We start from the raw sequence: 40,575 nt of genomic DNA on the forward strand, positions 1-40,575 counted from the left end.
GGGAAGTGTGTCTGAACGACGGGAAGTGGTTAAAAAGTAGGCAGTTTAAACCGTGCCAATAGGTTTTTAGTAGCATTACGTCTTGGGTAAGATACTTGCTGAGGTGCTATGAGAAATCCGGGCTAGGAACGATACGCGCTTTTTGCCACTTTAAATGACATCAGCATTTATTTAGCCATACCTTATTTACAACCATGAGCAACCGTTGGTTGCGCTGACCCCGTGCGCTTCTCCAGCCAGCGCCCCCAAGCAAAAATCACCAGGCCACACAGCGCAAGCCCCGACCCGACCAGTCCCGTGCTCGACCAGCTAAACCCAGCGCTAATCGCCAAGCCCGCCAGCCACGCGCCCAGCGCATTGGCACCGTTGAATGCCGCGTGGTTCATGGAGGCCGCCATGGTTTGGGCATCTTCGGCCACGTCCATCAGCCGCGTTTGCAACGACGGGGCCAGCGCCATGCTGGTGCCCACCAACCCCACGAACAGCAGTCCCGACCACACCTGGTTGGCAGCAAAGTAGAACAGCCCCTGCACCACAGCGCACCACACCAAAATGGTAGGAATGGCCCGCATCAGGTTTTTATCCGCCATGCGCCCGCCCACCAAGTTACCGGCGATGGAGCCCAGGCCAAAGATGACCAACACCAAAGGTCCCAGCGCTTCGCTCATGCCCGCCTGCTGGGTCAGCGTCGGCATGACATAACTGAAGATCGAAAACATACCGCCGCAGCCGATACAGGCAATCGCAATGGTCACCAGCACGCGCTGTTTGACCAGTGCGGAAAGCTCTCGCAACGGGCTGGCGTGAGCATCGACAGGCTGCACAGGCACAAACAGGCGAATCAACAGCGCCGTGAGCAGCGCAATGCCGCCGACCGCCGCAAAGGCGATCTGCCAGCCCAACAGGTTACCCGCCCAGGTGCCCAACGGCGCACCGATTAGGATGGCCACCGTCAGCCCCATCATGACGCGGGCGATGGCGCGCGCCCGTTGATCGACCGGCACCGCGCCGGCGGCCACCAGCGCCGCCACACCAAAATACGCCCCATGGGGCAGCCCTGCTAAAAAGCGCAGCCCGACGAACGACCAAAATCCCGGGGCCATGGCGCTGGCAATGTTGCCCAAAGCAAATACCAACATCAGTGCGATCAGCAGGGCTCGTTTAGGCACCCGCGCGGCCAGTGTCGAGATTAGCGGCGCCCCCACCACGACCCCCAGCGCATAACTGCTGATGGAGTAGCCTACTTGCGGCACGCTCACGGCTAGGTCTTCCGCCACGCGGTTCATCAACCCCATGATGACGAATTCGCTGGTGCCGATGCCGAACCCGCCCAGCGCCAGCACGAACTCCGCCCATCGCGGATGCCGCGCCAGCTCCGTTGATGATGATTGCATACCTCTCTCCCCAGGCGCTGTGTAAAGCGCCTGTTCACTGAAACGATCCTGGTTAACCGCAAATGATGGCAGGATTAGACGAAAGTATAAATATACGACGCTAAAAAAGTTAGCATGCAAAGGGCAAGGCATTCTGCACTTTCGCGTCATCATCAAAGTAGCAACTGCTAGGATGTTACGATGCTCTATTGATCAAGAGAGGTGGCCATGACTCCCTGTACCCTCGAGCGCGCCATGCAGGCCTTGACCAGCGCCGATCCCGACATTGCCCGCGCTTACCCCTTGGTCGGCGCGCCCAACCCGCGCCAGCGCGACCCGGGGTTTGCCACCTTCTTTTCGACCATCGTCAGCCAGCAGATCTCCACCGAGGCCGCTCGGGCGATCATGGGCCGGGTGAATACGCTGCTGCCCGAACTGCATGCCAAGGCGGTGATGGACGTAGAAGGCCAAGCACTGCGCGATGCAGGGCTATCGTGGCGTAAGATCGAGTACGCCAAAGGACTGGCAGAGGCGGAGCTTGCGGGTACGTTTAGCGCCGATGGTTTGGCGCATCTCAGCGATGACGAGGCCATTGCCGCGATTACCCAACTGCGTGGGTTTGGCCGCTGGAGCGCGGAGATCTACCTGATGTTCTCGCTCCAGCGCCCCGACATTTTCCCCGCCGACGATCTTGCGTTACGTGTCGCGCTGGGCCGGTTGAAGGGCCTGGAAGAGAAACCTACGCCGAAGCAGGCCCGACAGTTGGTAGCGCACTGGTCGCCCTGGCGCAGCGTAGGGTCGCTGTTTTTATGGCACTACTACCGCGGCGAGCCGGTGTAGAAGCAGCGCTTATCGACTTGGCCCTGCGCGTATGGCGTCATCGTCAGCGCCCTCCTCGTAGCCTTGGCTATCCACCGAGACGCGCCCTCGTCGCACGCGAAGAACGTCCGCCATGATCGCCAGGGCGATTTCCGCCGGGGTTTTGCTGCCCAAATCGAGGCCGATGGGCATGTGGATACGCTCGATCTCTGCCTCGCTCAGCCCGCCGGTTCGGCGCAGGCGCGCGGCCCTGGCTCGGGAGGTTTGTCGAGAGCCCATGACGCCAATGTAGCTCGCCGGGGTTTTGACCGCTTCCATCATGGCCAGGTCGTCGATTCGCGGATCGTGGGTCACGGCCACCACGGCGGTCGACGACGTACACATCCCCGGCAGGGCAATGTACTGGGACGGCAATTGGGGAACGAACGTCATCCCCTCGGGCCACTCGACACTGGCCGTGACCTCCTCCCGCGGATCGCATAGCACGACCTGATACCCCAACCGCAGGGCGAAGTGCGCGCACGCTTCGGCCACCGAGGAGTATCCGGCGAGAATGAGTTTGGCCACAGGCCCCACGCGCAGGAGCACGCTCTCCCCATGCGCCTCGTAGCACACACGCGGCCCGCCAGCGCTCGCGGGCGCCAGCGACGCGGCGCCATCGGCCAGGCTGACGCGTCGCAGCAACTCCTGCTCACCGGCCAGCGCCGCGCTGAGCTGCTCGAAATGCTGAACGTTCGCCGACGTCGCCTCGCGTCGCTCGACCAGCACATCGAGTATGCCGCCACAGGGCAGGCGCACCTGGGGATGGCCATCCCCACTCCCGGGGGCGCCATAGCGCACGATCACGGCGGGCATCGTGTACTCACCGGCCACCACCCGTGCGAGGAAATCCTCCTCGACACACCCGCCGGAGAGCGACCCCACGTGGTCACCGCTGGCGTTGGCCACCATGATGGAGCCCGGCTCCCGTGGGGACGAGCCAAAGGTCGACAGGACCGTGCAGTACCAAACCGTGTCGCCGCCCCTGGCCCACTCAAGGGCCTGCGCGACAACTTGGGCATCCAGACTCTGCATGCTCAAGTACTCAGCTGGTCAGCAACGGGCAATTGCCGGATACGCTTGCCCGTCGCCGCATAGATCGCGTTGCACAAGGCAGGAGCGACCGGCGGCAAGCCGGGCTCGCCGACGCCTCCCATGGCATCACCGGGATTGTCGATGAGATGCACCCTCACGACCTTGGGCGCATCCGGCATGCGGGGTATGAGGTACTTGTCGAAATTGCTCTGCTGGGCGACCCCGTCTTCAAAGGTCACTTCGCTCTTCAGCGCAATACCGATTCCCATCACGCACGCTCCTTCGAGCTGCGAGCGGATCCGCTCGGGGTTCGCCTGCGGGCCGCAATCGAAGGCGATGTCCGCCTGATGGATGATCACGCCGCCCTCGCTGTCGACTTCCACATCGAAGACGATCGCGGTATACGACACGAAGCTATGGTGAAACGCCAGCCCCAATCCACGCCCCTCGGGCATCTCGCGGCCCCAGCCCGCTTGCTCGGTGGCGCGCTCGATGACCCGGCGCAGGCGCGCGGTATCGATGGGATACAGGTCAGGGTTTTCACCGTAATTCCAGCCGTCCCCCAGGGTCAGGTTATCGATTTTGCGGTCGGGGCCGAGCAACGCCAGCGCGTACTCTTTGTGGTCGCGGCCAGCGGCCACGGCCATTTCATGGGCAAAGCTCTGGATCGCCCAGGCGTGAGGCAGGTTGTAGACGGCGCGAAACCAGCCGATGCGCACATGGGCGGGGGCAGGCGGGTTTTCCAGGCGCACCGAGGGAATGTCGAACGGCATCGTATTCAGGCCCATCCCCAGCTCGAACGCTTGCTTATGCTCAGGGTCCGGGGCAAACAGCGAGGCAATGCTGGGCGACAGGGTGCGGTGGAGCCAGCCCGTGGCGTTACCGTCGGCGTCGAGACTCGCCTCCAGATGGTCCACGGAGACCGCGTGAAAAAAGGCGTGCTGCACGTCGTCTTCACGGGTCCACTGCAGTTTGACCGGCCGGCCCTCGAACGCCTGGGCCACCCAGGCCGCTTCGCTCACGAAGTCCGGCTTGGACTTACGCCCAAAGCCACCACCCAGCAGCGTTTGATGGACGGTCACGTTCTCTAGCTCAAGCCCCAACACACTGGCCACCCCCTCGCGGGCGGCTCTGGGGTGCTGAACCGGCGCCCACGCTTCGGCTTTGCCGTCTTGGACACGCACGATGGCTACCGGGGGTTCCATGGGGGCCTGCGCCATGTGCGGCATATAGTACGTCGCCGCGACGCGCCGGTGGGCGCTACTCAGCGCGGCGTCCACATCGCCGGACTGACGAACCACCTTACCCGGCGACTGCGCCGCCTGCTCCAGCGCTTGCCGGTAAGCTTCTGAACGATAGTCGGCGTTATCGCCCGCGGCGCCGGTATCCCACTCGATGTTCAGCGCCTTGCGCCCCTCGATGGCCGCCCAGGTATTCGAGGCGATCACCGCAATGCCGCCCAGCGGATTGAATGCCGCGGGCTGTGTCGCCGTGTCGATGCGCATCGTTCGTTGAACACCGGGCACCTTGAGCGTTTCGCTGTCGTCGACGCTTTGGATGGTCGCCCCGTACACCGGTGGGCGAGCCACCACGGCGTAGAGCATGTCGTCCAGCGCCACGTCGGCGCCGAAGATCGCTTTACCGCTGACAATATCCTCGCCATCCGATGCCTTGGGCGACGACGACGTCAACTCACCGTTGACCCAGCCGCTCTCCTTGCCGACGAAGCGCAGCTCACTATCGGACTTCAACACCAGATCATTTCTGCTCGGCACGTCCAATTCACGCGCCGCCTCGGCGAGCTCGCCAAAGCCCAGCTCCCGCCCGGTGGCCGGATGGGTCATCTTGTGCAAGTCGGCGTGGACTTCCCAGACCGGCACTTCCCACCGCTGGGCAGCGGCCTGCTGTAGCATGAGTCGTGCCGCAGCCGCAGCGCGGCGAATCGGATCGTACCAGTGGCGCATGCTGCGGGAACCGTCGGTATTTTGGTTACCGTACTTCTCTTGGTCGGCGGGTGCTTGCTGCACGCGCACCTGCTCCCACTGCGCGCCCAGCTCATCGGCCGCCACCATCGCGAGACTGGTGCGAATCCCCTGGCCCATCTCGGCACGATTGTTGATGAACGTCACCAGGCCATCGGTATCGATCTGGATGAACACGTTGGGATCGTCCACCCAGCCACCCGGCATGGCGCCCGCCCCAAACTGCGCCTGTTGATTGGCCATGCTCATGTCCCAGCGAGCCGCCAGCAGCAGCGCCGACATACCGGCGATGCCTTTCAACACGCCCCGACGGCTGACGTTGGCCAGCAGCAATGCATTGCGAGAATCGCTCATGAGTTGGCCTCCTCACCGGCGGCGCGCTCCACCGCCGCCAAAATGCGGTTGTAGGTGCCACAGCGACACAGGTTGCCTGACATGGCGTCGATGATCTCCTGGGATTGCGGCGTCGGGTTGTGCTTGAGCAACCCCGTCGCGTTCATGATCTGGCCACCCTGGCAGTAGCCGCACTGGGCGACCCCTAGGTCCAGCCACGCCTGCTGCACTTTTTGGCCAACGGGGTCGTCCGCCATGGCTTCGATGGTGGTGACTTCACCGGTGACGGCAGAGACCGGCATCACGCAGGAGCGCGTCGCCACCCCATCGATATGCACGGTGCACGCGCCGCACTGGGCAATGCCACAACCGAACTTGGTGCCCTTCATGCCCACGACATCGCGAATCGCCCAAAGTAGGGGCATCGTGTCGGGGATATCGAGTGAATGCGACTGTCCATTGATGGTCAGGTTGATCATTGGTCTCTCCCAGTCCCGGTTATTGTCATTCGTTCACGGCGTTGCAGCGTCACTGCCTTGAGTCTAGCCAGTGAACAAAAATTAACCATTTCGCGCCATGATAGGGAACGAGAACCGCCAAGATTCCGACGAATCATCAAATAAATCGGACGAATAGGCATGAAAACGGTGCGCGACGACGTGTCCGCGCACCGCTCGCTATGCCGCCATGCGGCGACTTACGCGTCTAGCCCGCCAAACTTGCCGTTCTGGTAGTCTTCGACCGCTTGCACGATCTCGTCGCGGGTGGTCATCACGAAGGGGCCGTGGGAGTAGACCGGCTCATCGATCACCTCGCCATGACCAAACAGCAGGCGCGCGTCGCTGGCGGCCTCGATGGTGAGGTGGTCACCGTCGCGGTCGACTTCGATCAAATGGTGCGCTTTGACAGGCTCGCCACCCACCGTCACCTCACCACGTATAGAAACACCTGCCGCCCAGGGGCGACGGGAAGCTGCTCACGCGTACCCGCAGGCAGGGCGAGTGTGGACATGAACACGCCGGTCAGCGACTCGATAGGGCCTGACTGCCCCTGCCACTCCCCGGCGATCAGGTTGAGCGTACCGCCGCCCGCCAGTGGAACGGCGGGGATGCCGTCCTCCTGCAGGCCTACGTAGCGGGGCTCGCTCATCTTGAGCCGTGACGGCAAGTTGACCCACAGCTGCAGAATTTCCAGCGGCCCGCCGTCGCGCAGAAACTCCTCCGGCGAAATTTCCGCATGCACGATGCCGCTGCCTGCGGTCATCCACTGCACGCCGCCTGCGTGAATCACGCTCTGATGCTTGGCGCTATCCGCGTGGGCCAATGAGCCTTCCAGAATGAAAGTGACCGTCTCGAACCCGCGGTGCGGATGCGGCCCGAACGGCAGCCCCTGGTTGTTGGGCGGGTACGTCTGGGGGCCGTGGTGGTTCAAGAACAGAAACGGATCGAGCTGATCCAGCCCCGGCCCCGGCAGCGGCCGACGGGTGACCAAATCGCCGATGTCGTCCCGACGAGCCGCATGCTGAGCGACCACGCGGCGAACGGATGGGGTATTGGCTGATGACATAACGTCCTCCTTATCGATACGCCCAGCGTAAAACCTCAGTTGATGGATGAGGAGCGAATAATTTACCCCGGTTCATTGAAGGAAATGCACAGAAACCGCTAGCGGCTGGGAACGTTCAGCCGCCCCACCACCGTAAAACCCTCCTCTTGGGGGCGCACGACCACCATTTCTCCAGAGCTGACGCCGCCGCCGGTCAGCGCCGTGATATTCACCTGATGCGTGACCAGCAACAGATTCCCCGGCCCCTGCCACCCCGCCATACGTTCACGAGCCGCTTGGGTAATGGCCACCTGATCCCCACGCCCGCGAAAGAACGAATTCAGCCACGGCGCAGACATGACAGGCCCCACCGCCATCAGCTCAGCGGTGTCCAGCGCTCGGCACCACTGGGAGCTGTACACTGCATCGATCGCCACGCCCTGCTCCCGTAACGCCTGCCCCGCTGCCACGGCATGGGCGCGACCTTCGCTGGAGAGGTTGCGCTGGGTCTCGCACGCCTCCAATACGAACCCCGGCGGGTCGCCAATGCCGGGCGCCAGCGAATGGCGCATGAGAATGACCAAACCGCCCTCTTGGAGGGCTTGCCAGGTGGCGGTGTTGGCCTGAGCAGTGAGGGGTACAAGGCAAATCAGGCCCGAGAGCATGTACAGGATAAGAATGCGGAGCGGGGACATTGGCAAACCCTCTGATGAGAACGAACTCCCCCTCTTTTATCAAAATTTCGTGACGACGGTGACTCCCACGCCTTCGAACTTATCCATATCGATCAACGCCTGCACCGACTCCTCCAACGTAATGCGGCGGCCAATCAGCCGTTCGGGTGCCAGTTTGCCCGACTGGATCATCGCCAGCATGGCACCGTAGCGATGCGCCTGCATGCCGTGGCTGCCCAGAATTTCCAGCTCGTTGGCAATCACCTTGCTCATGGGGATGGCAGGCGTGCTGTAATCTGCCAGCATCAACCCTACCTGGACATGCTTGCCGCGCTTGCGCAAATTGCTAATAGAGTTGAAGCAGGTGGTGGGGTGGCCCAGCGCGTCCAGCGAGATGTGCGCGCCCCCTTGGGTGATCTCGACCACCGCTTCCACCACGTCGGCCACTTGATTGGCATTCACCGTAGCCACCGCCCCTAGCTGGCGCGCCAGGGCCAGCGCCTGCTCGGAAATATCCACCGCCACCACGTTGGCACCGGCTGCGCTGGCGATCATGATCGCCGACAGCCCCACGCCACCACAGCCGTGCACGGCCACCCACTGCCCGGCGGACACGCGGCCCTGGTCTATCACCGCACGAAAAGAGGTCACGAACCGGCAGCCCAGGCTGGCGGCGGTATCGAACGTCAGGGTGTCCGGCAGGGCGACCAGGTTTACGTCGGCGTAGTGAATGCTCACATTCTCGGCAAACGAGCCCCAGTGGGTAAAGCCCGGCTGAAACTGGTGATCGCACACCTGATGGTGACCCGCGTTGCACTCCGGGCAGGTGCCACAGCCGCCCACGAACGGCACGGTCACCCGATCCCCGACCCGCCACTTCGTCACGTCTTTGCCTACCGCTTCCACCACGCCGGACAGCTCATGGCCCGGCACATGGGGAAGCTGGATATCCGGGTCGTGGCCCATCCAACCGTGCCAATCGCTGCGGCATACGCCGTTGGCCATGACTTTGACCACGACGCCGTGGGGCTCGGGAGTCGGATCCGGCACCTGCTGAATAGTGGGCGGGGTAGAGAACTGCTCGAATACGACGGCTTTCATGGGCCACTCCTCAATATCTAGGCGGATGATTCGCTAAAGTGACTATAGCGAGCCTGACCTGAAATGAGCTTTCCATATCATGGACAACACTGACCAATGTGAAGCACTCTTTCTTTTTATAATGTGTATAAGAAAGGGACTTGCAATATGAGCTCACTGGATAAAAAAGACGCCAAATTAGCAGAATTACTTCAGTCAGACGGAAGGATGCCCAATGCGCGACTGGCTGAACAGCTGCATCTGAGCGAAGCCACCTGCTGGCGACGGCACAAACGCCTGGAAGAACTGGGGGTAATCGAAGGCTACCAAGCCATCTTCAATCGACGCAAAGTCGGTGCCAGCGTTCTGGCCTTTGTGCAAATTACCTGCACCCAACACAGCGAAGCCGCGACGGCGGAGTTCGAGCGCATCATCCAATCAAGCTCTCGGGTGCTAAGCTGCCACAACACCACCGGCGAGGCCGACTTCCTGCTACAGGTAGTCGCCAAAGACCTGGACGACTACAGCCACTTCGTCGAAACGGTGCTGCGCCAGCTGCCTGGGGTATCGAGCATCCGCTCCAACCTCTCGCTGAGGGAAATGAAAGCGACCAGTCATTTGCCGGTTGAGGAGTTGTTGGGGCTGTGAGCGAGGCAATGGAGAAGAGCGCTGAAAGAAGGTGTATTCAGCAGCCATAAGATGGATATAACCATGTCCATAAATGGCTAAAATAGCCTAAAATGGATATAGTAGTATCCAGATAAAGAAAGTGAGCTTATGCCCCGTGTTCTGTTGTTAGACGATACCGATGTTCAGCAGGCCTTTGCTGCCCACCTACGCAGGTTGCGTGAGCAGGCCAAGCTATCCCGTGCGGCGCTGGCGCAGCGCAGCAACGTGCCCGCCCCCACCATCAAGAAATTCGAAACGACCGGCCAGATATCCTTTCGCCAACTGCTGTTGCTCTGGCAAAGCCTGGATGACCTGGCACGGCTCTATGCGCTGACCCAACCCAATACCCTCGCCGCTAAACAGCCCTCCTCCATCGAAGAGGTGCTCAAAGAGGGTCTAGAAGTTTGAGCAGCGGTTGAACGTCAACGAACTAAGCTGATCGCGTTACTCAACCATCTGGCTCAACGCACTCCCGCGCGGTAGCTATCGGGCTCCAGCCAGAGCTGTTCGTGGAGATCGCCTTTCAGGAAAAATAGTTTCGGGCCCTTACGGAAGTTGAACAGGCGGAACAAATGATAGTGTTCAGAATGGGTGCGCGAACAGTTTAGCTCGTTAGGTGTGATGAAAAACGCGCACTCCTTGGCAAACGCGGTTGTTTTGACTTCGATCAGCCGGTCACGGCCGTCAGGCTCGAAGGAGCGGATATCGAACCCTAATCCATCGCCCTCAGTCACCGCGACGTGCTCTACCCGCTCAGCCAGCTTATCCAGCCCTGCTTGGAGCAGCCGATGCTGCTCAAACCGCATCACTAGGTGCTCACCTGCAAGCCCTAGCTCACGATTGCGGGTTTCCCGAGCCAGGTAGTCGCGTTTTTGCGGCGGGCGGACCGAATAATCAGCATGAAATTCGCGAACGCCTTGTTGCGGTGGTGTCGTTCTAGGAGGTTCGACAATGATACGTTCATCGACGATGCCAACGGTATCCACCACTGGGAGATCAGCAGCCAAACGTGCTGCTCGATCAACGAGCTCGTTGCCTAGCAACAGCTCCTCGACAACGTCAACTAGGCTTTGTTGATAGTTACTACGAGGCTTGTAGCCATCGACATAGGGGCAGTTAGCATCGCGCAACACTGCACTGATATTACAGTGCTTGAACTCAATGGCACCGGCCGAGCGGCCATCAAGCTGTGCCATCAGTGTTCGGTTAAGTGCACGCTTGTTATAACTTTGCCCGCTCAGTTCCGCTACTAACATCTGCCGGTAGGTAGCAACGGTTGCCTCTACCTCCCTTGCACTCCAAGCTATCGCTCGACTCATGTTCATCACTCAATATTCTGAATCTTAAAGTTGATCAAAAAAATAAACTTATAAAAATCAATAATTTAAATATAGATTACCGTAGATTAGACAGAATAACTACCCAAAACACTACCCACAAATCAATAGCTAAATACTGCTGCTGGGAGAGCTAGAATCAACCAATGATCGCAGCACTCACTACATCCAAGGCTCCTGAGTACTACCCCTAAAACACATGAGATGGGGTACGGTAACCTAGTCGCTTTCGAGGACATTCAATGGGCTTACTGACCGCCTTGTGCAGCTCAGAATCAGTAACGCCCCCTGGGGAAAGTATCTCTGTATCAGGCAACAGGCCTGCTCGTCACCCTCTAGCTGAAGGAGTAGAGGTCGCAAAAGTGAATATCTGTCGCCACCTCCTCGCATGCGGCTACGTGGATGGCGAACTCCCAACCGTTGTCCAGGACGACGGCTTTCATCGCTCTCCGCCGAGGTTTCATAAGCTGAATACGACAGCGCCCAAGCCGGACATAACGAGACCCTGGCCAGCAGCGCTTCAAATAGATAGCCAGTACAGCGTGATTAAGTCTCCTTCCCGTGCCCAATGAAGCGAGGCTCCGTGACGCCAGCCAAACGATGCTCGCCTAAGCGGTTAGAGACCCTACCAAGCTCTACGCTCCTGGCACGGACTCGGTTCTATTGCGCTACTCAGGCTAGAAATATGCTGATAGAGATCGCACTGCTGGCCTTATCATCCCTAATCAAGAGGTAGATCCATTTGTAGCTGACGCTCATGTCGATCAAAGGGACTATGAAACCGTTGATCAGCATTGGACTCTTTTCCTCGTGGAAATGTAAGGCGGCGAGATAATTATGCTGGGTAAGCGCTACATCTGCTTCTTGGCGTTACGATGTAGATGGTAACTATGTTGCTGCGCCTGTTCGGACTAATAACCTTTAGTTGTTGCATCACGACCCAGCTACCGACTCACCTTGCTACCACAAATGACAAAGGCTATCGCGACACGACTATGGCTCATGCCTATCCCCCATATAAACATTAACCTGTTATCGCGGGCCTGGTTTGGGTGTCGGTATGCCATGCTTAACTTTGATCAGTACAGCAGAAAAACCGGCGTTAGACTTCTTGCTTATACCATGCGATTCAAAGTGCTGCGATTATTTCATGATTCCAGGAAACTATGTGCAGAAAACTGTGCGATAATGAAGTGAGACTTCGACCAACAGATGAAGCTCTTTTCATTAGTAGTCGAGTAAACTTGTCACTCCTTTACCAGACGATCCACTTTGAATATTATTAAAGAGTTTAACGTCTTTGCCTTTATTTTCATTAACTCGCTGATGAATAAGCCAAGTTTTAAGAATCATATTTTTTATTGATCTTATTAATAGAAGAAGCACTAAAAGAAATAAAAATACACTGAAATAACCTGCATCATATACAATTATTTTTATAATGTTTTTTTCTAATATTTAGCGACTAATTTACGCGCCTGAGCTAGATTCTCTACTCGACTAGTTAGCGTTTCGCCTTTAAAGCGAACAAGATTCAATTCCGTTAAATGAGAAGCAAAAGTGGCTGAGTATGATATCATCAGTGCTTCGTACTCTGCTATATCACCAGCTTCTAAAGGCGAGCTATCTGCTCCTCCCACCTTGACCTCTAAAGCGCAACGCTGATCAATTTGCTCTGTCACTGCCACCATTAATTTTTCAATCACTCGTTGATATGCTTGCTCACGTTGCTCGTATTTTGAACGCTGTTTTTTTAATTGCTGCTGATAAGTTGCTTTTTCCTTCTGGACGTTTGCTGCAGCACGCTGATAGTCTTTCCAGGCGTCTTCAATTACTGTGCTCAGCTCTTTTACTTTAGAGTTATTGTGCTTCTTGGAAAGCTTTTCTAGCGTCGTCAAGGTAGCGACAGGTAACACAAATGTCGCCGATTTTTTATCACGTTGTTGGCGCACCTTTTTCTGCCGCCATGCATTCCTCAATTTCCCATAATGCTCGCGAAACAATGGGTCATGCATATTCTTTTCAATGGCATTGATTAAAGCGCCAGCACCTCCGGTTTGCGAAAGCCAACCATCTCTCAATGCTCGTTGAAACCCCACATGCCTACTCCTGAGGTAATCGGTTATCCAGTTCAGTTGAACGGAATCTTTGCTATCAATCCAGGCATGCGGAGATGTTGTCATAAAGTGATACGTCACGTTAGTCAGCGGAGGGTTGAGAAGGAAGGTAGCTAGCAATACGCATTGAGTATAAGCCGCTCGTTGTGTTGCCTCAACACACTGGCTGAAAATCCACTTCACCTTTTTAGAAAATTGCATAACACAGTCGTGTGACTAAGTCGCACAACACGGCATGTGACTTAGTCACACGACACAGCATGTGACTTAGTCATATTTTAGAGTGATACAAAAAAATACCCTTTTTTATATTCCTAAAAAAGGGTATTTTTAGCGAGTATAAAATGGCGTATCACATGCCCTGCAGGAGGCAAGAATGGACTATCAGCTATTTTATTATGAGGACACAAATTTATCGGCCGAGGCGCGCTGGTTTCTATGGCAGTGGGAATGCTATATAGGATTGTACGAACCTATCGAGGGTACAGTCAAAGCTGTGCTGTCCCACTTGAAGATGCCGCTTCGGCAGGGGCAAAAGACCCTGCTTGAGCTTAAAAATGCTGGTGTTGTCTATGCCGCCCCTATAACAAGAGGCAGGGGACGACCGAGCTATCGATACAGCATTGCGCAGACGCTGCTTTCAACCTTACAAGGCCTACCTAACGAAGCCCCCCTCTCAACAGAACATATCGAGCACATCAGCCAATATGATCCACTTCCTGTCGGAGGACCGGCCAGAGAAGTGGATCAGGGCATAGCGAATGTTGGAGCATGTTCAGTAGACCACAAAGCAATAACACCCACTTCACTGACACCACAAGAAAGCGATGAGGAGCAAAAAAAAGTACCACTGTCAGTCAGACAGCCAAATTTGCACCATAGCCATCAACGTAAAGAACAACTAACGCGAACCAATCGCTGGTTACTATTAGTACTATTGGCGCGCTCAGATATGCCAGGTATCGTGACAGACCTGAGCAGCATAAAATTGCAACGTATTTTAGGAATGTCGACTAATCAGCTTACGAGCCAACTCAGAAAACTCCAAAAACTCGGTGTCATGGCACATTATCAGCCAGGTCAAGCAGGCAAGCTATTGGGCAAGCGCATGACTTCAATCTACCAGCTAGACCTTTCACATCCATTACTCGGGCATTCAGATAAGGTATCAACATCGCTTTACTATCCTTTATCACGCACTCATATTGCTACTGAGCTAAATTACGGCATAATTGACGCACTAATGGCTTATGGTGTCAGCTTGATACACATGGAAAAATTGTCTTATAAAGCTGAAATAATTAAAGCAGAAATATCACATAAGGTGCAGGACAGAAAAGCAAACTCACCACTTTTTTTGTCAGACAATTTAAAATCACTAAAAAAACTTTCAGAAAGCTTTAATGAGAGCCAAAAGGCTCTATCATACGCTGAAGATATTCTACCGGCACTGCATCATCTTTCCCCAACGATCAAATCATTTGTGCAAAACTGTAATACACTCAAATTGGATTGGTTGCGCGTCCATATCCATAATGAAGCTATGCAAATGCTATCAAAACAATGGTTGTACTTATGGGATGGTGACACCTTGCCAAAAACTCCCAATGCAGAAAAACACCCAGAAGCAGCATTGCGGCATGAGCTTGCACGTCGTTTAGCAAGTAACTTTCATCGTCAGCTAAGAGAGCATTCTGAAAAGCATCACGATATCGAGCTTGAGTCTTTAAACTACACATTAACACCTATCTATATCTCAGGAAGTAATCAGGAGCAGCCTTTAGCCTTAGTATTACGATGCTTTTCCCTAAGCACTAATGGCATTGGTTATTTACCAGATACCATTATACACGGCACATCAATACTATTTAGCTTGAGGAAGTATTGGAAACAGCACTATCCAAGGGTCATATCAACACCAACCCACTGATGACTCATAGAGAGGTGCCATGAAAATACTGCACCGAATTAACAATTTTCTATGGCTTTTTATAAAAATAATAATTGATCAGGTCATGAGTAATTTTTTGAAAATGTCTAATCGCTAAGACATGGAAGAGACTTACGAAGTCCAGTGTGCTGCATGACACCAAAGCCGCTCTCCAATTAAAAAATACTCACCTGCCTCATCTCATGAACGAATAACAGGAGTTCGTCATGAGCAACCGATTAATCCGCATCAAAGACGTCATGGATCGCACTGGGCTGGCTAGATCGACGGTCTACAAGTACATCAGCCTGAGGCAGTTCCCTCAGCCAATCAAGCTGGGCACTCGGGCCGTTGCCTGGGTCGAGCGTGAAGTGGAAGCCTGGATCTGCGAAAGCATCGAGCGCAGAGATGAAGCAGTGCTGAAGTAACTCTACCTTTTTCCTCATTTAATTGAAGAGTGATTATTCGCTGACGGCGGCTCACTCCCACCAGCAACCATCAGTACCTATCGGTCACTACCCATTCCCAAGAACCTTGTTTAATTATTATTAGTTAAATCAAAGGGTAATGGGAGGGGCATCAAGCCCCGTACCTGAGTAGCGAGCGTAAAGGTAGCCATCCACACGTATCCGTCTCAATGAATCCAGCCTCCGCTGGAGGCTTCGTCGTGCCTGACATACATGCTCATGCCTACGAAGGCATGGGTCGATCTCACTATCGAGGTAATTCAAATGCTTCAACGACACCCATCAAACGCTAATTTGTGCTTGAACGCTGCTCCTACCTTCAACGGGCTTGCTCTCCAAGTAAAACATCTCCCAATGGCCGATGAATACCTTCAGGCCCTTTACAATACAATGCACAAGGCTCTCGCTGACTACCCTCGCGTGCTAGCCTTCAGGGTCGATCCTGTCATTCCCACAACGATAAGCGAACGGATGAGGCCGGAGGATCACAAAGGCCTTATCGCAAGGTTCACCGCTTCCTTTAAAGCGATTATCAAACATGATCGTGAGAGTAAACGCCAAGCTGGCTGGGTGCCTGACACTAAGGTGCGATACGTGTGGTGCCGCGAGGTTGGCCTTAACGGCAAGCCGCACTATCACTTCTTCTTCCTACTAAATCGTGACGCGTATCACATGCCAGGTAAGGCAGGCTCTCAAAACGAGAACCTTATCAGCCGGGTGTCACGTGCTTGGTACAGCGCGCTGGGAATCACGTGGAACCCTCAAGAGCCATGGGTACACGTACCTGCTAACCCGTACTACTGGATCGACCGAGGTGACCTGTCTAGCTTTGAGCAGGCTTTCACACGCGCTTCGTATCTCTGCAAAGCGAATACAAAGCAGTACGGGCTAGGTGTACGAGCGTTTGGAACCAGTCGTCACTGAAGGCCTCATTATGATCATTGAGCAAAGCTGCTAAGCAGCGCTTTGCCCACATGCCCCCACACCGCTAAACTCGGCTCACTATTTTGTGGGGGCTAGGTATCCGCCATGCCCACGGTTACTGCCATACATGGAATCATCAATGAGCCACACTGTTACGCTGGTACAAGCGCCAAGCCGAACAAAAAATAAAAGAGAAAGTAACGCGTTTTGCCCCCGCTGTGGGGGTATCGCCCATGGGCGTCGGCATTCGCACGTTTAAATCACGCTGGGGCAGCTGCACCGCCAAAGGCAAGCTGGAGTTTAACTGGCAGATCATGATGGCCCCCAACCGCATGGTGGATTACGTGGTAATGCACGAGCTTTGCCACCTGATTCGCCACGACCACTCCCCAAAGTTTTGGAATGAGCTTGAGCGAGTGATGCCGGACTATCAGCTGTGCCGTGAGTGGTTGAGGGAAAATGCGGAAAGGGTGCGGCTTTGATGCTATCTATTTTTTTATTTATCAAGTACTTACACCGAATATAGGCAAGCTTATGATCTAAGGTCTTCTATCGACTGCGCCATATCCTCAGCCAAAGCATGCACTGATGCGCTGCATACATCGCGTTGGGCAAACGCCCGCAATCCCATGACATCCGCTTGAAAGCGGCGGCCCAATCTTGCGGGATCGTATTGGGTGTCTAGTTCTCCTAGTTGTTGTGCAGCCGTAAATTGCTGAGTGAAGCAGTTCTCCATGCCTGTGAGTAACTCGTTTGCTTTCTGACGTGCTGCGTGCTCACGCTCTCCTAGCTCCAGCACGCTTTTGACGAGCAAACAGGCTCGACAAGAGAGCTCTTGTTCAGAAAGCTTGCCCAGTTGACGAAGGTAGGCCGCTAATCCTAACAGCGGAGAATCATATCCGCTGAGAGTGCGCTGAAGCTCACGTAGTGCCATTCGTGCATAGCGCTCTAGTGACTCCTGAAAAAGGGCATCTTTGCTCCCAAAGGCAGCATAAATACTGCCTGGACGCATATCGAGGGCTTTTTCCAGGTCTTTGAGTGAGGTGGCGTGAAACCCTTTGCGCCAAAAAAGTTGTAACGCACGTTCCAATGAGTCTTGTCGGTTATGCAGGGTAGCGCGAGGCATCAGTATGTCCAGCGGGTGAAAAAGTAAGCATATCAATTTGAGCGATCACTCAATTTTATCTTGAGCAATCGCTCAAGTACAGCTACAGTCTTGCTCGATGAAGGCCTTACCCATTGCGTCTTTTTTTGAGCGATCACTCAAAATCATGCTACTGCCTATGGCAAGACATCTTTTTTGTTGAGTTAAGTAAAGGAGTCGTTACATGACCGATTTTACGCTTCACGATAAGCAGAGCGCCCCACAACCCAGCCAAAAGCTATTGGATACATCGATTCAAGCATTCGGCATGATTCCTGGCTTACACGCCGTTATGGCTGAAGCGCCGGGGCTATTGGAGGGATATCAAAAGTTGCACCAGCTAGCACTGGATAGCAGTTTTAATAAGGAAGAAATTACCGTGGTTTGGCAGACCATCAATGTTGAACATGCCTGTCACTACTGCGTTCCTGCACATACGGGCATTGCGAAATCCATGAATGTGGACGATGCCATCACTGAGGCGCTGCGAAACGAGACTCCGCTCCCCACAGAGCGTTTGGAAGCGCTGCGTAATTTTACGCTTTCCGTAGTGCGTGGTCGTGGCAATGTAGATGAAAATGACGTACAGGCCTTCCTTGCGGCTGGCTTTACAAGACGTCACATTCTTGAGGTCGTACTTGTTACAGCGCAGAAAGTCATGAGCAACTATACCAACCATCTAGCCGACACGCCGGTTGATGAACCCTTCAAAAAATTTGAGTGGCATAAGGCTAATTAATAAATGTATCGCGAGAAGCGGCGCTCCAGCGTCGCTTCTTGTTTTTGGAATAAGGTTATTTAATAGTGGCGACACTATTCAAGATCTTGAATACAAGAAAAAAGGCTCCTGCTGGAGCCAATAAAAGGGAACAAGCCAGAAAGAATTAGGCCTTCCATGGTGGGGTGACATCCTTGTCTAGAGGCTTCATGCCATAACATAGATTAATCTAGACGATATTTTGCGCCGCATCAAATTAGACATCCATTGTTTAGCCTGTGCTGTCGCTTCTTCTCTAAAGGGTCGTCTGATCTATTACGCTCCTTACTCGCCCTGCTGTCATCGTCTTCCAGTGCTCAATCGCACAAGTAACCATATCCATCGGCGAGTGCCGGATCTAGCCTTCCTTGAGCATCTGTTAATACTTTAGCTAATTCAGCACTTTTTCAACTGTTATGATGGCTAGACTCCTTCATAAGACATAGGCGATACGCGATCGCGTGGAACCTTCGCCTGTTAGGTACCGTTCATGACATCGATATCGAATAACACCATCGCTCCAAGACGTCGCGTACAGAACTCGCTCCTGCGCATGATCACAATCCCCTTCGCGACGCTACGTGGACGCTTGGTTGTGGGGGCCGTGGTGCTGTGGGGTCTGCTTTGCCTAATCGTACTTGCGTTTGGCTGGCAGGCGGGCAAGTTCCTGGTGAATGAAACCAACCACCAGCATCTGCGCTACGAGGCAGAGCTCATTAGCCACTCCATCACGCGTCAGGTGAATGAGCGTTTCAGCGAACTGGAGCGTTTGGCAGAGAGGATGTCGCTTCCCAGGCAAGGAGCTCTACTCGAACAGCACGCGTACACGATGGAGCCTCTCTTTGAAGCGCTGATAGCCTTTGATCTAAGCAGCGATGTCGTAGATGAATGGCCTGCCGACGGGGGGCGGAGCGGTAACAACTTTGCTGATCGTGAATACGCTCGGTTTATGCATGCGTTCAAAATGCCTTATGTCAGCGCCCCCCTGGTTGGACGCATTACTAACACGCCGCTAGTCCTGATGCTGGTTCCCCTCCACGATGACGCGGGTCGCTACACAGGTTTTCTAGGTGGCTTGGTTGACCTTAGGCAAAGCCAGCTGTTTAACAGCTTTGATCAGCTCCGCTTAGGTGATGGCGGCTACGTGACGATTACAACAGCGTCTGGCCAACGTATTTACGCTCCGTATCAGCAAGAAGCCATTGTCACACTACCTGACACCATTTCACCCGACTTGGAGCAGGCGTTAGATGGTTGGGAAGGCGAGAGTGTGGGACGGTCTTTGGCTGGCGAATCCCAACTGGTCGCCTATCGGCAAATATGGCCTGCGAACTGGATCGTAGGCGTACATCTGCCGCAAACCCAAGCCGAAGCCCCGCTGGTGGCGGGCATGAAGCAAATTACTATTTACGTCTGGGGCGTACTCGTACTGATTTTACCCTTGGTGTGGGGAGTGATTTGGTTAGCTTTACGCCCGTTGGCGCATCTCGCTCGGCAGATTCAAGAACTTCAAGACGGGCACCGCGCTGTGCTGACTATCCCCACCACGATGAAGGAGCTGCGCCGCGTTATAGATGTGATTAACAGTACCGAAGCTGCACGCCAAGCAAGCTTGCACGACTTAGCGGAGAGGGAGGCCTTGCTGAGAGGAACCTTATCCGCGTCGCCTCAAGGTACGTTCGTGACGAACCCTCGCGGTCAACTGACCTTTATCAACGACGCGCTGCACGAGATCTTAGGTGAGGAAACACCCCGCAACCTGCAAGACTGGAGCGACCGCATTCATCACGATGACCGCCCAGAGGTAAGAACCGCTTGGTTACGTAGCCTCGTTAAACAAACGGATTTTGCGCGTCAGTTTCGCTTCTTGAATACCGATGGAGAGATGTACTGGTTAGATGTGCAAACAGCGGCTGTGCGTGTCGATGATCAGTTTATTGGCACCGTGGGTACGGTACGCGATATCACTCAACACCATCACGACTATGCTCAGAAGCGCTGGGAAGCAGAGCATGATCCTCTTACCCATCTACTCAATCGTCGCGGGCTGACGAGGCATCTTGAAGAGTTGCTGATGCAGTGGCAGTCCAAAGACAAACCGACCGCCGTCATGCTGTTTGATTTAGATCGTTTCAAGCCAGTCAACGATCAAGGAGGCCATGCGTTAGGCGATCAGATGCTTCAACAGATTGCGCGTATCGTACAGAGCGAGATTCGCAGCAGTGACTATGCCGCCCGCCAGGGGGGAGATGAATTTGCCGTGTTACTGCCGGGCTGTACGCCCGCACGGGCGCTCACCATCGCCGAATCTCTGCGTGCCAGTATTGCCGCTAGCTTTATCGAAGCGGAGGGTCATCAATGGCAAGTCACCGCCAGTATCGGGGTCAGCCATTTCCGCCCAGAGGATACGACGATCGACGATGTGCTCAACCGCGCTGACGCTGCGAGCTATCGCGCAAAGCAAAGCGGACGAAACAGAGTCGAGGAAGATGTTAATGTATAGCAGGCAAACTCAATCTTTATTTCAAAGCCGATAGAGAAAGCAATTTAACAAACAATAAAGTTCCCACTCTTAGGATCGGCGGGGCCGCAGATCGCTCAGTTAAGCGCCGTGCGGCCCCCACCCACGTTATGAGATCAGGCCATGTTGACGACCACTCTTCCCCTGACCTTACCTGCAAGCAGGTCTTCTGCGACGCCAATGGCTTGCGTTAGATCGATGGGCCGAGTAATCGCTTCCAATTGATGAGGGCTCAGTAGCTCTCCTAAGCGACGCCAAGCCTCGACACGGTGAGCCAACGGCCTCATGACGCTATCGATACCCACGAGCGTGACACCGCGTAAAATGAAGGGGGCAACGCTGGTGGGTAAATCCATCCCCTGCGCGAGTCCACAGCACGCCACGGTGCCGCCATATTTGGTGGAAGCCAGCACGTTGGCAAGGGTGTGGCTGCCCACAGAGTCAATGGCCCCCGCCCACCGCTCTTTGGCCAGTGGGCGTCCGGGATCGGAGAGCTCACGACGGTCTATGACATTCTCAGCTCCCAGCTCGACAAGATAGGGTGCTTCCTCTTGACGCCCCGTAGAGGCAACGACGCGATAGCCTAAGCGAGCCAGCAGCGTAATCGCGTAGCTGCCCACGCCGCCGCTCGCGCCGGTGACCAAAATTTCTCCTTGGTCAGGCGTAACGCCGCGCTCTTCCAGTGCCATGACCGCTAGCATTGCTGTATAGCCTGCTGTGCCAATGGCCATCGACTGATAAGGCGTAAACGCTGACGGCTGTGGAATGAGCCAGCGGCTGTCTAAGCGCGCCTTCTCGGCCAATCCCCCCCAATGCTTTTCGCCTACGCCCCAGCCGTTAAGCAGCACCGTATCCCCTGGCTTGAAGTCAGGCGAGGCGGAATGCTCGACGACCCCTGATAGATCAATGCCGGGCACCATAGGAAACTGCTTCACCACCGGCCCTTTGCCTGTAATGGCCAAAGCGTCTTTGTAGTTAAGCGTACTGCAATGCACGCTGACAGTAACGTCGCCTTCAGGTAACGATGCTTCGTCCAGCGAGGTAATGGCTACCTGCTGCTTACCCTCTGCCTTATCGATCAGCAATGCTTTGAACATGTTGCACCTCTTTTATAGACGGTCGTCTATTAAGTGATAAAAAAATTACGGAGATATTCCGTCTAAAAACGTATCCAGAAAGATATCGAGTGGGCGCGTTTGCGCTTCAAGCCGCGCACGCATGACAGCACCTTCCCAGCCAATCCAAAAAGCCTCAGCGAGTCGATCGCAATCTGCTGAAGAAATGATGTCGCCCAGTCGTTGGGCTTCACGTAAACATACCGCTAGTCGCTGTTGCCAGTCGGTCAATATCGATTGCAGGCATGTACGATAGCCCTCGGGAAGACCATTCACTTCTTGACCCAAGTTGCCGACCAAACAGCCGCGCTGAAAATCGTGACGCTGCATGCCTTCCTTGGCATCTGCTACGAAAGCTTTGATACGCAACAACGGTGGTAGCGTGTCGTTGAGCAAATGACGATCCAATTTTTTGGCAAAGTAGGCGCCGTAATGCTCTAAAACGGCGTAACCAAATGCCTCTTTACTGGAAAAGTAGTAATAGAAAGACCCTTTAGGAACGCCGACGCGCTTGAGGATGCCATCGATGCCCGCATTGGCAAACCCCTGCTCCGTCAGCACTTCGGTCCCGCTTCTAATCAACGCAGCACGCGTATCCACATGATGATGTGGATGCTTAGGAGGGCGGCCACGCCGCTTGATGGGAGAGGTATGATTCATAAGAAGAAATATAGACTGTCCGTCTATAAAATAAAACCCATGAGTCAATCTTTGATTTGATAATTGAGTAGGCATCGCTAAAGAAAACGAAGTCACGTTCACAGCTATTAATGAGAAAGTGTGCAAAATGCTTAAAAAACAGATGCACAAAAAGTGCGATGCTATCGCATGGCCAGTTGTGACCCCATCTATTCTCCACTAAGATCAACCTATCCCCCCTGGGGGGATATGTGGCGTCGCAATGCTCGGTAGTGCATACGCTGAATATAGTCTTCTTTCCTTAGGTACGCCCTTCATGCATCACCACCGCCTTGACCAATGGCAACACGACCATACGTTTGGTCAGGACCATAAACGCTCCGGTGAGTCGCGGACGCTCATTGTGGTCGGGCTGACCCTGGCCATGATGGTGTGGGAAATTACGGCGGGGGTGATATACGGATCAATGGCGCTGCTGGCCGATGGGTTGCACATGGGCTCTCATGCGGTGGCACTGGGCATTGCCGCCTTCGCGTATGCCTATGCCCGGAAGCAGGCTACAAGTGATCGGTTCTCGTTTGGCACCGGAAAGGTCAACGCGTTGGGCGGGTTTACAGGCGCGATACTGCTGGCCGTATTCGCCCTGTACATGGTGATAGAAAGCGTGGGCCGCTTTATTGAACCTGTTGAGATCTCGTTTAATGGCGCTATTTTTGTCGCGTTTATAGGTTTGGTAGTCAACGGTATTTCTGCCTGGATATTAGGCGAGGCCGATCATGACCACCATCATGGGCACGATCACGATCATGACCACAGCCATCATCATGACCATAATCGTCGTGCCGCTTACCTGCATGTATTGGCGGATGCACTGACATCAGTGCTCGCGATTGTGGCGTTGCTGGCGGGTAAGTATGCGGGGTGGGGATGGATGGATCCTGCCATGGGGATTGTAGGCGCTATCTTGGTTACCCGCTGGTCATGGCAGTTGCTAAAAGAGACATCGACGGTATTACTGGATCATCAGCATCAATCGATGGAAAACGCCATCAAACAGGCCGTTGAGAACGAAGATGCCTGTGTTACTGATCTTCATGTGTGGTCGATTGGCCCCAATATTTATGCCGCTATCGTCTCCATCGTGGCCCATGAACCCGAGTCGCCCTCGGCTTACAAACGCCATATCCAGGCCCATTGTTCTTCTCTCGTTCACATCACCGTTGAGATATTGCCCTGTGAGGAAGAGCAGAACGCTAGCATAACGTTAGCTCCTCACAGATAACGCGCAATCGCTTTGAAATCGTCGACATGGTGTTGCTGTTCCGGAGAGAGCGGCCTAAGGGCGTCATCCAGACAGTGCTCAATATGGTCATGGATCAATACGCGCTTAGCCTGTTGGACGGCTTTCTCGACCGCGTGGAGCTGCTGCGCGATGTCGAGGCAGTGGCGACCCTCTTCCATCATGTGCGTCACGCTTTGTAGATGGCCGCGAGCGCGATTTAGCCGCTTGATGATATCGGGATGCGACTGGTGGGTATGCGGTGTCATGTTCTTTTCCTTTTCATTGTTTCTATCCCCCTAGGGGGGATGTTAATCTATTGGTATCATGCTGCCAACGCTCGCTTTAAAGCAGCATGTATTGTTCGATTGTCACTTTCACTCTGGTTGTTTTTTCCATGCTCCATCGGCTTCGCCACCGTCTTGGCTATCTGATGTTTTTACTAGTGTTCTTGCCTAGCTTGGTCATTACCAGCATTGGCGAGGCGCAAGCGCATGGGGCGGCGAGCATAGTCAGCGACCATACGAGTGATCTCAGTGGCCATGGGCATACCCATGGCCACATGCATGAAGACGGTCACCAATTCCCCCATGAGAGTGGCAGTCACTTCCACGAACAAGCAGACCGGTTGGGGGCGAGCATTGCCATTGCACCCAACGTCCGTCATGCCCAGCGGCTAGGCGAACGCCGCGGTTCCCCTCAGCGTCGTGTCTATCGCTTGGAGCGTCCTCCACGGCCAGTCGTCGCGTGATGACTGGGGCCATCTATCCGATGGCCAATACTAATGATAGACCCGTGGAGGTTGCATGTTTCCATCCCAAGTAAGGGGTGCGCTCGGCTTGCCTATGATGGCCCGACGCCACGCCTTAGCCTTTCTAACCCTGCTGTTAATGCTACTGGGAGCCAGTGGCGAGGCGCTTGCTCACGCGGTGGCTGAAGGTGACAAGGGCTATATCCAAGAGATCTATGGCGTTCATCTGATCTCGTTTATGTATCTCGGTGCCAAGCACATGGTAACGGGGTATGACCACATCCTGTTTTTGTTAGGGGTCATCTTTTTCCTCTACCGAATGCAGCATATCGCTATTTACGTCAGCCTCTTTGCCATCGGTCACTCGACAACGATGCTGTTAGGGGTGTACTTCAATATCGGCATCAATAGCTACCTAATTGACGCCATCATCGGACTCTCCGTTGTCTACAAGGCGCTCGATAACATCGGGGCGTATCAGCGCTGGTTCGGCTTTCAGCCCAATACCAAGGTCGCCACACTGGTGTTCGGTCTGTTTCACGGCTTTGGCCTGTCGAGCAAGATCATTGAGTACGATATCTCGTCCGATGGTCTCGTCCCTAACCTCCTGGCATTCAACGTAGGCGTCGAGATCGGCCAGCTACTAGCGTTGAGCGCCATTCTCATTGTGATGGGCTTCTGGCGACGCACGACGGGCTTCTTACGCCACGCGTATACCGCCAACGTCGCCATGATGTGTGCTGGTTTTATGCTGGTGGGTTATCAACTCACCAGCTATTTCATTGCCTAATTAAGGGATTCCCCGATGTATAACACTGATCTTCCAACCCGTGCCGAACTGCCGTCAACGGGTAAGTTACTTCGCTCGACGCTGATGGCAGCCGTCATTGCCGTCGTTTTGTTGATCACCGTCGTACTGCCTGCGGAGTATGCCATTGACCCCACCGGCGCTGGGCGTTTGTTGGGGCTGACTGAGATGGGCGAAATCAAGACCCAGTTGGCTGAGGAAGCCGAGCTTGACCAGGCCAACGATCAAGCCATGGCCCAACAGGCGTCTCAACCCTCGGCATCTCAAGAGATCGTCAGTGATCGCCAGCCTGCGCCGGTAAACGATGCTGTTGCTCAGACTGCGACGTCCGAGGCAGAGATAGCTCTCCAAACAGCCAATTCAGCCTCAGCTAGTGATCCCGTAGCACCTTCACTCGAAGATTCTGACAGGGTGATGACCGATGCCAGCATGGCACTGGCGGAGGCATTAGCGACGGAGGAAGCTGCTTCACAGACGGCGCAAGCGGAAGAAGCGTCCCCGTGGAGCGATGAGGTGAGCTTTACCCTGACGCCAGGAGAAGGCACGGAGTACAAACTCACCATGCAAGAAGGGGCGGTGGCGACGTTTGCTTGGGTATCCGAAGGTGGCCCCGTCAACTTTGACACACACGGTGATGGCAATGGGAACTCCATCAGCTACGAGAAAGGACGTGGCGTGCCCGAAGATGAAGGTGAGCTTGAAGCTGCTTTCACCGGCAATCACGGCTGGTTCTTCCGCAACCGTAATGACAACGATGTGACCATTGTTTTGCGTGTGGGAGGTGATTACGGCGAGTTAGTGAAAGCCCTGTAACGGATTAGCCCCTAGCACTCTTTGGAGTATTAGGGGCATTCTTTGCACCAGCATCATTAAATGCTCGGCATCGCTATTTATTTATTGTTATACCGCTTGGTAATAAATTAACTTAAAAATTATTAAATGAGATAGTGGGCTAGGTTATCAGAAGTATTTAGACATATATGCGAAAGATATTAAGATCAGCTTTTGGCCGATATCTGCAGTCAGCCATGAATTGGCCTCTCACTCCTCGGGGGCAAAACTACGCTCTACATCGTGGGCACTGATAATATTGGCAATGCGGCCTAAGCGGTCAGTTCACTTACGAGGCGCCCCACTTCAGGAAGTATCACAGGCGTTGCTCAGCACGTGGGGACGATTTATTTGGCTATTCACTCATTCAAAGCGCTTAGGTTTTATGCGCGGATATAAGCCCAGCCTTTTGCTTGGAGTTCAGCAAGTGTAACCACTGCCGCCGCTACCTCAGTGAGGGCACGGGTATTGTCGAGTCCTTGTGCCACAAGGGAGTTGCGGCATAGCCTTAGCATTGTGTCGGTTTTGTCAGGAGTGGTCAGGGCGGCGGCAACAGCGCTAGCATTAGCGACAATCAGTACCTCAGCATCTGGCCGGGCCTTTTGCAAGTTGACGGCATTACGGCGGGCGCGAATCAAGGCCTCAGCCGTGGGTGCGTGAAGCAGCACGTGAAGGGGCGGCATGGTTATCTCCGAGAAAAAACGCGTGATCAGTGGTTGCCGATAATCGTTTCGACACGCTGCACAAGAGGTGCGAATTCGGGTTGGTCACGGCGATCATCAAGAGGCATGTCGACTTCAAGAGTCTCAACCACCCGTGCTGGCTGATCCATCTCGCCATTACCTAGTACCATCACCCGGTCGGCAAGCAGGACGGCTTCCTCTATATCGTGAGTGATAAAGACAATGGCGGCTTCGGTACGTCGACGTAGCTCAACCAACTCCTGTTGAAGTCGGCGCCGAGTGATGGCGTCAAGCGCAGAGAAGGGCTCGTCCATGAACAGCACCCTGGGCTGAACAGCAAGCGCCCGGGCAATGCCGACCCGCTGTTGCTGGCCACCCGAGAGCGTATGGGGCCAGCGTTCAGCGAATTCATCAAGCCCCACTAGCGCCAGAGGCTCCAAAGCGCGGCGGCGGCGCTCGGCTTTAGAAAGCGAAAGGCCCTCCAAGCCTAATTCCACGTTACCCCGTACTCTGCGCCAAGGAAAAAGCCTTGGTGCCTGAAAAACCATTGACCAGGCGCGAGTGTCTGGTGTGATGGCTTCGGGTATCTCTACTCGTCCCGATTGTGGGGCAAGCAATCCAGCCAATGCTCGCAGTAGGGTCGACTTTCCAACCCCTGAAGCACCCACAACGGCCACGAACTCCTGAGGGTGCAGTGTCAGATCAACACCGGCCAAGACGGTGGTATCGTCAAAACCTAGGCTGACGTTTCGTGCGCTGAGCACCGGGTGCATCGTCATGCTAGTGTCGGTCATGATTGCCACCTTAGTAATCTGCGCTGCACTACCATGAACAGGAAGTCGAAGGTTGCGTAAAGGGCGGCAATGGTCAGCATGTAAACCACCACGATATCAGTCGCCAGCAGGCTAGAAGCCTCCATCATGCGCTGGCCAATACCAGGGATGCCGAACAGCTCAGCGGCCACCACGGTCATCCAACCCTGACCGAGTCCGGCACGCAGACCGCTGAGAATACCTGGGGCCGCCGCAGGCAAGCTGACCTTGGTCAACCGAGCCAGAAAACGCTGCTGACCAAAGGCGCGTGCCACTTCGTCATAGCCAGGATCAATCGAGTGCACAGCGCTGTAGCTGGCGAAGTAATTGATCCAGAAAACGCCAATGCTGATGATGAAGGCGGCTGCAGAAGGATTTATGCCGAACCAAATGATGGCGAAAGGAATCCATGCCAGCGGCGGAATGGGGCGTAGTAATCTAGCAAGCCAAGCATGCGCAGCATTAAACCTGGGCAGCAGCGCAGCGGATATGCCCACGGCAATGCCTAAAGTCGAACCAAGTAACACGCCCACGCTGTAGTGGCTAAGGCTTGAGCGCACTACGTCAAACCAGATGCCATCGAGCAGTTCAAGCCACAGTACACCGGGAATGGATGACGGCAATGGCACCAAGCTGCCGGGCAACAGACCACTTCGCAGCGAAAGTTCCCAGAAAAGCAGAAAGCCGGTCAGCCCCAGTACACTATAGAGAGTGCGTTGGGCGCGTGTCATGCCTACCATCATTTGCTGTCACGTTCCGCGATGACGGCGTCATACAAGGACGTATCAAACAGGGCGTCGAGATCCACAGGCTCATTTAAAGAGCCTTGTTCGATCTGAAAGTCATGCATCCGCCGAGTGCCCTCGCGAATGGCGTGAGGATCACTACCGTAATTAGATGAGGGAGAGGCGAGCGCCATTTCTACAGTTTCCAGAGGAATCAATCGCTTGCCGACGAATTCGCGGACATGGGGTGCTGCACTGTTGGGATTTTCAACGAGCATCTCGGTGGCTCGTACATGCAGTGCCATTAACGCCTGCATAGCCTCAGGATGGTCCGCCAGCGCGGCTTCACGAGCAGCCAATACCGCCCCCGGCTGGCCTGGAAGCATGGCATCGGCGCGGGCCACCACGCGGGCCTGATTGTCACGTTGCTGCACGGTGGTGAGAATGGGCTCCAAAATAGAGGCGGCATCTACGGCACCCGCGAGCAGTGCCTGTTGGACGCGGTCGGCACCCATGGCGACGATCTCAACGGCTTCCAAACCCACACCTAACTGTTCGATCAACCAATAGCGCAGCACGGTATCCGGCACCGAGCCTTGAGGGAACGTGGCGATCTTGGGCTTGCGGCCCTCTGCGGCGGTGAAGCTGGCAATAGCCTGCGCACCATCATCTCCAGCGCGTTCAAAATGGCCAGCCTGTTCGCCACGCGCCACCAGACCGATCTGCTCCTGAATGCTAGAGGCGAGAACCTTGATGGGGACGCCGTTAGCCCGGGCTACCATCGCCGGGCCGATACCGAAATACATAACGTCAAGCTCGCCAGAGGCCAACGCTTGAACCATGGCTGGGCCGCTCGAAAAGCGTGTTAGCTCCAATTCCAGTCCCGCCTCCTCGGTCCAACCCTCTCCTTCCATCACAAACAGTTGGGCGACCGGTAATATCGGCATGTAGCCAACTTCCAGGGTAGTGAGGTGATCATCAGCCTGGCTGGTGGTGCCAACAAATATCGCCGTTAGCATTGCCAAGGGGCGAAGGAAACGGGGCATGGCGATCTCTCCATTGGAAAATGAGTGACCATGTATCCTATACGATTGCCGCATATAACCAAAATGGTTGTATACGACAAATTCATATACTCATATATTCTTTAAATCCAAGCACGGGATGGTGTCTGTAAGACAATGAATGTGCGGCTTCTCAGAACATTCCTGCTCGTGCTCATGTTCCAGCGAGGTCATGGAGCGATACCGACGTGGACTTAAATGTACAAGGTATCAGCCGGATAGTGGGCTCTTAGTTAACGTCGTTGCTGACAGTGATGGCGTTCGTTTAGCCGTGGCAATAGCTGACTGCTCTTGACCGTTTACCGAATAAGAGCGCACATATTGCATTGCTTGGACTATCACCAGCCGGCCAGCGCTGCTGTCACCATAGGCCTTGGTGAGCGTTGCAGCACCTTGCTGACTGGCCAGAATGAAATGGGAAATTGCCTCAAGGTCAGCTTCCTCGCTAAGCTCACCCCGTTGCTGACTCTGATGCAACGCATCACGTAAACGAGAGTCGAGTGCCCGGAAACACTGCCCGACAGCAGCACGGGTGGTCTCATCATTGTCATGTAGGCCAGCCGCCAAAGTGCCTATCGGACAGCCACGATAACACTGCTCGACTTCCAACTGATCAATGGCGGACAGAAGCCACCGCTCCAGCGTATCGAGGCTATCTAGTTCGTGATCTTCCATAGACGCAAAGAGGCGGTGCTCCCACCAAACGACGACCTCGCAAACGAGTGCACCTTTATTGCGGAAATGCTGGTAAAACTGGCTCTTGCCTGCACCGGCCTGACGCAGTATCTGCTCCAGACCGGTACCATCGACGCCCTGAGCGTGGAAGAGCTCAGCTGCCGACTCTACGATGCGTCGTCGAGTGGCTTCGCCCTTAGCCTTGCGGCCGTGGCCTTGCTGATTATCGACCGACATCAAGAGTTGCCGAGACATTATGTTGCTCCCGCCAAGCGTCCTCATTAGACAAGTTCGCACGTGGCATCAACATAGCGAAGTCCAATGCCGTCAGCGAACGGTTGTTGCGTACCCTGTGTGGCCAGTCGTGATTAGCCAAGGCCGCCTTGCCGATAGCCACAAAGTCGGCCCCTCCCTGAGCGATAATTGCCTCGGCTGCCTGAGGAGCCCCCAATTCACCGTTGGCAATCACTGGGATATCAATCAGTTCGCTGGCCAGTGCCGCCAGGCTCTTGTCTGTCCCTTCAAAGGCCGGTGTGAGGGCGTCAAGCTCGGAGAAATGCAAGTAATCGAGCCCCTCGGCTTCTAAGGTGGTCATGATGATGGCGGCCTCCTCACGGCCCGCCCAACGATAGTTCGAGTCGGTCACCTTGATTTGCGACAGACGCATACCCACTAGAAAATCACTGCCCACTGCTTTACGCACAGCCCGTATCACCGCGATAGGAAAGGCCAGCCGCCTTTCGAGGCTGCCACCCCAGGCGTCATCACGGTGATTGAAATACTCAGAGATGAACTGATCGATCAGGTAACCGTTGGCTCCGTGGAGCTCGACGCCGTCGAATCCAGCCGCTTGGGCCCGCTGTGCAGCCGCCGCAAAACCGGCGATGGCCTCCTGAATGTCCGCCTCACTCATTGGGCGGGGTGTTGGGTAGGGGCCTTCCCCTCCGTAAAATCCAAGCATTTCACCCTTTGGTGCTACTGCAGAGGGAGCTGCCGTGTCCTCGACGAATCGGTTGCCTTGGGTTTGGGCACCACCGTGCATTAGCTGTGCCACGAACTTTGCCCCTTCCGTCTTAACAGACTCGACAATCGGCTGCCAAGCCTCCTGCTGGGCTAGATTGGCTAAACCAGGCTGGTAGTCATACCCCTGGCTAAAGCGCTCATCAGTATAGATTCCTTCGCTGATCAGCAGGCTAAAACCGCCGCAGGCATAATCACGATAGTAATCCCGCATACGCTCAGTGGGACGACCATCGGCTTCAGCGCTTGTGCGGGTCATAGGGGCCAGGATGAGACGGTTGGTCAGATTGAGACCAGATAGCACGCCGGGTTTAAACAGATTTGGATATTGCGAAACGTTAGCCATACATTCATCTCTCAAAAAAGTACCAATCAGTACAATCTAAGAGTTTTTTAAGGTAAGGGACAATCGAAAACACCTATCGACCTGATAAGCTGGTTAGATAACAACGACTAAAAAAGGTGATGCAGCGCTGTCGTCTAATCTTTTGCACCACTCATAGACGTTCCCACTTCCACTTGGCAGGCAGCCAGAAAATTGACTGCTACTTAACATTGGAGTGGCGCCAACCTTTCAGCAAGAGCGATTCAGTGGCATTGTAGTGATCCAATAAATTGAACGCTCATGCAGATGTATATTGAAAAAATACGATTTTTACACCAATTCACGTGAGTAGTGTCCATCTCACATTTATCTCTAGCCCACTAAACTCACGGTTGGCCAGAGTAAGAATGGCTCGTTGGCGTTGGACTAATTCCGAAACAATCGATAACCCCAATCCGCTGCCAGTGATGCCTTGGCCAGAAGCGCGCCTAAAGCGTTCAGTGACTTTATCTAACATATATTCGGGCAGCCCAGGGCCAGTGTCTCTCACGATCAGTTGAGGCGCTCCTTCCCAAAGTGCCAGCTCCACTTCTACATGCCCCCCTTGCGGCGTGTAGCGCAAGGCGTTATCCAGTAGGTTACGAAAGAGAATGCCTAATTCGACTTCATCGGCGCTAACCTTAAGCCGGGTTAACCCTTTTAGCTTCAAGTGCTGACCTCTTTCTTCAGCGATTGGCCACATCTCGGCGACTAATTCAGCAATAATTGGATAAAGATCAATAGTCGTTGGCGGTGTTGCGGCAACCTGATCCAAGCGAGCCAAAATAAGCAATTGTTCCACCACACGCTGCAGCCGCTCCACCCCAACATAAGCCTTTTGTAGTGATTGCTGTTCGCCTGCCTGCGCGTTGTTAAGATGAATTCTCAGGGCTGCCAGAGGCGTGCGTAGCTCATGAGCCGCATCGGCTGTAAAGCGTCGCTCTCGTTCTAACGTTTCTTTTAGTCGGGCAATAAAGTCGTTGAGAGATTGACGTAAACCATTAAGCTCTTGAGGAACAGGATTATCGATTTTGCTTAGGTCGCGAGCGGAGCGGCCTTGTACCTGACTGGAAAGCGCTTGGATGGGCGCAACCCCTTTCCGGATAATACGGTTCATCAGCCAAAGAAGGAGTGGAAGCAAAAAAAGCATCGGCAATAAATTGTTCCAGGTGATACGTTCCACTACTTCATCATGAAAAGAACCTCTCAGCCCCATGCTAATCCAGGTATCGCTGGCAACATCGAACATACTGAAAACCCGCCAACGATGACCATTGTAGCTTTCCCAGCGAAACCCCTCTTCCAAAGGCTTGGGAAAGGGCCCAGCATCATTCCATTTGCTTCCTAATAACTTAGGTGAGCCATCAGCATTCCAAAAGCCCAGTACTAATTTAAGTTCTTCTTCGTGGTAAAGCTTGGAACCTGAGTCAGAGCTGTTCACGGGCACAGCAATACCGTCGCGATATAGCTGTGCCGGATGCTGAGGCAGCCCCATGCGTGAAGCAAGGCGAGCATAGTCGTCAACCGTTGCGCTTGGATCGAGTTGGCCAGCCACAATTCGGCTATGCAGACTTAACTGAGTATCGAGAATCTCTTCTAGCTCGTGATTTGTAATTAAGTAAGCTGCGGTCACCGCCATGCCGCCTGTAACAGTCAGGGCAATTGCTAGCGTGCGCAGTAGATAACGCCGTATTGATGTCATTGCACCGTGCTGTCCAATCGGTAGCCAATCCCGCGTACGTTAACGATCAAGTGCTTAGCAAGTTTTTTACGAAGATGATGGATATGAACCTCCAACGCATTGGAGTCTACTTCGCCATCCCAACCATATAGTAAATTTTCTAAACGGGGACGAGATAGCACCCGGTCGGGGTGTCTAGCTAGCTCTAAAAGTAGGGCATACTCGCGTCGGCCCAATTTAACGTCTTTGCCTCGCCAGCTCACGGCATGAAGTACCTCATCAATAGTCAACGCCCCCAGTGCCAATATCTGCGAGGTACGTCCCTCAGAACGTCTCATTACGACACGCAAGCGGGCAAGTAGCTCCTGTAAATTGAAAGGCTTGAGCACATAGTCATCCGCCCCCGCATCTAAACCACCAATACGGTCTTCGACCGCATCGCGGGCCGTCAAAATCAGAATAGGCAAAGTGGATTGCCGGCGAAGTAACTTCAGTACCTGCATGCCGTCCATATCGGGCAGCCCGAGATCCAAGATAAGCACACTGAAGGTCTCGTTGCCGATAGCGCTGATTGCCTCGCGGCCCAGCATGAACCAATCGACTGTGTACCCCTCGCGCTCTAGAGCCGTTTTAATGCCATCCCCAAGCAAGGGATCATCTTCTACTAGTAGTGCTCGCATGCTGCTCCCTCAATCGACAAGCTGTTATTTTAGCCATCAAAAAATTAAGGTTTTCTTAAAAATAGCGATTTAATGACCACACAGAACGTGGATATGAATCCAGGCCGTCAGATAGCCATTCTGTTTTTTTGCAATTTTACTGAGCGATTTAATTCTTCTTTAAGTTTTTCAGGTTCAAGCTACACCCCTGACCTTGTGCGAGGCCAAAGCATCGCTTTGAGTGGCTGACGGCTTGAGTCTGAACTGTCGTTGCCGGGGACACATCATCGGCTATTAACTGAAGAGCGCCAAATGATGCACTTACTAACACGCATTAGAACAAATTATTATTTGAAAATAATGGCTCGATTTTTAGAAAAAAGAGCAAAGCGATATTTTCTGGGAGGGATGCGGTATCTTCTCAAAGCGCCTGTCCCAGAAACCATTGACAGCGTTGTAGGCATAGAAAAAATTCTTATCATTCGTCCTAATTTTCGTCTAGGCAACGCGCTCATTAGCACCCCTGTTATTGATGCTTTACGTGAACGTTTTCCTTCCGCAACGTTAGACTATTTAGCAACTGATAAAACACTACCTCTATTGCAGCAACGCCCTGTAGATAATTTTTATCTATTATCGAGAACTGCCATTCTTCGTCCCTGGCAGTGTGTAACATTATGTCGACGCCTAAGAGCTCAACGCTACGACCTAGCGGTACAAGTCAGCGGGGGATCAACGAGCGGCTTTATTGTGACTCAGTTAATAGGGGCACGTTACAGCATGGGGTCTCGTAAAGATGATCAACGCTTGTACAACATTGAAGTTGATGCGAAGTCGTCCCACGCTTACGACTTCATCGTTAGTTTGACTCGCCCACTCGGTGTTGTCTGCCGGAATCGGCCATTGCTACAGCTAACTGTGCAAGAGCGCTATCAGGCAATGGAAAAGATTCAACAGTTAATTGGCCTTCATAGCAATCATCTATCCGATTCTGGCTTTATCGCGATCTTTGTGGGTGGACATCAAAAAAAGCGTTGGCCGCTGGCCTTTTGGCTAACTCTCATCGAGAACCTTGAGGCCCACAGAATACGCTATATCGTTTTTCTTGGGCCTGAAGAGTTTCGGCTTCTAGCACCCATTGAACAGCGTTTGATGTCATCGATGTATGGCTACCTATGCCCACCGCTTCCAATCCGACATTTTGCTGCCGTTTTAGAGCGAGCTCGACTACTTATAACACCCGACTCAGGCCCTATGCACTTAGCGGCAGCACTCGATGTCGCCACCATTTCACTCATACGCCAGAAAAAATCACTCGCCTTTGTACCACGAGAAGCCTATGACACCACACTGTGGCGTCCAGAGGTCAGCACGGTGGTTGAAGCGATACTCGCTAATGTTGATAGACAGAACACAACAGTGCTTGAGCAAACGGCGGCGGTAATAGGCTAGCCTACACCGAGAGGGGGTTAAAACTTGATGTCAAAATGTATGTATCCGGGCACGCAACCCTGAAACAAAGAGTGTATTAGGCGTTGCAATAAGCTTGTTCTAACCAGTGTCATGGAGAATGAGAGGGACAAGCCTAAGCGAGGCAGCTTGTGGGCTCAGGTGTTCTCAGGTTGTACAAAGAGCATAGCAGCAATGGCTTGTTTGATTGTTCCAGCTAGAATATTTAGCTACTTGTCGGGTCCCGTGTGATTGACCACCCGTTTGGTAAATAACTCAGGCCGCTTGGCCTGCCATTCCTTCATCGCCGTGATCGGCGATTGATGATGCAGCGCTTTCTGCGGTATGTGGTGATTGTACAGCCAGCAGTATCGCTTAAGCGTCTGCTCGAGGTCTTCGCCTGATGTATAGCGCCGGGTCGCCAGCACGTCGCTGATACGGCCGTTGAAGCGCTCCACCATTCCATTCGTTTGCGGCCTTCCCGGCTTGATCAGGCGGTGCTCAATCCCGTGGGCCAGGCACTCCTGATCGAAGGGATGGCGCCCGCTGGGCTTGCGCTCACCTGCCCGCGTGAAGCGATCCGTGAACGACTTGCCGTTGTCGGTCAGCACCGTCTGAATCTTGAAGGGCGCCTTTTTCTCCACCTGCTTCATAAACACCCGAGCATCCTTCGCGGACTGGCTGCCTCGGACCTCCAAGTAGGCCCAGCGTGTCGCACGGTCGATGGCAACGTACAAGTAGCGCTTCTGCTCCTCGTCGGGCATTTGAGGCAGGTGCTTAATGTCGATATGCACGTAGCCCGGCTCATAGTCCTTGAAGGGCTTGTGCCGGGGCTTCTCGTCGCCACCGGCATCCTGCCGCGCCAGTTCCGCCAACGTCGGCACTTCACGCCGCTTGAGCATGCGATGCAAGGCAGAGCGCGACAAGCCTGGGCTCAGGAACTCACGCGCCACGACGAGGAGGTCATCCAAGCCGAGGCGCAGGAACTCACGAGCCGTGATCAGCACCTCCTCCTGCTCAGCTGTGAGCGTGGCCAGGAGGTTGTGACGGGTATGCGGTCGGTCATGGACATCGTCGCGGTAACGCCATCGCCGGATGGTCGCAGTAGCGACACCATGCTGCCGGGCCAGTTCGCTATCCGTGATGCTGGAAGGCGCTGCCTGGATCTCGGCACGGATCTTCGGTGTCGTCGTCGCTTGTTTATGCAGCTTGATGTTCATGAACCTGTTCCCGGATAAATTGCTGAAGAAGCTCCCTGGCGGCTAGCAGAGGATAACTCCTATAGGCGATTTGATCATCCGGGACCCTACATCTACTGAATAAAATTGCATAATTTTTCGTTAAGTTTTGGCCTTTATAATAGCTTGAATATCCTATCAAAGAGAGCTCCGACTTGCCTACGTCAACTGCATCAAAACCTAATGGAAAGGGTGTAATACGAATTCTTCGTGCTTCTATTAATGCCTTTTCTGGAGTAAAGGCTTGCTGGATAAACGAGTCTGCTTTTAGACAAGAAGTGATACTTTGTCTAGTTTTATATCCTGTTATATTTTTTATTGATGCCACCTATTCTGAAAAGGCGTTACTATTTTTGTCACTGACGCTTGTCGCGATAGTGGAACTTATAAATTCCGCCATCGAGTGTGCTGTTGACCGTATCGGAACAGAGCATCACGAGCTTAGTGGACGTGCAAAAGACATGGGCGCGGCAGCTGTTATGTTGACCATTCTTATGACAGTGAGCGTATGGCTATGCGTGATATTCAACTAAGATTCTTCATGTCCTTGGTATCCGCCTGGCTTTTATTTCTACTTACCATGTCAGTTTTTAGTGTTTTAAATGTAGATTTCACGCTAGCAGATTTTTTCTATCGCCTTCAAGGTAGTACCTGGGCATGGAAAGATACCTTCTTGGCTCAGGGTGTGATTCACAAAGGCGGTAAATGGCTAAGCCTGTTGATGGGTATCGCTACACTGATACTGTTGATACTAAGCTTTAGTTTTGATTGTCTTAAAGAGTACCGCATACCACTTTTGTATCTTTTTTCCTCAACGCTTATTTCGACGTTACTCGTTGCGACAATTAAGCACTTGGTGAGTATGGAGTGCCCTTGGGATTTAATGCGCTATGGAGGAGTTCGAGGATTTATTGGCCTGCTCGACATACGCCCACCCTCATTGCCAGCATCCGCCTGCTTTCCCGCTGGGCATGCCAGTGCAGGATATGCATGGATAGCACTTTACTTCTTTTGCGCCTCTGTACGACCCCGCTGGCGATGGACAGGACTTGCGGTGGGGTTAGGGCTTGGCCTTGCATTTGGGTTTGCTCAACAGCTACGCGGAGCGCATTTTCTGTCTCACGATCTCTGGACGCTGATGCTTTGCTGGACAGTAAGCTTTTCACTGTCAAAAGCCTTATTAGTCAACCGTGTTTATTAGCCTTTTTTAGAGAGCTTTTCGATGCCCCCAAAAAATATTGCTTTTTCTAAAATGGTGAAAGCAGCTAACAAACTTTGCCATTATCGCCCTGTGTTAAACACAGAGCAGCTTGTCTTATGGATAGTAGTCATCTTGAGCGTTTTCTATAACATCCCTTTTTGGCAGCAAGCCTTGGAGGGGTATGACCTGTTTGTCATTCATACATGGCTAACCTTTGCCAATATGCTCTTGGTAATGATCTGTCTTAATTTTTTAGCCTTTGCTAGCTTTTCTTTTCGCCTAACAGTCAAGCCTTTGTTAACGCTACTTCTTCTAATTGCAGCCTTCGTTAGTTATTTCACTACTTACTATGGTACCTATTTTGACACCTCCATGTTGGATAATGTGCTTCAAACAGACACTAACGAAGCGAAAGAACTTCTCACTACCGGTTTGTTAATTCATTTGGCCTTCTTTTTTTTATTGCCGACCCTTGTGGTTTGGCGAGTCAGACTAATGCCTTTGACATGGAAGAAGGCTATATTGCTTCGCTCGTCTTACTTAATTGCCAGCTTTGCTATATTATTGTTGGCCGTATTTTTATCTTACCAAGAAATATCGTCGCTCATGCGAAACAATAAGCAGCTTCGATATTTGATAACTCCAGGTAATTATATTGTTTCTATGGTGCAGGCTCTTTCTAGCCAGCATATTAACGCAAATATGGTGCGCTCCCCAGTAGGAGAGGACGCCTACATCCCTTCATCAGAGGGTGACAAACCTATACTCCTCGTCATCGTGGTGGGTGAAACGGTACGAGCGGCGAATTGGGGCTTAAATGGTTATGAGCGCCAAACCACTCCCAAACTTGCCCAACGGCCTGACGTTATCAATTTTGCAGACGTTTCCTCATGCGGTACGAGCACGGCGGTCTCATTACCCTGCATGTTTTCATTACCGGGCCGTGCTGAGTACTCTAAATCCTATGCTCAGCAGCATGAGTCCTTGCTAGACGTATTAGCGCACGCGGGGTTAGAGGTTACTTGGCTGGATAACCAATCAGGATGTAAAGGCGTCTGTGAGGGGGTGACGACAAAAGCGGTTTCACCAGAGGAGTATGCGTCTCTGTGTCAAGATGGGCGATGTCTCGACGAGGCATTGGTTCAAGCCTTATCAACGCAACTCAGTAGTACGCCTGCTGACCAGGTGGTTGTGCTACATCAGTTAGGCAACCACGGGCCCAGCTATTATCAACGTTATCCTCCAGCCTACGAGCATTTTGTTCCTGCCTGTGAAAATGCTGATTTGGCGAAATGCACAAGAGAGGCCATCACCAATAGCTACGATAATGCCATTCTATATACCGATAACGTCCTGGATCAGGTGATTGACACGCTAGAGCGTGAGCATGATTACGCAACCGCCATGGTCTATCTCTCGGATCATGGCGAATCACTTGGTGAAAAAGGGCTCTATCTGCACGGGATTCCCTACGCTATTGCCCCCAACAAGCAAACGCATGTGCCTATGATTTGGTGGCTGTCCACCTCATTTTCACAACAACAAAGGCTTGATACTGAGTGTTTACACCGTCGTGCCAACCAAGCCGCCTCACACGACAACTTATTCCACAGCGTGCTAGGTTTGCTGGGCGTAGTGACAGACGTTTATCAGCAGGAAGCAGATATTAGTCAAGCGTGCCGATTCGCCAAGTGATGAATGCTTAATTTTTTGTTAAGTATTCCATGACATACTTTTCCTAATTTTTACCAACTATTTATGGTGCATGAAATGAATGTGTCGCCATTCTTGACTTCCCGTCAAAAAGGTTGGAAAGAGATTATACCTAAAAGCATGGCAATCCTGAAGGATTCGATAATGATTATTAATATACCTATTGGTTATGCCAAGTGCCTTTCCTTTAAAGTCAGCATCGTTTTGATTTCTTTACTGTCCATTCTGCTGTGGGTGGTTGGAGAACAATATATAGAAGTCACCATTGCTATATTAAGTGTTATGGCTAATGGCATGTCACAGTTTCTTAGATGCTGCTTTTCTGCTAGTGCATTGAAAGTTTTTGAAAATGATTTGATAGATATGATTGATGCATTAGGAGCAGCCGGAGTTGGCACATTAATAGTTTTATATTTATTAGTTTAAAATCCTTAGCCCTAAGGTTTTTATCGCAATGATTGATTTTTAGCGGTCAAATAAAATTTAATTTTATTATTATTTTCGCAAAATTACCTAATGGATGGCAAGTAGACAAAAAAATTGGGCATTTGAAACTGGTACTGCCCCAAGGGCAGTACCGGTGCTACGGAGTACGAATTTTTACATATACCCTTTTTCTGCGAATGACGTGCATCCATCACTCCCCACCACCACATGATCAATCACCCGAATATCCATCAGACCAAGCGCTTCCTTCAGTCGCTCGGTAATACGCCGATCCGCATCACTAGGCTCAGGATCGCCACTAGGGTGGTTATGAACGAGGATCACAGCGGCGGCATTATAGGCCAATGCTGCTTTCAGTACTTCTCGTGGGTACACGCTGGCTGAATCAATGGTGCCGCGAAACAGCTCTTCAAAGCGGATAACACGGTGTTGGCTGTCGAGAAATAGCACACTGAACACCTCGTGCTCATAGTCCTGAAGCAGGAGCTGCAGGTGATCAAATGCTTGCGAGGGCTGGGATATCTTGCGACCTTTGGCGAGCTTGCGGCGCCCCCACTGTCAAGCTAGTTGGAGTGTCAGCGGCTGTTAGACTCTGAACGATGTGGGGCGTGACGAGGTTCCGATGAAGTACTCCGACGAGCGCCGGGAAGCCATCCTCAAGAAGCTGCTCCCGCC

38 protein-coding genes and 2 pseudogenes are annotated in these 40,575 nt (G+C 53.3%); 17 read left to right on the top strand and 23 right to left on the bottom strand.

What is annotated here, in order from left to right; all coding sequences use genetic code 11:
• Positions 1–182: 182 nt before the first annotated feature.
• On the bottom strand, positions 183–1,394 hold the full coding sequence (locus tag MHM85_RS17360) for an MFS transporter (protein WP_139526130.1): 1,212 nt from the start codon (positions 1,392–1,394) through the stop codon (positions 183–185).
• A gap of 207 nt (positions 1,395–1,601) precedes the next feature.
• On the opposite strand from MHM85_RS17360, the gene MHM85_RS17365 reads away from it, so the two are divergent.
• Positions 1,602–2,213: a DNA-3-methyladenine glycosylase gene (locus tag MHM85_RS17365; RefSeq protein ID WP_139526131.1), complete on the top strand. Its 612-nt coding sequence runs from the start codon at positions 1,602–1,604 to the stop codon at positions 2,211–2,213.
• Between the two features lie 9 nt (positions 2,214–2,222).
• On the opposite strand, the gene MHM85_RS17370 is transcribed toward MHM85_RS17365, so the two are convergent.
• From MHM85_RS17370 to MHM85_RS17400, 6 genes and pseudogenes are all read right to left on the bottom strand, one after another.
• Positions 2,223–3,266: an XdhC family protein gene (locus tag MHM85_RS17370; RefSeq protein ID WP_239286506.1), complete on the bottom strand. Its 1,044-nt coding sequence runs from the start codon at positions 3,264–3,266 to the stop codon at positions 2,223–2,225.
• A gap of 2 nt (positions 3,267–3,268) precedes the next feature.
• Positions 3,269–5,602, bottom strand: coding sequence for a molybdopterin cofactor-binding domain-containing protein (locus tag MHM85_RS17375; protein ID WP_139526133.1), 2,334 nt, complete (start codon positions 5,600–5,602; stop codon positions 3,269–3,271).
• Positions 5,599–6,060, bottom strand: a complete 462-nt coding sequence (locus MHM85_RS17380; protein ID WP_139526134.1) for a (2Fe-2S)-binding protein — start codon at positions 6,058–6,060, stop codon at positions 5,599–5,601. The genes MHM85_RS17375 and MHM85_RS17380 overlap by 4 nt, the downstream gene beginning before the upstream one ends.
• Positions 6,061–6,278: 218 nt before the next feature.
• A pseudogene (locus MHM85_RS17390) lies at positions 6,279–7,147 on the bottom strand (pirin family protein).
• Positions 7,148–7,245: 98 nt separating this feature from the next.
• Positions 7,246–7,821: a histidine phosphatase family protein gene (locus MHM85_RS17395; RefSeq protein WP_139526136.1), complete on the bottom strand. Its 576-nt coding sequence runs from the start codon at positions 7,819–7,821 to the stop codon at positions 7,246–7,248.
• Between the two features lie 39 nt (positions 7,822–7,860).
• Positions 7,861–8,901, bottom strand: coding sequence for a zinc-dependent alcohol dehydrogenase family protein (locus MHM85_RS17400; RefSeq protein ID WP_139526137.1), 1,041 nt, complete (start codon positions 8,899–8,901; stop codon positions 7,861–7,863).
• Positions 8,902–9,048: 147 nt separating this feature from the next.
• Between MHM85_RS17400 and MHM85_RS17405 the strand changes: the two genes are divergently transcribed.
• Positions 9,049–9,528, top strand: coding sequence for an Lrp/AsnC family transcriptional regulator (locus tag MHM85_RS17405; RefSeq protein ID WP_139526138.1), 480 nt, complete (start codon positions 9,049–9,051; stop codon positions 9,526–9,528).
• A gap of 129 nt (positions 9,529–9,657) precedes the next feature.
• Positions 9,658–9,957 carry a helix-turn-helix transcriptional regulator gene (locus MHM85_RS17410; protein WP_139526139.1) on the top strand — a complete coding sequence of 100 codons (300 nt, stop codon included), beginning with the start codon at positions 9,658–9,660 and terminating at the stop codon, positions 9,955–9,957.
• Between the two features lie 53 nt (positions 9,958–10,010).
• Here the strand turns inward: MHM85_RS17410 and MHM85_RS17415 are convergent, their stop codons facing one another.
• Both MHM85_RS17415 and MHM85_RS17420 read right to left on the bottom strand, forming a co-directional pair.
• Positions 10,011–10,868 (bottom strand): DUF3883 domain-containing protein, encoded by an 858-nt coding sequence (locus tag MHM85_RS17415; RefSeq protein WP_196781570.1) that lies wholly within the window; start codon positions 10,866–10,868, stop codon positions 10,011–10,013.
• Between the two features lie 1,469 nt (positions 10,869–12,337).
• The gene (locus MHM85_RS17420) at positions 12,338–13,204 is read right to left on the bottom strand and encodes an HMG-box domain-containing protein (RefSeq protein ID WP_239286509.1); all 867 of its coding nucleotides are present in this window, start codon (positions 13,202–13,204) and stop codon (positions 12,338–12,340) included.
• Between the two features lie 175 nt (positions 13,205–13,379).
• Here MHM85_RS17420 and MHM85_RS17425 point away from each other — a divergent pair, with 175 nt between their 5' ends.
• The 3 genes from MHM85_RS17425 to MHM85_RS17435 all read left to right on the top strand — a co-directional run bounded on the left by MHM85_RS17425 (position 13,380) and on the right by MHM85_RS17435 (position 16,806).
• Positions 13,380–14,933 carry a hypothetical protein gene (locus tag MHM85_RS17425; protein WP_239286510.1) on the top strand — a complete coding sequence of 518 codons (1,554 nt, stop codon included), beginning with the start codon at positions 13,380–13,382 and terminating at the stop codon, positions 14,931–14,933.
• A 227-nt stretch (positions 14,934–15,160) separates the two neighbouring features.
• A complete protein-coding gene (locus MHM85_RS17430; RefSeq protein ID WP_239286511.1) occupies positions 15,161–15,361 on the top strand; it encodes an AlpA family transcriptional regulator in 201 nt (66 codons plus the stop codon).
• A 1,112-nt stretch (positions 15,362–16,473) separates the two neighbouring features.
• Positions 16,474–16,806 (top strand): M48 family metallopeptidase, encoded by a 333-nt coding sequence (locus MHM85_RS17435; protein ID WP_275443598.1) that lies wholly within the window; start codon positions 16,474–16,476, stop codon positions 16,804–16,806.
• Between the two features lie 50 nt (positions 16,807–16,856).
• On the opposite strand, the gene MHM85_RS17440 is transcribed toward MHM85_RS17435, so the two are convergent.
• Positions 16,857–17,450: a TetR/AcrR family transcriptional regulator gene (locus MHM85_RS17440; protein ID WP_239286512.1), complete on the bottom strand. Its 594-nt coding sequence runs from the start codon at positions 17,448–17,450 to the stop codon at positions 16,857–16,859.
• Positions 17,451–17,652: 202 nt separating this feature from the next.
• Here MHM85_RS17440 and MHM85_RS17445 point away from each other — a divergent pair, with 202 nt between their 5' ends.
• Together MHM85_RS17445 and MHM85_RS17450 are read left to right on the top strand one after the other, a co-directional pair.
• Complete coding sequence (locus MHM85_RS17445) at positions 17,653–18,207, top strand: carboxymuconolactone decarboxylase family protein (RefSeq protein WP_239286513.1); 555 nt, start codon at positions 17,653–17,655, stop codon at positions 18,205–18,207.
• Between the two features lie 508 nt (positions 18,208–18,715).
• Entirely contained in the window at positions 18,716–20,728 is a 2,013-nt protein-coding gene (locus MHM85_RS17450; RefSeq protein ID WP_239286514.1) for a diguanylate cyclase, read from the top strand.
• Between the two features lie 134 nt (positions 20,729–20,862).
• Here MHM85_RS17450 and MHM85_RS17455 read toward each other — a convergent pair whose 3' ends face one another.
• Together MHM85_RS17455 and MHM85_RS17460 are read right to left on the bottom strand one after the other, a co-directional pair.
• Positions 20,863–21,843 carry an MDR family oxidoreductase gene (locus tag MHM85_RS17455; protein ID WP_239286515.1) on the bottom strand — a complete coding sequence of 327 codons (981 nt, stop codon included), beginning with the start codon at positions 21,841–21,843 and terminating at the stop codon, positions 20,863–20,865.
• Between the two features lie 45 nt (positions 21,844–21,888).
• The gene (locus tag MHM85_RS17460) at positions 21,889–22,617 is read right to left on the bottom strand and encodes a TetR/AcrR family transcriptional regulator (RefSeq protein WP_239286516.1); all 729 of its coding nucleotides are present in this window, start codon (positions 22,615–22,617) and stop codon (positions 21,889–21,891) included.
• A gap of 199 nt (positions 22,618–22,816) precedes the next feature.
• Between MHM85_RS17460 and dmeF the strand changes: the two genes are divergently transcribed.
• A complete protein-coding gene (gene dmeF, locus MHM85_RS17465) occupies positions 22,817–23,782 on the top strand; it encodes a CDF family Co(II)/Ni(II) efflux transporter DmeF (RefSeq protein ID WP_239286517.1) in 966 nt (321 codons plus the stop codon).
• Here the strand turns inward: dmeF and MHM85_RS17470 are convergent.
• A complete protein-coding gene (locus tag MHM85_RS17470) occupies positions 23,773–24,048 on the bottom strand; it encodes a metal-sensing transcriptional repressor (RefSeq protein ID WP_085919469.1) in 276 nt (91 codons plus the stop codon). The genes dmeF and MHM85_RS17470 overlap by 10 nt on opposite strands.
• Positions 24,049–24,176: 128 nt before the next feature.
• Between MHM85_RS17470 and MHM85_RS17475 the strand changes: the two genes are divergently transcribed.
• The 3 genes from MHM85_RS17475 to MHM85_RS17485 are packed head-to-tail and all read left to right on the top strand — an operon-like array spanning position 24,177 to position 26,151.
• Positions 24,177–24,530, top strand: a complete 354-nt coding sequence (locus MHM85_RS17475) for a hypothetical protein (RefSeq protein ID WP_239286518.1) — start codon at positions 24,177–24,179, stop codon at positions 24,528–24,530.
• Positions 24,531–24,585: 55 nt separating this feature from the next.
• Positions 24,586–25,320 (top strand): HupE/UreJ family protein, encoded by a 735-nt coding sequence (locus MHM85_RS17480; RefSeq protein ID WP_239286519.1) that lies wholly within the window; start codon positions 24,586–24,588, stop codon positions 25,318–25,320.
• Positions 25,321–25,335: 15 nt separating this feature from the next.
• Positions 25,336–26,151: a hypothetical protein gene (locus MHM85_RS17485; protein ID WP_239286520.1), complete on the top strand. Its 816-nt coding sequence runs from the start codon at positions 25,336–25,338 to the stop codon at positions 26,149–26,151.
• Between the two features lie 401 nt (positions 26,152–26,552).
• Here MHM85_RS17485 and MHM85_RS17490 read toward each other — a convergent pair whose 3' ends face one another.
• The 8 genes from MHM85_RS17490 to MHM85_RS17525 all read right to left on the bottom strand — a co-directional run bounded on the left by MHM85_RS17490 (position 26,553) and on the right by MHM85_RS17525 (position 33,873).
• Positions 26,553–26,852: a hypothetical protein gene (locus tag MHM85_RS17490; protein WP_239286521.1), complete on the bottom strand. Its 300-nt coding sequence runs from the start codon at positions 26,850–26,852 to the stop codon at positions 26,553–26,555.
• 26 nt (positions 26,853–26,878) lie between these two features.
• The gene (locus MHM85_RS17495; RefSeq protein ID WP_239286522.1) at positions 26,879–27,646 is read right to left on the bottom strand and encodes an ABC transporter ATP-binding protein; all 768 of its coding nucleotides are present in this window, start codon (positions 27,644–27,646) and stop codon (positions 26,879–26,881) included.
• Positions 27,643–28,395, bottom strand: a complete 753-nt coding sequence (locus tag MHM85_RS17500; RefSeq protein WP_074211392.1) for an ABC transporter permease — start codon at positions 28,393–28,395, stop codon at positions 27,643–27,645. Before MHM85_RS17500 ends, MHM85_RS17495 begins: the two co-directional genes overlap by 4 nt.
• Positions 28,396–28,403: 8 nt before the next feature.
• Positions 28,404–29,435, bottom strand: coding sequence for an ABC transporter substrate-binding protein (locus tag MHM85_RS17505; RefSeq protein ID WP_239286523.1), 1,032 nt, complete (start codon positions 29,433–29,435; stop codon positions 28,404–28,406).
• Positions 29,436–29,663: 228 nt separating this feature from the next.
• The gene (locus MHM85_RS17510; RefSeq protein WP_239286524.1) at positions 29,664–30,383 is read right to left on the bottom strand and encodes a TetR/AcrR family transcriptional regulator; all 720 of its coding nucleotides are present in this window, start codon (positions 30,381–30,383) and stop codon (positions 29,664–29,666) included.
• Positions 30,352–31,494: an NADH:flavin oxidoreductase gene (locus MHM85_RS17515; protein WP_239286525.1), complete on the bottom strand. Its 1,143-nt coding sequence runs from the start codon at positions 31,492–31,494 to the stop codon at positions 30,352–30,354. The genes MHM85_RS17510 and MHM85_RS17515 overlap by 32 nt, the downstream gene beginning before the upstream one ends.
• 319 nt (positions 31,495–31,813) lie before the next feature.
• Positions 31,814–33,214 carry an ATP-binding protein gene (locus MHM85_RS17520; protein WP_239286526.1) on the bottom strand — a complete coding sequence of 467 codons (1,401 nt, stop codon included), beginning with the start codon at positions 33,212–33,214 and terminating at the stop codon, positions 31,814–31,816.
• Entirely contained in the window at positions 33,211–33,873 is a 663-nt protein-coding gene (locus tag MHM85_RS17525; RefSeq protein ID WP_058579755.1) for a response regulator transcription factor, read from the bottom strand. Before MHM85_RS17525 ends, MHM85_RS17520 begins: the two co-directional genes overlap by 4 nt.
• A 291-nt stretch (positions 33,874–34,164) precedes the next feature.
• On the opposite strand from MHM85_RS17525, the gene MHM85_RS17530 reads away from it, so the two are divergent.
• A complete protein-coding gene (locus tag MHM85_RS17530) occupies positions 34,165–35,304 on the top strand; it encodes a glycosyltransferase family 9 protein (RefSeq protein ID WP_239286527.1) in 1,140 nt (379 codons plus the stop codon).
• Between the two features lie 227 nt (positions 35,305–35,531).
• Here MHM85_RS17530 and MHM85_RS17535 read toward each other — a convergent pair whose 3' ends face one another.
• On the bottom strand, positions 35,532–36,521 hold the full coding sequence (locus MHM85_RS17535) for an IS481 family transposase (RefSeq protein WP_239286528.1): 990 nt from the start codon (positions 36,519–36,521) through the stop codon (positions 35,532–35,534).
• A gap of 173 nt (positions 36,522–36,694) precedes the next feature.
• On the opposite strand from MHM85_RS17535, the gene MHM85_RS17540 reads away from it, so the two are divergent.
• The 4 genes from MHM85_RS17540 to MHM85_RS17555 all read left to right on the top strand — a co-directional run bounded on the left by MHM85_RS17540 (position 36,695) and on the right by MHM85_RS17555 (position 39,879).
• The gene (locus tag MHM85_RS17540) at positions 36,695–37,072 is read left to right on the top strand and encodes a diacylglycerol kinase (RefSeq protein WP_239286529.1); all 378 of its coding nucleotides are present in this window, start codon (positions 36,695–36,697) and stop codon (positions 37,070–37,072) included.
• Positions 37,054–37,740 carry a phosphatase PAP2 family protein gene (locus MHM85_RS17545; protein ID WP_239286530.1) on the top strand — a complete coding sequence of 229 codons (687 nt, stop codon included), beginning with the start codon at positions 37,054–37,056 and terminating at the stop codon, positions 37,738–37,740. Before MHM85_RS17540 ends, MHM85_RS17545 begins: the two co-directional genes overlap by 19 nt.
• 21 nt (positions 37,741–37,761) lie before the next feature.
• Positions 37,762–39,435: a phosphoethanolamine--lipid A transferase gene (locus tag MHM85_RS17550; RefSeq protein ID WP_239286531.1), complete on the top strand. Its 1,674-nt coding sequence runs from the start codon at positions 37,762–37,764 to the stop codon at positions 39,433–39,435.
• Positions 39,436–39,510: 75 nt separating this feature from the next.
• A complete protein-coding gene (locus MHM85_RS17555; protein WP_239286532.1) occupies positions 39,511–39,879 on the top strand; it encodes a hypothetical protein in 369 nt (122 codons plus the stop codon).
• A gap of 174 nt (positions 39,880–40,053) precedes the next feature.
• Here the strand turns inward: MHM85_RS17555 and radC are convergent.
• Positions 40,054–40,479 (bottom strand): annotated as a pseudogene (gene radC / locus MHM85_RS17560) (DNA repair protein RadC).
• Between the last annotated feature and the right edge of the window lie 96 nt (positions 40,480–40,575).

The organism is Halomonas sp. McD50-4, from assembly GCF_022348135.1.
Taxonomy (GTDB): Bacteria; Pseudomonadota; Gammaproteobacteria; order Pseudomonadales; family Halomonadaceae; genus Vreelandella; species Vreelandella piezotolerans.

Bases quoted from the DNA above. Each gene is read 5' to 3' on its own strand.
- MHM85_RS17520 (WP_239286526.1), bottom strand. From the start codon at position 33,214: ATGACATCAATACGGCGTTATCTACTGCGCACGCTAGCAATTGCCCTG.
- MHM85_RS17490 (WP_239286521.1), bottom strand. From the start codon at position 26,852: ATGCCGCCCCTTCACGTGCTGCTTCACGCACCCACGGCTGAGGCCTTG.
- MHM85_RS17515 (WP_239286525.1), bottom strand. From the start codon at position 31,494: ATGGCTAACGTTTCGCAATATCCAAATCTGTTTAAACCCGGCGTGCTA.
- MHM85_RS17530 (WP_239286527.1), top strand. From the start codon at position 34,165: ATGATGCACTTACTAACACGCATTAGAACAAATTATTATTTGAAAATA.
- MHM85_RS17410 (WP_139526139.1), top strand. From the start codon at position 9,658: ATGCCCCGTGTTCTGTTGTTAGACGATACCGATGTTCAGCAGGCCTTT.
- MHM85_RS17550 (WP_239286531.1), top strand. From the start codon at position 37,762: ATGCCCCCAAAAAATATTGCTTTTTCTAAAATGGTGAAAGCAGCTAAC.
- MHM85_RS17480 (WP_239286519.1), top strand. From the start codon at position 24,586: ATGTTTCCATCCCAAGTAAGGGGTGCGCTCGGCTTGCCTATGATGGCC.
- MHM85_RS17525 (WP_058579755.1), bottom strand. From the start codon at position 33,873: ATGCGAGCACTACTAGTAGAAGATGATCCCTTGCTTGGGGATGGCATT.
- MHM85_RS17545 (WP_239286530.1), top strand. From the start codon at position 37,054: ATGCGTGATATTCAACTAAGATTCTTCATGTCCTTGGTATCCGCCTGG.
- dmeF (WP_239286517.1), top strand. From the start codon at position 22,817: ATGCATCACCACCGCCTTGACCAATGGCAACACGACCATACGTTTGGT.
- MHM85_RS17440 (WP_239286512.1), bottom strand. From the start codon at position 17,450: ATGCCTCGCGCTACCCTGCATAACCGACAAGACTCATTGGAACGTGCG.
- MHM85_RS17485 (WP_239286520.1), top strand. From the start codon at position 25,336: ATGTATAACACTGATCTTCCAACCCGTGCCGAACTGCCGTCAACGGGT.
- MHM85_RS17365 (WP_139526131.1), top strand. From the start codon at position 1,602: ATGACTCCCTGTACCCTCGAGCGCGCCATGCAGGCCTTGACCAGCGCC.
- MHM85_RS17475 (WP_239286518.1), top strand. From the start codon at position 24,177: ATGCTCCATCGGCTTCGCCACCGTCTTGGCTATCTGATGTTTTTACTA.
- MHM85_RS17430 (WP_239286511.1), top strand. From the start codon at position 15,161: ATGAGCAACCGATTAATCCGCATCAAAGACGTCATGGATCGCACTGGG.
- MHM85_RS17445 (WP_239286513.1), top strand. From the start codon at position 17,653: ATGACCGATTTTACGCTTCACGATAAGCAGAGCGCCCCACAACCCAGC.
- MHM85_RS17405 (WP_139526138.1), top strand. From the start codon at position 9,049: ATGAGCTCACTGGATAAAAAAGACGCCAAATTAGCAGAATTACTTCAG.
- MHM85_RS17455 (WP_239286515.1), bottom strand. From the start codon at position 21,843: ATGTTCAAAGCATTGCTGATCGATAAGGCAGAGGGTAAGCAGCAGGTA.
- MHM85_RS17415 (WP_196781570.1), bottom strand. From the start codon at position 10,868: ATGAGTCGAGCGATAGCTTGGAGTGCAAGGGAGGTAGAGGCAACCGTT.
- MHM85_RS17425 (WP_239286510.1), top strand. From the start codon at position 13,380: ATGGACTATCAGCTATTTTATTATGAGGACACAAATTTATCGGCCGAG.
- MHM85_RS17555 (WP_239286532.1), top strand. From the start codon at position 39,511: ATGAATGTGTCGCCATTCTTGACTTCCCGTCAAAAAGGTTGGAAAGAG.
- MHM85_RS17470 (WP_085919469.1), bottom strand. From the start codon at position 24,048: ATGACACCGCATACCCACCAGTCGCATCCCGATATCATCAAGCGGCTA.
- MHM85_RS17495 (WP_239286522.1), bottom strand. From the start codon at position 27,646: ATGACCGACACTAGCATGACGATGCACCCGGTGCTCAGCGCACGAAAC.
- MHM85_RS17375 (WP_139526133.1), bottom strand. From the start codon at position 5,602: ATGAGCGATTCTCGCAATGCATTGCTGCTGGCCAACGTCAGCCGTCGG.
- MHM85_RS17500 (WP_074211392.1), bottom strand. From the start codon at position 28,395: ATGACACGCGCCCAACGCACTCTCTATAGTGTACTGGGGCTGACCGGC.
- MHM85_RS17535 (WP_239286528.1), bottom strand. From the start codon at position 36,521: ATGAACATCAAGCTGCATAAACAAGCGACGACGACACCGAAGATCCGT.
- MHM85_RS17370 (WP_239286506.1), bottom strand. From the start codon at position 3,266: ATGCAGAGTCTGGATGCCCAAGTTGTCGCGCAGGCCCTTGAGTGGGCC.
- MHM85_RS17420 (WP_239286509.1), bottom strand. From the start codon at position 13,204: ATGCAATTTTCTAAAAAGGTGAAGTGGATTTTCAGCCAGTGTGTTGAG.
- MHM85_RS17400 (WP_139526137.1), bottom strand. From the start codon at position 8,901: ATGAAAGCCGTCGTATTCGAGCAGTTCTCTACCCCGCCCACTATTCAG.
- MHM85_RS17395 (WP_139526136.1), bottom strand. From the start codon at position 7,821: ATGTCCCCGCTCCGCATTCTTATCCTGTACATGCTCTCGGGCCTGATT.
- MHM85_RS17510 (WP_239286524.1), bottom strand. From the start codon at position 30,383: ATGTCTCGGCAACTCTTGATGTCGGTCGATAATCAGCAAGGCCACGGC.
- MHM85_RS17380 (WP_139526134.1), bottom strand. From the start codon at position 6,060: ATGATCAACCTGACCATCAATGGACAGTCGCATTCACTCGATATCCCC.
- MHM85_RS17450 (WP_239286514.1), top strand. From the start codon at position 18,716: ATGACATCGATATCGAATAACACCATCGCTCCAAGACGTCGCGTACAG.
- MHM85_RS17505 (WP_239286523.1), bottom strand. From the start codon at position 29,435: ATGCCCCGTTTCCTTCGCCCCTTGGCAATGCTAACGGCGATATTTGTT.
- MHM85_RS17360 (WP_139526130.1), bottom strand. From the start codon at position 1,394: ATGCAATCATCATCAACGGAGCTGGCGCGGCATCCGCGATGGGCGGAG.